The organism is bacterium SCSIO 12643 (assembly GCA_024398135.1).
Lineage (GTDB): Bacteria > Bacteroidota > Bacteroidia > Flavobacteriales_G > Salibacteraceae > CAJXZP01.
The window spans coordinates 3,344,944-3,402,614 of sequence record CP073750.1; the positions used below are offsets into that span (position 1 = coordinate 3,344,944).

A 57,671-nucleotide genomic window follows, 5' to 3' on the forward strand; every position below is an offset into this window, starting at 1 on the left:
AAGATATGACTACTGAAGATACATTTTTAGGTAAAACAACTGCAAACACAAAAGATACTATTACATGGGAAGATGGTAATGAGTATCCTCTAGTAAAATTGGAGATTTCTGATAAATCTCACCCATATTATACTGGTAAAATGCAGTTTGTTGATACGGCAGGTAGAATTGATAAATTCAAAAATAAATACGCTAAATTCAACAAGAAGAAATAATTGGCGGATCGCATTTAAATTAAGCCTCAAACATTTTGTTTGGGGCTTTTTTTATTTCCTAAATTTGGCAAAACTTTAAACAATGAACGTTATACTTTTTGATGGTGATTCTCACCAAAGACTACTTCCTTTAACCTATACGAGACCAGTTGGAAATTTAAGAATAGGTATATTAACGATTAATGAAAAGTGGGAAAAAGCATTAAATAGTACAGTATCATATGCTACTGAAGAGTATTTGTCGCAAAAATTTACTTTAAATATTGGTTCTAATAATATTCTAATTAATGGAGGGTTATGTCCAACTAAGAATGTGATTCAGGAGATTCTGAATCTTAAAGAAGGTGAAGCATTATGTTCAGGTGAAGACGTCCTTGCCATTCGTTTAAATGAAGAACAGACCCAAAGTTTTTTGAGTAATTATTCTTTGGATGGCTATGTCGTGAAAGAATATACAGAAGAGCCTCTTTTGGTGAAATATCCATGGGATTTGTTTGCTAAAAATGGTGAGGCTTTAGAATTAGATTTCAAAGTATTGACTGATGGAAGGACATCTGCTTCTTTGAGTGATTCAAATACGATCATCGGAGATCAGGTTTTCGTTGAAGAAGGGGCTTCAGTCGAGGGCGCTATTTTGAATTCTAAAACCGGACCTATATACATAGGTAAGAATGCGCAGGTTATGATCGGCTCATTGATTCAAGGAGGATTGGCTTTATGTGAACATGCGACTTTAAAAATGGGTGCTAAGGTTTACGGCCCAACTACTATTGGTCCTTATAGCAAAGCTGGTGGTGAAATATCAAATTCGATCATTTACGGATATTCAAATAAAGGCCATGATGGGTTTATTGGAAATACTGTTATTGGAGAATGGTGTAATCTTGGAGCTGATACAAATACATCCAATCTGAAAAATAATTATAGTAAAGTGAAGTTATGGAACTATGAAAGTGGTAGATTTAAAGATACCGGATTACAGTTCTGTGGGCTAGTAATGGGTGATCATTCCAAATGTGGTATTAATACAATGTTTAACACTGGGACTGTTGTTGGGGTGAGCTGTAATATTTATGGAGCAGGGTTCCCAAGAAATTTTGTACCTTCATTTGCATGGGGTGGTGCAGGAGGCATGATGGAGTTTAGATATCCTAAAGCGGCTGATGTGGCAGAAGCAATGATGGCCAGGAGAAGTCTAGAATTTGATGAAAAGGAACAACACATTATGAAGAGTGTATATGAGAACACTGCCAATTTTAGACAAAATTTGAAGTAAATCGGACAGAATTACCGAAAAAAATAGTGATAATGTCAATTCTGTTTTTTGGCATTACAATTGACTTACCCGAATTCTCAAAAAAGATGAGAGGCGTCTTTATATGGGAAATACAAAAATTGAATTAGATGAATTTAGATATATTAGGATTGGGTGGTGTGATTGATCAGGAAACCGAATTCATTCCATTGTTTTCAAAAGATGATGAGCAAAGAATGAATAATGAAGAGGTACCTTCAGTTCTTCCCTTATTACCACTTAGAAATAATGTTTTATTCCCGGGAGTTGTAATTCCGATTACGGTAGGGAGGGACATGTCGATTAAACTAATCGAAGATGTGATGAACAATACCAAAACAATAGGTGTTGTGGCGCAAAAGGATCCAAGTACGGAGAATCCGAAAACGGAGGATTTAAATAAGATAGGAACGGTAGCGCGCATTATTAAAATGCTCAAAATGCCTGATGGTAGTAAAACAGTTATCATTCAAGGTCAGAGAAAGTTTCAAATTGAAGAGGTAATTCAATCGAAACCTTATTTTGTGGCCAAGGTATCTGCAGTTGTGGAAGATAATCAAACGCAAGATCAAAGATTTGATGCTTTGATTGAATCTGTGTCTGATTTGGCCAATAAAATTATTCATGAATCGCCAAATATTCCTTCTGAAGCTTCTGTAGCTATTAAGAATATTGAAAGCCCGTCTTTTTTAGTCAATTTTATTGCAAGTAATTTAGATCGTCCGGTTGAGGTGAAACAGGAATTATTATCCATTTCGGCACTAACTAAAAGAGCGGAGAAATTACTTGAATTATTGACTGAAGAGCTTCAGATATTAGAATTAAAAAATGATATCCAGAGTAAGGTTAAGGTTGATATAGATAAACAGCAAAGAGAGTATTTCCTGAATCAACAAATGAGACAGATTCAGGAGGAGCTTGGGGGTAATCCGGTTGACCAGGAATTACAGGAATTTAAGAAAAGAGCGAAAACCAAGAAATTTCCGAAGAAGGTTAGAGAAACTTTTGAGAAGGAGCTGGCAAAACTGGAAAGATTGAATCCTTCTGGGGTGGAGTATTCTGTTCAGGCAAATTATATTGATACAATATTAGAATTACCATGGGGTGTTTTCACAGATGATAACTTTGATCTAAAACGAGCAAGTAAGGTGCTGAATAAAGACCATTTTGGTTTGGAGAAAGTGAAAGAACGTATTCTGGAACATTTAGCTGTACTAAAGATTAAAAAGGATATGAAAGCTCCGATCTTGTGTCTGGCAGGCCCTCCGGGAGTTGGGAAAACTTCTTTGGGTAAAAGTATTGCAGAAGCATTGGGTAGAAAGTATGTAAGAATGTCTTTAGGAGGATTGAGAGATGAAGCGGAGATTAGAGGACACAGAAAGACTTACATTGGAGCGATGCCAGGAAGGGTGATTCAAAGTTTGAAAAAGGCAGGTTCATCAAATCCGGTATTTATATTAGATGAGATTGATAAAGTAGGACATGGAACTCAGGGAGATCCGTCTTCAGCTTTACTTGAGGTATTAGACCCTGAACAAAATGATTCTTTCTACGATAATTTCGTAGAGATGGAATATGACTTATCAAAAGTGATGTTTGTAGCAACGGCTAATAATTTGGCTGCGATTCAACCTGCTTTAAGAGATCGTTTAGAGATTATTGAAGTGAATGGGTATACCGTTGAGGAAAAGACGCAAATTGCGAAAAAGCATTTGATTCCGAAACAGCTAAAAGAACATGGAATCAAAAAGGAGCAATTTCAGGCACCAAATAAAACGATCGTCAAATTGGTGGAGGAATATACCAGAGAGTCTGGAGTAAGAAATCTGGAAAAGAGAATTACCAAGTTGATTAGACAGACGGCAAAGCATATTGCAATGGAGGAGGAGTATGAAACAGAAGTGCTTCCTGATAAATTAAAGGATATTATTGGACCAGGTCATGCAAGAAATAAATATGAAGGTAATGACATTGCAGGAGTAGTAACCGGTTTGGCCTGGACATCAGTTGGTGGCGATATCTTATTTATCGAAACTTCTTTGACTCCCGGAAAAGGACAAATTACTTTGACCGGACAGTTAGGAAGTGTAATGAAAGAGTCGGCCACAGTGGCCATGCAGTATTTGAAAGCCCATGCTGAAGATTTAGGATTAAAAGCAGAGGTTTTTGATAAATGGAATGTTCATTTGCATGTTCCGGCCGGAGCCGTTCCGAAAGACGGACCATCTGCTGGAATCACTATTTTTACAGCATTGGCATCATTGTTTACGCAACGTAAAGTCAGAAATAAAATGGCAATGACTGGAGAGATTACTCTTAGAGGTAAGGTATTACCTGTAGGAGGTATCAAGGAAAAAATTCTTGCTGCGAAACGCGCAAATATCAATACCATCATTTTATGTGAAGATAACCGTCAGGATATTGAAGATATTGATGAAAGATATTTGAAAGGATTAACATTCCACTTTGTTGAGGAAATGCATCAGGTTATGGATTATGCCTTATTAAAAGCGAAGGTGAAAAATCCAATACAGATTATGAAATAATAAAGAAAAAGCGGAGGTGACTCCGCTTTTTTTATGATCTAAAATAAGGTTTTTAGTTCTCGAATTAGTGTTTCTATGTGTTTAGGATAGATTTCTAGATGAGTCACAAAACGTACTTTATTGTTTCCCATAGAAGAGGCTAGAATACCTTTTTCTTTTAGTTTATTAATGACTTGAACATCGGTATAAGGAGTTTCAGGTTCAAAAATGACAATATTTGTTTCGACAGGAATAATACGCTTTACCCAGGAAAGTTGTAGTAGCGTTTCTTCAACGGTTTTAGCATGCTGATGATCTTCTGCCAGACGTTCCACATGATGATCCAAAGCATATTCTGCGGCAGCGGCTAATGATCCTGCCTGACGCATTCCTCCACCAAGAGCTTTACGATATCTTTTTGCTAAATGGATATCTGAACTATTTCCCAATAACACAGAGCCAACAGGAGCACCTAAACCTTTGGACATACAAATAGATATGGTATCAAATAATTGGCCGAATTCTTTTGGAGATTGAGCGTTTGCCACAAGCGCATTAAAAAGTCGGGCGCCATCCAGATGATATTTAAGTCCATTTTCATCGCAAACCTGCTTGATTTTCTTTAATTCTTCTAAACTCCATGTGGTTCCACCACCTTTATTACAGGTGTTTTCAATTGAGACCAGTTTAGAAACAGGTTTATGAATATCATCTGGATAAATTCTGGATTTAACCTCTTCAGATGAAAATTGACCCGAAGAAGAATGAATTAAACTTACAGAGCATCCCGCATTCATTCCGATTCCTCCACCTTCATATTGATAAATATGGGAGAAATAATCACATATAATATCTTCTCCGGGTTTGGTATGCACTTTTATAGCAATTTGATTGGACATAGTTCCGGAAGGAACAAATAAAGCAGATTCCATTCCAAACAATTGAGCCATTTTATTTTCGAAATGATTGATAGAAGGATCTTCTCCAAAGACATCGTCACCTAAAGGTGCTTTGTACATAATTTCCAACATTTTTGATGTCGGTTTTGTCACTGTGTCACTTCTTAAATCGATCAATTTATCATTCATATATAATTGGTTTATCAGGCGAAGGTAGGTATTTTGATTATCCAAAAATGTAATGGAAATCAGAATTTGATTATGATGCTTAAACAATAGAGATTAATAACCTTAAATTAAAACTGATTATCCGTATTTTAAATATACTTTTGCCGCTCAAAATTTAGAGCATGCAATCAATAAGAAACATCGCAATTATAGCCCACGTTGACCATGGTAAAACAACGTTGATGGATAAAATTATTCATGAATGTGAGGCAATGGATACACGTAAGGAAACAGGAGAACTGATTTTGGATAATAATGATCTTGAACGTGAGCGCGGGATTACGATTGTTTCAAAAAATGTATCGGTAAATTATGAAGGAGTTAAGATTAATTTGATCGATACTCCTGGTCACGCGGATTTCGGAGGTGAAGTAGAGCGTGTACTTAAAATGGCAGATGGTGTTTTATTACTTGTTGATGCGTTTGAGGGCGCAATGCCGCAAACAAGATTCGTTTTGGGTAAAGCTTTGGAGTTAGGTTTGAAACCAATCGTTGTTGTCAACAAAGTAGATAAAGAAAACTGTACTCCTGATGTGGTACATGAGCAGGTTTTTGATTTGATGTTTAACCTGGAGGCAACTGAAGAACAATTGGATTTTGTGACTTTATATGGTTCTTCGAAACAAGGTTGGATGAGTTTGGATCACACCAAACCAACTGATAACATTCGCCCGTTGTTAGATACTATTTTAGAAGTAATTCCAGAATCTCCTTACAGAGAAGGAACTCCACAAATGCAGATTACATCATTAGATTATTCTGCTTTCTTAGGTAGAATTGCTATTGGACGTGTATTTAGAGGGGATTTGGAGATAGGCAAAGATTATACTTTATGTAAGCGTAATGGAGAAAAGAAGAAAGTGAGAATTAAAGAACTTTCTGTATTCGTTGGCCTTGGTAAAGCAAAAGTGGAAAAAGTAAGATCCGGAGATATTTGTGCGGTTGTTGGAGTAGAAGGATTTGAGATTGGAGATACTTTGGCAGATTTAAATGAACCTGAAGAAATGCCGAGAATTGCGATTGATGAACCAACAATGAGTATGTTGTTTACCATTAATAATTCTCCATTTTTTGGTAAAGAAGGTAAGTTCGTAACATCTCGTCACTTACGTGATCGTCTATATAAAGAAACTGAAAAGAATCTGGCGTTAAGAGTTGAGGATACAGATACTGAGGACAAATTCAATGTTTTTGGTAGAGGGGTGCTCCATTTATCAGTATTGATCGAAACGATGAGAAGAGAGGGGTATGAATTGCAGGTAGGTAAGCCACAGGTAATTGTTAAAGAAATAGACGGAGTCAAATGTGAGCCATATGAGATTATGGTGATTGATGTACCGGAAGAATTCGCCAGTAAAGCCATTAACTTGGTAACTCAAAGAAAAGGTGATTTAATGATTATGGAGCCTAAGGGAGATTTACAACATTTAGAGTTTTACATCCCATCCAGAGGTATTATTGGATTAAGGAATCAAATGTTGACAGCTACTGCTGGTCAGGCGATTATGACGCATAGGTTTAAAGAGTTTGCGCCATATAAAGGTGAAATTGTGGGTAGAAGTAAAGGAGCCATCATTTCAATGGAAACTGGAGCATGTACTTCGTTTGCTTTGAATAAGCTACAAGATAGAGGTGTTTTCTTTGTAGAACCAGCTGAAGTTATTTATAAGGGACAAGTTGTTGGAGAGCATTCAAGAGATAATGATCTAGAGATTAACCTGATTAAAGGAAAGCAGTTAACCAATATGCGTAAATCAGGGTCTGATGATGCGGTTAAAATTGCACCAAAAATTAAGTTTTCTTTAGAAGAATGTATGGAGTATATCAAAGAAGATGAATACTTAGAGATTACACCTGAGAGTTTAAGAATGAGAAAAATTAACTAGTTCAATTTGAAATTGTAGTTATAGAACTATAAAGCCGCATCCTAGGATGTGGCTTTTTTATTGTTAAAATTTACTGTAAACGTTCAACATCATTTTGTCTCCAGTTCCTTCATAATAAACATAAAGAAGTCCCATTGACTGATTACATGATACAAACATTTGCGCATTTTTGGCTTCCATTTCGGGCCATCCGGAAAATTCAAATTCCTTTACATTTTGAGAGGAGTTTGGAAGTTTTTGACAACTCCATGCAGTAAAAATCATTGGGGGAACGAAGTTGCCAATTGTGTTTGGTATGTTTCCCGTGCATACAGTTTTACCTTCTTCAATAATCATGGTAAGATCTTTCTTGAAATGAATTTTATTATCCTTGAAACAGTTGTTAGTAATGGGCCATTGAGAGTGCCACTCTACAGCGCTCTGTCCATTTTTAGTATATTCTTTTAAAATATTGGTTAGTCTCCAGCTTGTGTTGGCTAATAAACCAATATTATTAGGTTCGATTGTTCGAGAAAGATCGTCATTGACTGGAAGCGTAATTGTGGGATAATTACCTTTTTGGACTTCTGATAGTTCCCAATTACTAGTGTCGTATTTTTCAATAAAAATATAATACTTCCCTTCTTCATAAATTTTAGCACTCTCAAAATGTCCTGCTAAATCTGATTGTAATTGGACAACCATATTATGTCCTGTTAACCAGTCTTCGGGTGTCTTGAAAATTTTGATCGAAGCATTTACAACAGGTTGATTTTTAGAATTAATTACATCTCCTTTAAACGCATGTCGTTCCGATTCTTTTTTGCATGAAAACAAAAAAACAATAGAAAAAAACAAGAAATAACTAAAGAAGTTGTAATTAAATAATACAAATTTCTTCATATGTAGGTGTTTGGTATAACGAATCTACATAAGAAGTTGGTTTAATATTTTAACCTATTCTGCATTGATTATAACGAAAAAGTCAATAAATCAAATGGTTATGATATTGAGTTATTTTATTTAAATATTTTGTCTTCTAAAAAATTAGAAGAGGTAATGATGTGATTTTTTTACTATTTAATCGCGTCTAGAATAAACATCTAGCATCATCTTACCATCGTCACCGCGATAGTATACGTATAATTGTCCAACACTTTGATTACAAGCCAAAAACATTTTTCCTCCCTTAGCTTTCATTTCTGGCCAATTATAGTATTCAAACTCTTTTACATCTTGAGATGTGTTAGGAAGATTAATGCAGCTATTAGAATTAAAAATTAAAGGGGGAACAAAGTTTGCAAGAATATTTCGTTCTTGTTTTGAACAAACGATATCACCTTCAGAAATACGCATACTTAAGTCTTTATTAAAATAAATAGCATTATCTCTTCTACAGTTATTAATACTTGCCCAAATAGATTGCCATTCAATTGCAGTATGAGGAGGCTTTGTATATTCTCTATGGACGTTAGTTAGTACCCATTTGGTACTTGCCATAAGAGCCATATTATTAAAGTCAATAGTATGAGACCCTCCACTAGAAACAGGAATGTTTACTTTGGGATATATTCCTTTCTCAACTTGTCTAATTTCCCAGTTACTTGAGTCTAATTTTTCGACAAAAACATAATAATCTCCAGACTCGAAAATTTTGTCACTTTCAAAATATCCAGCGAGATCAGACCTCATATTTGCGACTGCATTTAGTCCTGTTAACCAGTCTTCAGGTGTTTTAAATATTTGAATGGAAGCATTAGCTACAGGTTTATTGTCAGGATTAACTACATAACCGGAATAGCTGTGAAGTTCAGATTCTTTTTTACAAGAACTAATAGAGACTGTTACGAAAGCAAGTAGTAACAGAAAAACGTATTTGTGGGGGTGGAGTGTTTTCATGCGACAATATTAACATGTGAATGTTGATTGAAAAAGAATTTCATCACAAAGTTTTTAATATCGCCCCATTTCTTTTAAATATTTGGTCAAATTAGTGGTAAATTGGGGTAAAGGTCTAATTATTAGAATAATGTTTTGACTAAAAAAACTCGAAATGAACGTATATTTAAATAAGTTTTTAAACAAAATCGAATCTAAATCTTGATATATTTGAATATATAAATAATATCAAGTGATAGTTTTTTTTCGAATTTTATAAGACTGATAATCAGAAAAAAGACTAGTTGTCAGGTAGGGATCAGATTTAATTGGGCAACTTTTATCGAAAAAAAAACATCGTGTACTTAGAATCTGAATGAAGAATGACCGAGGGAGAACTGATAGAAGCGTGTATAAATAAGGATAAACGTGCTCAGAAAAGACTGTTCGATCAATTCTCTCCAAAACTAATGGGAGTCTGTTTGCGTTATGCGCAAGATAGAGATGAGGCTCAGGATATGCTTCAAGATGGTTTTATAAAGATCTTTCAAAAAATCGAAACTTATAGTGGCAAGGGATCATTTGGAGGGTGGCTGCATCGTGCAATGGTAAATACTTGTCTGGATCATATTCGAAAAAACAGTAAGTTTAGATATAAGGTAGAAATTGAAAAGGCAGAATTAGAAACGGACAATGCTGAATCTGCATTATCAGTATTGAGAACCAAGGAGTTGTTACAGCTTATTCAAGAACTACCGGAAGGATATAGAATTGTATTTAATATGTTTGCAATTGAAGGTTATGGTCATAAAGAAATTGCTAAAGAGCTGAGTATTACAGAGAATACCTCAAAATCTCAGTATAGAAAGGCAAGACTGTACCTTCAAAAAGCAATATCCAAATTGGATAGAGTAGAACAATAATATTGTGGAAGAAAAAGATAACATAAAGGAGTTATTTCAAGATCGGTTTAAAGATTTTGAAGCGCAAGTAGATCCTGGTGTTTGGAATAATATCCAATCGGAGATGACGAGTTCTCCGGATATTTCGTCTAGTGCAACATCTGGTTCTATTAGTAAAACAATGATGTGGGTGGCTGCTGTTTCTGTTGCAACGGTTTCAGCTATATCAATTGCTGTGTTTAATACTTCAGAAGAAGATTTAGTCTCAAATAATTCAGTTCAGGTTGAAGAAACCGTACAATTAGATATTAAAGAGGAAAACGCATCTATAACGTCAAATAAACAGATTGTAATTGAAGAATCTGCAAGCGTGGATGATATAGCAAAAAATGAAGAAGCGGTGTCTGAGGTAAAGGAAGAAGTGGTTACTGATAAAGTTTCAGGTAATGAAACAGGTGAGGTAGTTGTTGCTTCTAAAAATAATGATCAATTGACGGTAACATCAACAGTGAATGTAGCTGAAGTAGTTAAGGATAATAGAAAACAGGAAAAAACAGTTCAACAAATAAATGAAAATGTATCCACGAATATAGTTTCCAAAGCTCCAAGTTCGATTAATATTGAAAGTCAATCCAGAGTTGTAGCGTCTCCAATGGGAGGGAATGCACCGTTGGAAGTGAGTTTTAACTCTATATCTTCAGTAGAAAATATTAAATGGATTTTTGACGATGGGGAAGAGAGTATGGATTTAACTCCAACTCATGTATACGAGAAACCTGGTGTTTATTTTGTGACAATGATGGCAGAGTTGGAAAATGGAGAAGTGGTTATGGATAAAGCGGTAATTGAGGTAAAAGAGGCGAATACCAAAAATGACAAAGTGGTTGAAGAGTCTAGCATTTTTGTACCGAATATTTTTACACCTAACGGAGATTCTGAAAATGATAAATTAGATGTTAAAGTAAAAAATGTAAATACGTTTACTATTTCGATTTATTGTGTGAATGGAAGATTGGTATATACTAGTGATAATCCTGAAGATCAATGGGATGGAACAGATATGCGCGGAGAAGACGTAGAGGATGGAGTTTATTACTATCTGATTAACGCGATTGGAGAAAACAATAATGTATACGCTCCGAAGGGCTACGTTACCGTTAAAAGGTCTTATTAGGTTTAGATATAGAATTAATAATTACATATTGACGTATGAATTAGGAATAACCCGAACCCTCATGTCTGAAAATAAATAATTGGTGTGAATAATTTGAAATTTATTTAGGACATAAAAAAACCTGAAGGAAGCCCTTCAGGTTTTTTCGTTATCAGATTTTAATAGACTATTTCACCTGGAAATTAGTATCGGAAATACTTCCACCAAGAACAATATTCTCAACTTTCATCTCCATTACCTGACCAGCATTATCTTCTACTGTTGTAAAAGGAACAAGGATACCATTTACACTTTGATAATCCTTAAGGAAGGTAGATGTCGTCATATCTCCTTGTGGAGTTGGCTTACTTTCCATCATCGCGATTTTTAATCCTGTATTTACATCATAGAAGTAAAATTTAGAATGACCATCCTGATCGATAACTTCCATTTTGTAAGCTTTAACTCCGTTGATCTCTTCAATTTGAATCAGCTTGGCGGTCTTATTCATAAAAGTTAATTCTTCGAATGGTGCGTTTCCTTCCAGGTAAGATTTAATTTCATCTTCAGTTAAATCTTTAGCTCCCATCATACCAGAAATTTTTCCTGTGTTTTCATTAATCTTGATTGTCTGAATTTCCAGGTCACCACTTTTAACCGACATTAACATCTTAGTATTCCCTTTGGTCATGTAGTGAATGGTTAAAGGCATACCCTGCATAGAGCTAGACATCGTAATGTCTTGTGAGTTTACTTTTTCTAAATCCTCACGTTTACCTATCGCATCTAAATACTTATTGATAACGGTTTCAGCAGTTACACCTTCAGGAATTGGTTCTGCATCAGCTACAGGATTACCAAATGCATCATAATAATTGATCTTTCCGTTGGCAGCGAAAACTTTAAGCTTACTAGCTACTTCAGCTTTATTGCCAACTACAACAATATGCGACTGTTGTGGAAGTAAATATTTCTTTGCCACACGTTGAATATCATCTGCAGAAACTGCTTGTAACCTTTCAAGGTAAGTTGCGTAATAATCAGTAGGTAAATCGTATCTGGCAGTATTTAAAGCAAATCTGGCAACGGTTTGAGGTCTTTCTAAAGAACGTGCGAATCTACCATTTAAATAGTTCTTTACATTTTGTAACTCTTCATCGTTTACACGTTCTTTTGTAAGTCTTTCCATTTCGTATAGGAATTGAACAACAGCACTATCTGTAACTTCATTTCGTACTTCGGCACCAGCATAGAAATCACCAACTAAAGGATCAGATGCAAGGCTAGAATAAGCTCCATAGGTATAAGCTTTATCTTCTCTGATATTTTGGATCAATCTGGCCATGAAACCACTATTACCTAAAATAGCGTTCATAACACTTGCTGCAATCGCATCGTCACTACCTGGTTTAAGATCTACAGGATAAACAATGCTAATTGTAGATTGAACGGCTCCTGGCTTATTGACAAAGTCAACTTCTGTTTTTTCAGGAGCTGTTGGCATAGCGAAATTATGTTTAGGAATCTCTCCTTTAGCCCAGCCATTAAAGTATTTCTCTACGAGTGGTTGTGCTTCTTTTTTAGAAATATCTCCAACAATAATTAAATATGATGCGTTTGGTTTGAAATACGTGCTGTAAAAAGCCTGACACATTTCAGCGGTGATGGACTCAACAGATGCTTCGGTTTCCACCTCACCATAAGGATGTTCTTTACCATAAGTAACAACCGCACTTACATTTTCAGACATTGCACCTGGATCAGAAGCATTTGCCATCAAACCAGATAAAGTTTGTTTTTTAAGTTTATTCAATTCTTCTTCAGGAAAAGATGGATGTAGGATGACATCGCTCATTAATTCCAGAGTAGTTTCTTTATGCTTGGATAGTGACGAAGCGTATGCACCGTAAGAAGAAGTAGACATACTTGCTCCAATAAAATCAATGGACTCATCGATCTCCGCTTTGTTTTTTGAGCTTGTACCGGTCATAAGCAAACTGCCCATTAAACTATGCATTCCAGTGTTTTCACCTTCAGAAACTACCCCACGATCTACAAATAGTTGCCAGGATACTCTAGGCGTTTTATGGTTTTCAACTAAAAATACCTGAAGTCCGTTATCTAAGGTAAAGGTTTCATAATTACCTAGTTGGGTTTTTGGAGCAGGACCTGGAGCAGGTGCTTTTGATCTGTCGATCTGCGCAAAAGATGCAGAAGAGATCAGTAACGTAAATATGAATATGATTAAATTTTTCATTTCTAATTATTTAAAATTCTGAGGAAAGATTATTGTTTTGGCAAGTAGTATAATACAACACTATTATTTACAGTAAGGTACTTTTTTGCCACGTTCATGATGTCTTCTCTTGTGACAGCCTTATATCTTTTGATTTCAGTATTGATTAGCTTGGTATCGCCATAATACATGTAGTATTGTGCTAAGCTTTCAGCAATACCCGCCTGGGATGAATATCCACTTACAATATCATTTTCAATTTGGTTTTGTAGTTTTTGAAATTCTTTTTCAGAAATCAACTCTGTTTGCAAACGCGTTACTTCTTCCATAATTGAGTTTTCCACGTCTTTTGGTTCTACACCAGCATTGGTCACCGAAAAAGCAATAAAAATTCCCGGATCTTCCAATGGAAAAGGGAATGCTCCAACGTAAACTGCTTTTTGTTCTTCCTCTACTATTCTTTTGTGTAAACGAGAACTTGATCCCTGAGATAAGATATTACTTACCATATCCATGGCATAAGCATCTTCTGTTCCTAAAGCAGGGGAGTGGAAAGCCATCATCACTGCAGGAAGTTGAATATTATCATATACCGTATCTCTAACTTGCGCAGTTTTTTCCGGCTCAACAATATTTGGTCTTTCGATTTCAGCGCCCTTTGGAATTTCACCGAAATAAGCTTCGATTAACTTTTTGGTTTCCTTAATGTTGATGTCACCCGCAATAGATAAACATGCATTATTAGGTACATAGAATTTTTTGTAGAAGTTTTTATAATCAGCCTCTTCGGCCGCATCTAAATCTTCCATTGAACCAATTGGTGTCCATCTGTAAGGATGAACTTTATATGCATGACTCATGATTTCTGCTTGAAAAGAACCGTATGGTTGATTATCCATACGCTGACGTTTTTCCTCTTTTACAACTTCTCTTTGGGTTGCAATACCCGTAGAATCTACTTTGGCGTGCATCATTCGTTCACTTTCTAACCATAATCCCAATTCTAATTGGTTAGAAGGCAATAAGTCATAATAGAAGGTTCTATCCTGAGAAGTATTTGCATTTAATGCACCACCTGCTTTTTCTACATAGTTAGAAAACTCTCCACGTGGGATGTTTTTGGAGCCTTCAAACATTAGATGTTCAAAGAAATGGGCAAACCCGGTTCGGTTTGGGTCCTCATTTTTCGAACCTACGTGATACATTACAGATACCGCAACAATTGGAGTAGAATGATCTTCATGTAAGATGACATGTAATCCATTAGGAAGATCGTATTCCGTATATTTAATTTTTTGTTGGGCTTTCACACTACCAAACCCTGTTGTAAAAAGGGCCAGCCCAAGAAGTAATTTTTTCATTTATCCTGAATTTTAATTTGGGTCAAATGTAAGTTTTTTAGCCCTTTGAGAATGTGATATTCAGAGGTGTTTCAGGCCAAAAAATTAAAATTTGATGAGCGGTATTTTAGGCTGCGGGATTGCATCTATAATAAAATGAATGGAACCTCATCAATTATTATAATTGACTCAAGTAGGTAATGTGTTTATTTTTTGATCTTTTCAATGATCAAAACATCCTGAAAATCAAAGGATGCATTTTGATCTCTACCACACCAATGACCATAGCTGGCTTTTCTGATTTTAAATCGATCCAGCTTGATAATTTCATTGAATAAGTACGCTTCTTCAAAAGCGACATTGGCCCCTTTAACTTTGGCATCCATTAAATAGTAACCATCCATTTTGTGATCGAAATTGAAACCTGAGCTTTGATTCATAAACTTGCGATTTTCTTTATTAAGTATAAAGAAAGTGGCAAATATTACCCCGCCTGGTTTCATGACTCTGTCTAGTTCATTGAAGTAGTTCTCTACTTCTCTTGGTAGCATATGTGTAAATACTGAAACAGAACACGAAAAGTCAAAGTGCTGATCTGGATAATTGAATTTATAGTTTGCGGCATCATCCCCTGAATCTCTATACAAATCGTTTAATAACGGAACATATGTGAAATGGAAATTACGAAACTTAGAGCTGATATTTTTTTGACACCAATTTACACCAAGTTCAATCACGTCAAAACCTTCATAAGTGGCATCTTCATTAAGATATTCGGTAAGAGGAATAGCCACGCGTCCTATCCCACTGCCAATATCAAGAACGGTAGCATCAGGTTGAAGCCCTCCTTCAGATTTGAATAAATTCACATACTGTCTGCCTTGACCTAAGAAATCCCCTCTTCCAGTATAAATGAGTCCTTTTGGTGGGATTAATTCATTTCTTGAAGAAAGTAAATCTTCAGGGAGAAAGACCAAACGTCTTACCCAAAACCTCCAGGATGAAGGTATGGCATAATATAGTTTTCTTAGCATTATTAGAATTTATTCACTTACCCAAAAATCACTCACGGTAAGCTATCGCTCTATCACAAACATAAGGGTAGAAGTTTGTAGAACCAAAAGAAAGAAAGCGTTTAATTTTTGAGTTTTGAACATTCACCATCACTAATTGGATGATTACCGATCTTCACGAATTATAATTTTCTGGCAATCATTAACCCATCGCGGATTGGGAATAAAACATTTTGAACTCGTGGATCATCCTGCATTTTTTTATTAAACTCTAAAATAGCTTTTGTATCTACTTCTTCCCAGGTGGATTCATCAATAACTTTTCCATTCCAAAGTACATTATCGGCAATAATATAACCACCTGATTTTACACGATCAAAAACCAAATCGTAATAGTTGGAATAATTGGATTTATCGGCATCCAGAAATACGAGGTCCCATTCTAAATCTAATGTAGGGATGATGTCAATTGCATTTCCAATATGATAGGTGATTTGATCTTTACATCCAGATTTTTCAGCATATTCCTTAGCTAAATCTTCGAGCTCTTCATTAATATCAATAGTATGAATCACACCTTCAGGGGTAAGACCTTCTGCCCAGCAAATTGCAGAATACCCGGTGAAAGTTCCTATTTCTAGTACATTTTTTGGCTGTATCATGTGGCTTAGCATACTTAATACGCGACCTTGAAAGTGTCCGGCAAGCATTCTGGGATTTAGAATTTCTAACCAGGTTTTTCGATTGAGATCTGCTAAAGCTTCAGGTTCCTTTTCAGTATGTTTTACAACATAAGAATCTAATTTGGGATCTAAGAAATTCATATTGAATAGTTTTTTGGAACGTAAATTAATGAACTAAGTTCTTTAGGTGCGAAAACTTCATTAGCTACATCAGCTAAATCTGTTGCAGTAATTTTATCAATCTGTTGGAAGATTTCACTTATAAAATCAACTTTATTGAATGTTAGAAGGCTTTTCCCAAGTGATAACATAATGTTTAACCCACTTTCATGACCGAGAGCAATTTGGCCTTTGATTTGTTGTTTGGCCTGGTTGAGTTGAATCACGCCCAATTTTTCAGTTCGCAACTTATTTAACTCTTTATGGATAAGCTCAATACTCTGATCCAATTGCTTATGATCGGTACCCATATAAATACTGAATTCACCGGAATCAGAAAAACCTGAATAATTGGATTCTAAATGATACGCAAATCCATGTTTTTCGCTGATATTTAGATTTAAACGGTTGTTGAGTGATGGACCACCAAGAATGTTATTGAGTAAAATTAGAGCTCTCTTCTTATCATGATTGTAAGCATAGGCTTGATTTCCAATCATAATATGTGCCTGATGGACTTGTTTTTTTTGAATGATTTGTTGGACTGTATAATCAGAAGGAGCTGTTCTATGAACTTTTTCACCAGAGAGTTCCTTTTGAGGTAGAAATTTTTCTAACCACTTATGTAGTTGTTTGGTAGTTACATTCCCAACAGATGCAATGACCATATTTTCAGGATGGTAATAGTTTTGATGGAACTGAAGTAGATTTTTCCTTTTTGCTTTCTTAATATGTTTAGGTGTCCCAAGAATAGAACGGCCTAAGGCATGATTCGGGAAAATGATTTGATCAAAATCTTCAAAGATTTGATCAGATGGATTCTCTTTATACGCATAGAATTCATCTAGTATGATCAGTTTTTCACGGGTGATCTCCTTATCCGGAAAAGTAGGATTGAAAGCAATGTCAAAAGTAAGTTCAATGGCACGTGGGTAGTACTGTTTTAGAAAAGACGAATGTATAGTGGTTTCTTCCTTTGTAGTATATGCATTGAGTTCTCCTCCAATGTTGTCTAATCGATTGAGGATATGGTAAGCCCTTCTATTGGTAGTGCCTTTAAACATGCAATGTTCCAGCATGTGGGCCAATCCAATTTCATCTTCATTTTCGTCACGACTTCCTACGTTAACGAATAGTCCTAAATGTGCAGCGTCACCATCTTTTTGTTGGTGAATAACCTGAATACCATTGGATAATGAAAAAACTTCGAATTCCATGAATAGACTATTGATTTGGAATCTGCAAAGGTCAGTACCCCAAAATCAAATAGCAAGTTTAAATTCAAAGAATGTGAATAATAATTAAGATTTAGAGTTATTATTCCTTGGTGGGCGCTTTTTTCTATTGCGATTTTTATTGTTGTTACGATAACGTTTCTTACCCTTTTTCTTTGGATTCATAGCCTCGGGATTGTATTCAGGACTTTCTCCAATTTCCTCAGGTGTAAGATATTTATCGACTTCTCTTTCTATCAGTTTTTCGATATAGGTAAACTTTAACTGATCTTCAGGACTAATAAATGTAATTCCTGCACCGTCTTTACCTGCCCTTGCAGTTCTTCCTATTCGGTGAACATAATCAGCAGCGTCACTCGGTACATCAAAATTAACCACATGACTCAAGTCGTCAATATCAATACCTCTTGAAACAATATCTGTGGCTACAAGAATTTCGTATTTACCGGATTTAAATAAACGAATAGCTTCATTTCGTTCTTCCTGCGTTTTATCACTATGCATCGCCACCACGGAAAAACCAAGTTGCCCCAATTTTCGTGTGATTTGATCTACCTGAACTTTTCTTGAAGCAAATACAATCATGTTTTTAACTTCCTGATGGTTTAGGTAATGCTCCAGTAATTGAATTTTATACTGGTCATATACCAGAAAAGCCACCTGATTAATTCCTTCTGCTGGTTTGGCAATTGCCAAATTGATCTCTTTAGGTTTGTTTAGCAATTTCTTCGCAAGTTGTTTGATTTTGCCATCCATTGTTGCTGAAAAAAACAAAGTCTGTTTTTGAGCGGGTAGAAGTTCATTGATTTTTAAAATGTCATTCACAAATCCCATATCCAGCATTCGGTCCGCTTCATCGAGAACCAGCGTTTGAACTTTTTTTAGATCAACATATCCTAAATTGATATGCTGAAGAAATCTGCCGGGTGTAGCGATAATGATATCCACACCACTAGTCATAGAGTTTTTTTGTATCGAAAAAAGATCTCCTTGATTACCGCCATACACCGCTTGAGAAGAAACCGTTGTAAAATATCCAAGTCCAGTAAGATTGACTTCAATCTGCTGGGCAAGTTCCCTGGTAGGAACCAATATCAAACATTTAATTCCAGACTCTGTTAAACCATCAAGTTTTTGCAATATTGGGATCAGAAATGCAGCTGTTTTTCCGGTCCCAGTTTGTGCAAACCCCATTAAGTCGGTGTTTTCTAATATGGCCGGAATGGCCTTTTCCTGAACCGGAGTAGGAGAGGTATATTGCATAGCATCTATACCATCTTGAATTGATTGGTTTAAATTGAATTTATCGAATCCCAAGTTGTAATGTTTTGATTATTGAGATTATTTGCAGTTTTGCAGCATCTCAAAGATTTTTTTAACGCCCTCAAAAATAGCCAATAGATTGAGTTAAAGTAGGAATGTATAAAATGTTTTGAACAGGAGAATGATGGTCCTCTTCCTAAGAAGTAATCTCTTTTTGTTTAACTGGAGTTCCATTCTTAAAACGAACAATCCTTTTTATGCTACCAGAAGTACCAAAGAAGAGCCATTTACCTTTTTTTAAACCTTCCTTAAAGTTTCCAACGGATTCAATTTTTCCGCTTGGAAAGAAGAATTTCCATTTACCCACCTTTTGAAGTTCCCATGTACTTAAATCTATTTTGGGTTCTTTTTTCCCAAAACTTTTCATACTACCATCGGGGTAATAGTTTTCTTCATAACAGCCAACCACATTTTTTTTCACATCCGTATAGTATTTGCGGATAGATCGAATGTTGTTGTTTTTAAAATGAAGTTGAATGGTAAAGAAATCCTGGTAGTGTTGGAGTGTATATTTTAAAGCACCATCCTCCTCATAATATTTCCAAATTCCAAATGGAGTGTTGTTTTGATAATATCTACAGAATTTAAGTTGACCATTCGTCCAGAACGCTTCTTCAGTAATTAGGGAGATTTCAACATGAATTCCATTGGAAACCTGAATCGTACTGTCCACAAAAGTTTGCTTGTTTTGAGGACTATTTAAGTCTTCTTTGGTAAATCTTTTTGTAAAAGTAGCCAAATCATCATACACAATATTATGTGTTTGACCTAGTAGATTTAGTGACCAGAATAGCCACGTGAATTTTAGTATTAGTTTCATTTGTTTAGGCTCGGTAAAACTAAACGAATGATGTAAACTGAAATTATACGAATTGTAAAATAAAGTTAAGATTTTGGGCTTGAAATGCAGAAGGTTAATGGAACGAATAACCTAGAGTTGTTGTGAAGCCATAATCATTATTCGAAGCATTATCCGAAGGAGGTTTGCTATCGAAATTGTAGTAAAATTTTCCACCCACGTAAAAGTTGTCGAAAACTTCTATGTTAACATCGATGTTATAATCCACACGATATCTCCCGCTATTATTGAAACTGGGATAAAGATCGAACTTTGTATTTAATGAAATCTCCGGGAAAGTATAACGATATATCTGATAAGAAATAGAAGCTTGTCCCTCAAAGTTTGATGTTCTGTTTGCTTGTTGTTCTGAGATTTCCATGTTGGGAGCAACACCTAGCAAGACATATAATCTCTGACTATTTGTATGGTACACATCTCCAAGTATTCCCAGTCCTCCTTTTAAACGCAGATATAGGCCTAATTCGGTATTTTGACTTCCTCCAAGGTTACCTGACCAGGACCAAACTCCACTGATTTTTTTCTCGAAGTTTAAGTACAGGTCATATTTGCTGGATGTGGCAGCAGTGTCATTTGGAGAAAAGGTTTGAACATTACTTCCTGTTAACGAAACCAAAGACCCTTTATTTCTGTACTGTAGATTCCAATCCACATTAAAACGGCCGATATCACTGGCTTTGGTATAGTTAAACCCCATATTGATTTTACCACTTGTTCTCAGGAAGAAGGTGTTTTTAATAGGATATATTTCTACAATTTGATAGAGGTGGAAATTACTTGAATCATAACCGGAATTAATATTGATCATACCTTGGATGCTGGTGGAATCGATAAATCCGTATATAGTTCGTCCGTGCGATGTGGTGAACTCAAAGAATTTATCTGATTTAATGGAAGAGATCTTATCGACATCTACAGTAACGGTTCCCATTCCATCCATTTTGAATGCCAATTGACCATAATCCAGTTTTTTTATTTCGCCCAATAAGATATTCCCGTTCACATGAAACAAGGAATCTGTTTTTTGACTCTGCACCAAAAAAGATATACTTACGAATACAAATAGGACAAACGGTCTGATGGTCTAAATTTTAATGGAAACAAATGTAAAAAAAGAAAGCCTTTTTGAACTTGATCAAAAAGGCTTTAAAATCAGAGCTTTGCTTGTTTATCCACTACACATTTCGCAGTTATCTGGATTTTCAATTGAACATGCCAGAGCTTCGGCTTCCTGAATTTGTTGTGCGGTTAATTTTTGATTTTGGTCGGTATTTACCGTGAACTTAATTGCATCTCTTGCAGCTTTGGTACGTAAATAATACATACCTGTTTTTAAACCACTTTTCCAGGCATGGAAATGCATAGATGTGAGTTTGGCAAATGTTGGACTTTCAACAAATAGATTCAGTGATTGCGATTGACAGATATATGCGCCTCGATCTGCGGCCATGTCAATGATGGCTCTTTGTTTGATTTCCCAAACGGTTTTATAGAGAGCTTTGATATCTTCCGGAATTTCATCGATATTTTGAATCGAACCATTTTCCATCATGATCCGATTTTTGATTTCACTATTCCATAAACCCAATTGATTCAAATCATGAAGTAAATGTTTGTTCACCACGATAAACTCTCCGGATAATACACGTCTGGTATAAATATTAGAAGTATAAGGTTCGAAGCATTCATTATTTCCTAAAATTTGAGAAGTAGATGCTGTTGGCATTGGTGCTACTAACAATGAGTTTCTTACACCATGTTCTTTAATCTCTGATCTCAATTCGTCCCAGTTCCAACGATTCGAAGGAGTAACATTCCATAAATCAAACTGAAATAAACCTTGTGAAATTGGTGAACCTACATAAGATTCATAGACTCCTTCTTTTATTGCTAAATCTTTGGAAGCAGTCATCGATGCAAAATAAATGGTCTCAAAAATGTCTTTATTTAATTGTTTTGCTTCCGGAGATTCAAATGGTAATCGCAATAAAATAAAAGCATCGGCCAATCCTTGAACTCCTAATCCAATTGGACGATGACGGAAGTTTGAATTTTCAGCCTCTTTAACGGGATAGTAATTGTAATCTATAATTTTGTTTAAGTTCTTGGTAGCTACATAGGTCACATCATAAAGCTTTTGATGATCAAATTTTCCGTTGTTAACAAATTTGGGAAGAGCCAATGAAGCCAAATTGCATACGGCAATCTCATCTTTGGATGTGTATTCAATAATTTCAGTACATAAGTTAGATGAACGAATTGTTCCCAGATTTTTTTGATTGGACTTACTATTACAAGCATCCTTATAAAGCATGTAAGGTGTACCTGTTTCAATTTGAGATTCTAAGATTGTGTTCCAAAGGTCCCTTGCCGGAATACTTTTTCGACCTTTTCCTTCTCGCTCGTATTTTGTATATAATTTCTCAAATTCTGCTCCGTGTGTATCGTATAATCCTGGGCATTCATGTGGACACATCAATGTCCATTTTTCGTTGTTTTCTACACGTTTCATGAATAGATCAGGAGTCCACATCGCATAAAATAAATCTCTGGCTCTTTGTTCCTCTTTACCATGATTCTTTTTAAGTTCTAAAAATTCAAAAATATCTGCGTGCCATGGTTCTAAATAAATTGCGAAGGACCCTTTTCTTTTACCTCCGCCTTGATCTACATATCGCGCAGTATCATTAAATACTTTAAGCATTGGAATAATCCCATTAGAATTTCCATTAGTACCTTTAATATATGAGCCTGTGGCGCGAATATTATGAATGCTTAATCCAATTCCACCAGCGGATTGTGAGATTTTTGCCGTTTGTTTTAATGTATCATAAATCCCATCAATGCTATCTTCTTGCATGGATAACAAGAAACAAGATGACATTTGTGGTTTTGGTGTTCCAGAATTAAACAGGGTAGGAGTGGCATGTGTAAACCATTTTTCAGACATTAGGCTATAAGTTTCAATAGCGGCATCAATATCTTCTTTATGGATACCTAGAGAAACACGCATCAGCATATGTTGAGGTCTTTCAGCGATTTTGCCATTAATCTTTAACAAATACGCGCGTTCCAGTGTTTTGAAACCAAAGTAATCGTAATTAAAGTCCCTATCATAGATAATTGCTGAATCTAGTTTTTCTGCATTGTTTTGAATGATTTGATGAACTTCTTCTGAGATTAATGGAGCGTCTTCTCCTGTTTTGGGATCGATATATTCAAAAAGTCTTTGCATTGTTGCTGAAAAACTTTTCTCAGTGCTCTTATGTAAATTAGATACTGATATCCTGGAAGCCAATAAAGCAAAGTCAGGGTGTTGTACCGTCATTGTTGCTGCGACTTCTGATGCCAGATTATCCAATTCCGTAGTAGTGACTCCATCAAACAGGCCTTCGATAACTTTCATGGCTACAGTCGTAGGATCAATCATGGGGTCCAAACCATAACATAGTTTTTTGATTCTTGCAGTAATTTTATCAAATTGAACTGCTTCTTTTCTACCGTTTCTCTTTTGTACAAACATTGATAATGATTTAAATATTATTGGATATGGATATTTTAGAAATCTTCATCCAGACTGAATTCATTTGTGGTAACCTGAGTATTTGAAACTCCTGCCTTTTGATATTCAGCAACTCTTTTTTCGAAAAAGTTTGTTTTTCCCTGAAGTGAAATCATATCCATAAAGTCAAATGGATTTGAGACATTATAGATTTTAGGACAACCCAATTGCGCCAAAAGTCTATCAGCAACGAATTGGATATATTGGTTCATCAGGTCCGCATTCATTCCAATAAGTTTAACCGGAAGTGAGCTAGTTACAAATTCAGCCTCAATATTTACAGCATCAGAAATGATTTTGGTGATTTTTTCTACAGATAGTTTATTTACCAGATGCTCATTATACAATAAACAAGCAAAATCCATATGCATACCTTCATCTCTTGAAATAAGTTCATTCGAGAAAGTTAACCCTGGCATTAATCCGCGTTTTTTAAGCCAGAAAATAGAGCAGAAGCTACCCGAAAAGAAGATACCTTCAACTGCCGCAAAAGCAATTAAACGTTCCGCAAAAGTTCCATTGTCAATCCATCTTAGTGCCCATTCTGCTTTTTTACGAACCGGAGGGAAGGTTTCGATAGCATTAAATAAATAATCTTTCTCTTTTGGATCTTTGATATAAGTATCTATCAGTAGGGAATAAGTTTCAGAATGTACATTTTCCATCATCACTTGAAAACCGTAGAAGAACTTGGCTTCGGTATATTGTACTTCATTTAGAAAGTGTTCAGCCAGATTTTCATTCACAATACCATCACTAGCAGCAAAGAACGCCAGGATGTGTTTAATGAAAAACCTTTCATCATCATTTAATTTGGTTTCCCAGTCCACAATGTCTGATGAAAGATCAATTTCTTCAGCGGTCCAAATACTGGCCTGCTGATCTTTATACATCTGCCAGATATCGTTATGTTGAATTGGAAACAGAACAAATCGATTCGGATTTGACTTTAATATTGGTTCTTCCACAATTTTTGTTGAATGAATATCTTTAGAATCCATAGTTTGAAGTATTAGAATACGGTTGTTTAATAGAATGAATGTATGAGGATGCTTATTCCGGTAATTGTAATGGAACAGCTTTTTTGTCATCGTTAATTGCAACCATAAGAAATTCGCCTTTTACAGCTAATTCTCTATGGTTTTTATGCATCTGCTCAATGTAGATTTCAACACGCACCTTAAGACTGGAGTTGCCAACCATGGTTATTTTTCCAATGAGTTCCGCAAAAGTTCCCGAAGGTATAGGCTGTTTGAAGTCTACTTTATCTGAACTTACAGTAACCATTTTTTGACGGCTAAATCGTGTTGCAGTAATGAACGCGACTTCGTCCATCCATTGAAGAGCAGTTCCACCAAATAAAGTATCATAATGATTTGTGGTATTAGGAAATACGCATTTTACCACATGTGTTTCGGCATTTTTAATTGCCTGTTTTTGTCGCTCCATTGTAAATTGTAATGGAGGAATAAAGTTGAATGTTTTAACTTTTATCCCCGAAAGTTTGTAACTATATGATTGATTTTGGCAGATATCCTGACTTGCTCCTTATCTCCACACCTTCCCAATAGAATCTATCAGTGGTATGTTGTGAAAACTTATAAAGCTTACAGTTGCGGGTACAGTTCAGGCTTTTCACCTGATTCCCTTTTAATTCGCCATTTAAGGCAAAACCAAATTCGAGTACAAATGTAGATGAGGTTATGTCTGATTTGTGAGGTTAAGTCAGATCATTTATTAAGAAGTTTTTCACATGGTGAAGTCCTCTAACCTACCAGGTCTATAAGACCTGGTAGGTTAGAGAGGGTAAAATCTTTTTTCATTTTTAATGTTAATTTGAAATTTTCAACATCATCAAATAAACTAATTACTTCTTTTCTTGAAATTTCCGCTGGCACATTTGATATCAAATCTAGATAGGAAGAGTATTTATAGGTCTCAAAGTTGGCGATTCCATGATGAGAGGAATTGGTGTTTATATAAATGATTAAGTTTTTCAAATAATCAGAATTATTAACTTTAATACGTTTGGGATGCTTTTGAAACAAGCTACCAGTTCTGCAATACATTTTATTAAATGCTTTTGCGTATGCGTTAAAAAAGTTAGAAAATGGTTGTGAAATTTGTCTTTGATTGAAATATTCAAAACTCAATTGATGTTCATCTTTTATTCTAAGAATTAAATGAAAGTGATTCGGGAGTAAACAGTAACTATATACATCAGCGACCGCAGGTAAATATTTAAACATGAGAGAAATAAAATATTGATAGTTATTATCGGACCGGAAAAGATTCTCTTTGTTGTTACCACGATTATAATAATGGTAAAAATTACCAGGTTCAAGTGGAGTTATTTTCATAAGGTTAAATTTTAAGGAGTAAAGATATGAAATTAAAAGTCCTCTAACCTATCAGGTCTTTTAGACCTGATAGGTTAGAGGACAAAAAAAGCCCCTTTTGATTATCAAAAGGGGCTTTTTTATAGTTTAATTAAGTTTTACCAAATTGATACACGATCGTCTTTAGCAATATACATACTATCGTTTTCTTGAATTTTGAAAACTTCGTAGAATGCATCCACGTTTCTTAACGGTTCGTTTGCTCTATACATACCAGGTGCATGAGGATTGGTGTTGATTTGACTTCTTAAAGCCTCATCACGGTATTTTGTACGCCAGATGGTACCCCAGGACATGAAGAATCTTTCTTCAGGAGTAAGTCCATCAATGGTTTCTGTCTTACCATTAGCTTTAAAGTACGCTTGTAATGCATCCCAAGCTAGGTTAACACCACCTAAGTCACCAATGTTTTCTCCAAGTGTTAATTTACCGTTTACATGAACTCCAGGTAAAGCTTCAATTGCATCAAATTGAGCAATAAGTTTTTGACCACGTTCCTGGAATTGTTTTAAATCAGTTTCAGTCCACCAGTTTACCATATTTCCACTTGCATCAAATTGACTTCCCTGATCATCAAACCCGTGGGAGATTTCATGACCGATAACCGCACCAATTCCACCATAGTTTACAGGCGCATCTGCATTGAAATCAAAAAATGGAGGTTGTAAAATTGCTGCTGGGAATACGATCTCATTTGCTAATGGGTTGTAATATGCATTAACGGTTTGAGGAGTCATTCCCCACTCAGATTTGTCCACTGGTTCGTGTAATTTAGCTACCTCATCTCTGAAGTTCCAGTTTTTAGCAGCCATTGCATTTCCAGCATATGATCCACCGTTTTCAACTGTTTTAATGTCTAAAGAACTGTAATCTTTCCATTTGTCAGGATATCCAATTTTTACAGTGAAACTTGCTAATTTCTCTTGTGCTTTAACTTTAGTTTCTTCAGTCATCCAATCCAGATTCTGGATTCTATTTTTCATAGCGTCAAGGATGTTACTCACCATTTCCTTTGCAGTTTCTTTTGCTTCAGGAGGGAATACTGCGTCTACATAAAGTTTACCAATCGCTTCACCAACGTATCTGTTTGTTGCGCTTAAGACTCTTTTCCATCTGTCACGCATTTCAGTAGTTCCGCTTAATTCTTTTCCGTAGAAATCGAATGAAGTTTGAACCATCTCATTGTTTAAGTAACCTGCATAGTTACTCATGATTTTGTAAGTCAGATAGTTTTTCCAAAGTTCAATATCATTTGCATTAATGATGTCTTCCATTTTTTGAATGAACTTTGGTTGCATTACGATTAAAGTATCCAGGTCTTCAATCCCCATTGTTTTGAAATACGCATCCCAATTAATAGAAGGAGCTAATTTGCTTAAATCTTCTTTTTTGTAAGGATTGTATTGCGCTTGAAGATTTCTACTCTCGGTAGAGTTCATTGAAGCAGAAGCTAAATCCGCTTCCAATTCATAGATTTTTTCTGCATTTGCTTTAGCATCTTCAGGAGTCTGTCCTTTGATGGTAAGCATGTTACTGATATAAGCTTTGTATTTGTTTTGGATATCAACAGATTTTTCATCTGTTTTAGAATAGTAATCACTATCCGGTAATCCTAAACCGTCTTGCGCTAAATAAGCTGCTTTTACATTTGAATTTTTAACGTTTGGAAAAATTGCAAATCCAAAGAATGAACCTCCACCATAAGTTTCTTCATATGCTAAATAATTCACCAATTCATCTTTGTTTGAAATCGCATCAATTTTACTAAAGAACGGATCTAATGGAGTTAATCCCGCTTTTTCAGCTGCAGTACTATCCATACCTACTGCGTAGAAGTTAGCCGCTTTCTTTTGATCGCTGTTCGCATCATATTTGTTACTACTAGAAGCACTTTCTAAAACTTCTAGAACTACTTTATTGTTGTTCTCTCTTAGTTCGTTAAAAGCTCCCCAGGAACCTTGATCACCAGGAATTTCTGTATTCTTAACCCAGTTACCGTTTACGTGCATAAAGAAATCGTCTTGAACACGCATAGACTCATCCATATTCGATAGGTCTAAACCATGATGTTTTTCCACCACAGGTTTTTCCTCCTGTTTTACAGTAGCATTATCGCTCGCACATGATGTGGCTAAAGCTACCAACGGAAGAATAAAAATTGATTGGTTGAATTTCATAATTGTTAAATTTGGGGTCGAAAATAATCTATATTTTTAAAGCCTCCGTTAAATTGTGAAAGAACGATCAATTATCATGATAGACGGAGATACTTTGGTATAAACAAAATTAGGATTGAACAGTTTCATCCTCAAATTATTACATTTGATTGATTATTACATTTTATGACAGATATTAACGAATCGAAAAAAGCCTTTCCAACTATATTTTATTTAGCCGCTATTGTTATTGTATTAGGAGGGATTATGTATGCTTCCGATATTGTAACTCAATTTTTAATGGCTGTTTTTGTGGCAATTATTGCGTCTAAACCAGTACGATATCTCCAAAAGAAAGGTGTGCCCGCAGGTGTTTCTGTAACTATTGTATTGATATTTATCATTTTGCTCACTTCATTTCTAGGTGGTGTAATAGGATCATCAGTTGCGAAGTTTACCTCAAATCAAGACTTATACAGTGAGAAGGTGTCTCATGCAACACATGGCTTATTTGATTTTCTGGAAGCGCGAGGAATTAATACTTCTAAAGAAAGAATTATTAAGACAGTAGATCCGGGAATGATCATGAATTTTACAGCCAAAATTTTGAATGGATTGGGAAGTTTGATGGGCAATATGGCGATGATATTGTTAATTGTAGCTTTTATGCTGGCGGAACAGACTAGCTATGGAGTCAAGATACGCGCTATTATGAATAAGCCGGAAAGTTCGATGTCCAATATTACCGTAGCCATGGATCAAATCAATCAGTATCTGGGAATTAAAACTATAACAAGTTTATCTACAGGTGTGATCATTGGTTTACTACTATGGGCCATAGGAGTAGATTTTCCTTTTATGTGGGGCTTGATCGCATTTTTGATGAATTACATTCCAAATATTGGTTCGATCATAGCAGCTATTCCCGCTATGTTTATGGCATTTATTAGTTTGGGCTTAACAGGAATGATTTGGACTATTGTGATCTTTCTAGCTGTAAATATCATTATCGGAAGTATCATTGAACCTCGCATCATGGGGAAGGGGCTCGGTATTTCGACTCTGGTTGTTTTATTGTCTTTGATTTTTTGGGGCTGGATTCTGGGGACAACAGGAATGTTCTTGTCAATACCGTTGACTTTAGCCGCTAAAATAGCTTTTGAATCTCAAGAGTCAACTAAATGGATGGCTGTTTTATTAGGGACAGAAGAAGATGCAAATGAAATAATAAAACAGCGAGGAAATTAATTCCTCACTGTTAGTTTAGCATTTTACGTTTGAATAACTCCAACGTTATATCTTTCTGTAATAGGTTTATGATTGGCCATTTCAATCCCCATAGAAACCCATTTTCTGGTATCTAATGGGTTAATAATAGCATCTAACCATAATCTGCTTGCCGCATAATATGGTGTCGTTTGGTTATCGTAGCGTTGTTTGATTTTGTTAAACAATGCTTCCTCATCTTCTTTTGATAGTTCTTCGCCTTTGGCTTTTTTGCTACTTACTTCGATTTGTAATAAAACTTTTGCAGCTTGAGCGCCTCCCATAACGGCTACCTGGGCAGATGGCCATCCCACAATAAGTCTAGGGTCATAAGCTTTACCGCACATTGCATAGTTACCTGCACCATAAGAGTTACCGACAACAATTGTAAATTTAGGAACAACTGAATTAGCCATAGCATTTACCAGTTTTGCACCGTCTTTAATGATCCCACCGTGTTCTGATCTAGAACCTACCATAAAACCTGTCACGTCCTGTAAGAAAACTAAAGGAATTTTCTTTTGGTTACAGTTCATAATAAAACGAGCAGCTTTGTCGGCAGAATCAGAATAAATAACACCACCAAATTGCATTTCACCTTTTTTACTTTTTACCATTTCTCTCTGGTTGGCTACAATACCTACAGCCCACCCATCAATTCTGGCGTAACCGGTGACAATACTTTTACCATAACCTTCTTTATACTCGTCAAATTCAGAGTTGTCTACCAAACGTTTAATGATTTCACGCATTTGATATGGTTTGGCATTACTTTCCGGTAGAATTCCAAAAATTTCGTTTGGATCAAATTGTGGTTCGGCAGATTCTTTTCTATTAAAACCAGCTTTTTCACTTGCTCCAATTTTATCCATCATTCTTTTGATGCGATCCAAGGCATCCTGATCATCCGCACATTTATAATCTACAACTCCGGAAATTTCGCTATGTGTTGTACCACCTCCTAAAGTTTCATTATCAATATCTTCACCAATAGCCGCTTTTACGAGGTATGAGCCTGCTAAGAAAATAGTACCTGTTTTATCTACAATTAAAGCTTCGTCACTCATGATCGGTAGATAAGCTCCACCGGCAACGCAAGAACCCATGACAGCAGCGATTTGTGTAATTCCCATGCTAGACATTTTCGCATTGTTTCTGAAAATACGCCCGAAATGCTCTTTGTCCGGGAAAATTTCGTCTTGCATCGGTAAGAAAACTCCTGCGCTATCTACCAGGTAAATAATAGGTAGATTATTTTCCATCGCAATTTCCTGAGCTCTCAAGTTTTTCTTACCTGTAATTGGAAACCATGCACCTGCTTTTACTGTAGCATCATTTGCAACAACGATACATTCTTTACCAGCAACATAACCAATCTTTACGATTACACCTCCGGCAGGACAACCTCCGTATTCCGGATACATTTCATCTCCAGCAAAAGCGCCAATTTCAATTTGCGGAGCATTGTCGTCTAATAAATATTCAACACGTTCTCTTGCGGTGAGTTTGCCCTGAGCATGTTGTTTATCAATACGTTTTTGTCCACCACCTAAGTAAACCTTTTCTAATTTTTGGTTAAGCTTGGAAACTTTAAGTTTATTTCGGTCTTCGTTTTTATTAAATTCTAGTTCTTCTTTTTTAGTCATATCCGAGATACTTATGTGCCCCAAATATACGTGTATTGAGTGGGATGTAAAGAGAAAAACTGGAGGTAAAATCTAAAATTAAACGCTTATGTGAAGCTTAGGTTTAGTTTTAATAAGTAATCCTCCGTTTCAGGTCCAAGATTGAATAGCGCATCAAAAATGGAAAGATCCGAAATAAATGGTTTGTCGTATGAAAAAACTTGTTGGTATTTAGGAAATGTAGTGGATTGTGGATGAGGCTTCTTTGAGGTATATATCGCTCTTAAATCATTTCGATCTATTGGATGAAAAGAGTGCGTAAATTGTTCTTGAACAGGTAATTGTAGACATCGTAAAATAACATGATGGATATCCATGTTGAATTTCCATAATGAATCGTATCTTTTCTGAAAGATAGGTTCTAAAAGAAACGCGTAATATTCGAAAAATGGAGAGGCTTGATATGCAGATACCAATGTTTTCCAGTGATCTCTTTGCCAGGATTCGATATTTGAAATTTCTACATCAGTTATTTTAATCTTTTGAGACCCTGACTTAACAGGAACGGTTAATGTTATAGGTCCATTGGCGCCATAAATTTTTGCTCTATTTCTAAAAGTTTGCTTTTGAAAATTCTCATGTGCATCTATAAATCGATCGAATTTTACCCAATAGGAATAATACGAAATTGGACCGGCATATAAAAGAGGAAAAATATGAGAAGAATCAGGTGTCATACTGAATAAAATAATGCGGTAAAACTAATCAAAATCATGTTTCAACAACCTTAAAATGATGTAAATTAGTAAGTGAAATAAAAGTTAAATCAAGAGCGTTTTAGAGCCTGTAGAACTTGATTTTTATGGTCTCTGATGCTAAACAAAAATTATATAGTTATGAGCAGTGAAGTGTTGCCAGTCGAAAAAAGAGTTTATGTAAAAGACTTAAGTTTTGATCATGAATTATGGGATAATGAAATGAAGTTCTACAGAAATGAACTTGAAATCTTTGATCACAGATTAGAACAGGATGTGGTTAGATTATCCGAACAAGAGGCTTTACGTGAACTCGAACATTTTCAAAATCAATTTATTCGCCAAAATGAGGTATTAGATATTTTGAACAAGAGAGTAAGACAAAATAGAAAAAGCATCACAAGAAATTCGGTTGATGGAGAGATCAAGAATAACGATGAGATTATCAATGAATATAACAGTTTAAGAGACGAATTCGAAACATTTGAAAGAATATATGCGGATTTAAAAAAGAACTTTTTAGATTTCAATCATAAACATTTTTAAAATTAACTCTTTAAGTTTTAGGCCCCTATTGAGAGATAGGGGCTTTTTTATGAAGTGAACATTGGAAAGTTTCCGGTTTTAGTATGAAATAAATATATATTCGAGTTTTAAAGCATAACGATGAAGTATCAAAAGGTGATCAAGGCAAATATTGTAGATATCCGTAATCGAAAAATTTATGGTGCAGAAATAGAAGTTGTTGGGGACAGGATTAAGGAAATTAGGAAGTCATCGGAACAATTTGATACCTATGTTTTACCTGGTTTTATTGATGCGCATATTCACATTGAGTCTTCCATGTTGGTACCTTCAGAGTTTGCAAGGTTGGCAGTGCCACATGGAACTGTTGCTACGGTTTCTGATCCACATGAAATCGCTAATGTTTTAGGTATAGATGGCGTGAAGTATATGATCAATAATGGAAAAGAAGTTCCTTTTCATTTTTATTTTGGCGCATCACCATGCGTACCTGCAACACCATTTGAGACCGCAGGAGCTGAATTGAATGTTCAGGACGTTGAAGAGTTATTGAAAATGGATGAGGTGAAGTATTTATCAGAAATGATGAATTGGCCTGGTGTTTTGCATCAGGATCAAGATGTAACTGCTAAAATTGATTTGGCAAAAAAATATAATAAACCTGTAGATGGTCATGCACCAGGATTAAAGGGCGAGCAAGCTCAAAAATATATTGAAGCCGGAATTTCGACCGATCACGAATGTTTTACGGAAGAGGAGGCCATAGATAAGTTGAAATTGGGCATGAAAGTTCAAATCAGACAGGGGAGTGCAGCAAGAAATTTTGAAGCGTTATTTGGGTTGATTGATAAATATTATGCGTCAATGATGTTCTGTTCGGATGATAAACATCCGGATGATTTACAGAAGGGACACATCAACGAATTGGTTGCTGAATCCGTTCGTAGGGGAAAGGATGTTTTTAAGGTGTTGCAAATGGCTTGTATTAATCCGGTAGATCATTATAAACTTGAAGTAGGCCAGCTAAGAGAAGGAGATTTAGCAGATTTTATAGAAGTGAACAACCTGGAAGAGTTTGATGTCATATCGGTTTGGGTAAAGGGTAGAAAAGTCGCGGAGAATGGGAAATCATTCATTAAAAGTGTACCAGTTGAAACTGTAAATAAATTTGGAATTTCACCAATTCAATTAAATGATATTGAGCTTTCGTCATCAACGGAAAAGGTAAATGTGATTGAAGTTTTAGACGGTGAGTTGGTGACAAACAAGATTACCGGAAATGCTGTTTTGAAAGAAGGGAAGCTCGAATCAAATACAGACGAAGATGTGCTTAAAATGGTTGTAGTAAATCGATATGAACAACATAAACCTGCCGTGGCTTTTATTCAAAACTTTGGATTAAAAAGAGGCGCTATCGCTTCATCAGTTGCTCATGATTCCCATAACATTATTGCTGTAGGTACTAGCGATGACGCTATTGTTAGATCGATTAATCTGATAATCGAAAATAAAGGTGGGTTATCAATAGTTGATGGTAAGGTTGAAAAGAGTTTATCTCTGCCGGTTGCAGGTATTATGTCTGATCAATCTGCAGAAACTGTAGCGCAGGAATATCACGAGTTATCATTAATGGCGAAAGCGCTTGGGAGTCCTTTGAGAGCACCATATATGTCATTGTCATTTATGGCTCTACTGGTAATTCCGTCTTTAAAACTTAGTGATAAGGGATTATTTGATGGAGATAAGTTTGAGTTTACAGATGTTATCGCTTAAGCTAAGATTTTTGATCAGATTCGATTAATTCCATAATCCCGGATACATCATGAGCTTCTATCCAATGATATGCAGGGTCACGCCTAAACCATGTGAGCTGTCTTTTTGCGTATCTTCTTGAATTTCGTTTAATCAATTCAATGGTTGTGTCGCGATCAGTTTTGTGCTCGAAATAATCGAAAAACTCTTTGTATCCTACAGTTTGGAGCGCATTGAGGTGTTTAAATGGAATTAAATTTCGACATTCCTCTTCAAGTCCCATATCAAGCATAAGATCAACCCTGGTGTTGATTCTTGCGTAGAGTTTTTGTCTTGGATGATCGAGAACAAATTTGATAGTACGGAATGGTCGTAAAGCTTTTTTTCCCGTTCGAAGCTCAGTATAAGTTTTATGGGTACTTAAACAAACCTCTAAAGCTCGGATGATACGTTTGGGATTTTGAGCATCTACAATTTGAGCATATTCAGGATCGAGTTTTTGAAGTTGTTCAAATAGAGGTGCTATTCCCTGTTGCTCAAATGTGGTATTTAATTCTTTCCTGGTCTCAGGATCCACGGAAGGCATCTGATCAAAGCCATTAACTACGGCATCAATAAATAGTCCCGAACCTCCAGTAAGGATAACAGAATCATATTTTTCGAATAGTTCGCTCAGTAATGGTAGAACAAGGTTCTCGAATTTACCTGCGTTAACTTCTTCCTGAATAGAGTGGGAGTCCACAAAATGATGTTTCACCCCATCCATTTCTTCTTTGGTAGGTTTCGCTGTTCCAATCGACATTTCTTTATAGAATTGTCTGGAATCACAAGAAATAACCTCTGTTCCTAGTTTTTTTGCAATTTCAACGCTTACAGATGTTTTACCACAAGCTGTTGCTCCGGTTATAACTATAAGCTGTTTCAAAAATCTAGTATGAAGGAAAGTTATTATCTAAATCCAAATCTAGATCGATGTCCCCAAAAGGATTTTCATCATCATCAGAATCAGGCATCATCTCGGATTTCATGGCACCAAATAAATCCTCAGCTGATTTTGAGTTTTGATCTGGAGCATCACCTACTGATAATAAAACGTTTGGATATTCTGTATCTGAAGAGAACTCACCTACAGAAACTACTTCAACGAAGAAGGTCCACATCAGTAAGAAGTCGAAGATGTACAACATTTTCTCTCCTGGCTTAGATAGGATATCCTGAAGCAAGGTATCACGCATTAAACGAACCTTTTGCTTATCGTCCATGCTCATATCCATCAGCATAATTTCGTCACCACGCTCCCATGAATCATCCGATTCATAAAATGAAGCCATTTGGGAGTTGTCAAAATTAAAGTGCTCCTGAATGGCCAGATGCAATTCTTCAAAATTGGCAGAAGCAGGCATTTCAATATCCCTAAATATATTGTTTTCTCCTTCTGTATCGACCAGAACTCTTAGTCTTAATGTTGTACTCATTGGTAATTTTAGTTTTCAAAACAAATGTATTAGCCTTTTACGACTTTTAGGCCAATTTGTTCCCCTAATTTAAGCATTAATTGAAAAGCTTCTTGTTTATCGTTACTGATGTCTCCTTCAAGGATAGCATCTTTTATTTGTGTTTTAATCGTACCAATTTCTCTACAGGGTTGTAGACCGAATGTTTTCATGATTTCTTCACCGGTAATTGGAGGTTGAAAATTTGTGATGCGATCTCTTTCCTCTACCTCTTTCATTTTGCTACGGACACGCACAAAGTTTTGACGATACTTGCGTACGCGATACGGATTTTTTGAGGTGATGTCTGCATCACATAAGGTCATCAAATCATCAATATCATCTCCAGCATCAAAAAGTAATCTTCGGACTCCAGAATCACTTACATCGTCATTCACGAGAGCAATAGGTCTGGAACTTAAATAAACCAGCTTTTTTACGTATTGAAGTTTATGATCCAGAGGGAGTTTTAAACGTCTAAAAATTTTGGTGATCATTTTTGCACCTACAGCCTCATGTCCATGAAATGTGAATCCCACTTTTTTATCGAACTTTTTAGTTGGTGCTTTTCCTATATCATGAAATAAAGCAGCGTATCTCAGCCAAATATTATCTGTGTTTTCCGAGATGTTATCTACCACTTCTAATGTATGATAAAAATTTTCTTTATGCGTTTGTCCCTCTTCTTCGGTAACTCCCTTTAACGCTGTTAGTTCAGGAATAAGAATCTTAAGTAGACCGGTTTTTTCCAGAAGCAATAAACCAATAGAAGGTTTAGAGGATAACATGATCTTTCCCAATTCGACATTGATTCGTTCTTTTGAGATAATATGGATGCGTTCTTTTTGGGAAGTTATTGCCTGAAACGAGTTTTTATCAATCTTAAACCCCAATTGAGATGCAAAGCGAATAGCTCGCATCATTCTTAATGGATCATCAGAATATGTTTTAATGGGATCTAGAGGAGTCCTTAAAATGCCATTTCTTAAATCATCAATTCCGTTGAAAGGATCAATTAACTGACCTTCTTTTTCACCACTTAATCCAATTGAAAGAGTGTTAATGGTAAAATCTCTTCGCTTTTGATCATCAGTTAAAGTACCCGGAGATACATAAGGTTTTCTGGAATTGAAATCATAACTTTCCTTACGTGCACCAACAAATTCATATTCCATTTCTTTGGACTTGATCATCGCAGTGCCGAAATTTTTAAAAATATTGACTTTCTTATGATGGAGAACTTTAGCTGTTTCCTTAGCCAATTCTATTCCATTTTGCGGAGTCACAATATCAACGTCCTTAGAATTACGATTTAATAATAAATCACGCACCCAGCCACCAATGACATATGAATCTATTTTTAGATTCTTTCCAGCCTGAACTACAGGTTTAAAAATTGGATGTGTTTCCGTAAGTTGATCAATACCAACGTTTTTTATTTGTTGGTACTTGTCTTCATCAAATTTAAAATATGGTTGATTGGTACTCATATACATCTTTAATGAGTGCAAAATTAAGCAAACACAAAGCTTACGAGTAGTTTATTAATTAGAAAGAATCACCGAGTATGATAATTAAAATTGAGGTTAGGTCATATTTGAAATTGAAATGGTACGGTTATTGAAATGCAACAGAATAATATTTCAATGAATAATACATTACGGATAGATTAATTTTTAAAGGTTAAATACAATGCATAAAAAAAGAGGAGTAACAAGCTCCTCTTTTGAACCTAACAAACTAAACCATTGAAAATTAATCTATCAAACCCCTAAAACGTAAAATTTGATTAATCTTTACTGGTAATTGCCTTACAAATAACGCACTTATTTCGGGTTCATGTTTTAAATATATGGTCAATAATTTTAAACATTTGGTAAAATTAGGTTTGTCCCGAATATGGAATTACAAAATTATTAGTTGTTTAGTGTGTGTGTAGGGAAATTTTATTAATGTATGGTGCTTTGGTTTTAGCATAAACCAAATAAAATGGATTCCAGTTTACGCTATTGGGTCAAAAATTGAAAGTATATAATCGATTATTTGGTCAGGATTTTAAAGATTTGATAATGTTAAATTATAATTCATCTAACTCCAGTTCAGTATAATCCCGCAGATTTTGAATGAGAAACTCATGCAGCTCAACGCTTTCAGGATGTGCTATTTTTTTTCCTGTTTTTCCGGCAAAATAAACTACGCTAAAAATGATGATACTGATAGGTAGTAGCCAGAGTGCAAGTGGAGGGTTTTCCATACTCCATTGACCTACTCCAATGATGGTTCCTCCAATACCTAAAACTCCAGCGATCGCATTAAAAAACATAAATACAGTCCATACGTTTGGTCTGGGGCCAATAAGACCTCTAATTAAAGTCCCTTTTTCATATTTCTCTAAATTAAGATCAAGTTGTGGCGACCAGAAATGTCGGTCTTTTTCAGGAAAGTCAACGACCACATGATATTTTAAAGCTGTACCAATGAATTTACGTTCCGGATCTTTAAAAATAGCTTTAAACTGTTCAGCTAGCTCTTTGGGTGGAGTTGGAACATAGTATCTAAAACGCGGTCTTAAATGATCGGACATGAATGGTTGATTTGATATTGATTGTTACAGGGAGTCGAAATTTAGGTAATTTTGATAAAGTGAGAATATTTTATTGACATAATTATATGCTTCAAAACCTCTACAGTAGCCATGTCTCACCACTGGATCTCTATAATACTCCTTCTGAGATAACCGCGTAATCATTTGGGCTACATTTTGATCCCATATAAGAGCGTTCAAGCCATTTTCTTTTGCAAGTCGCTGTGCATCCAATACATGACCTTTACCAATATTATATGAAGCCAAAGTAAATTTAATGGCTTGAATGGAGTCAGGGATAATTTCTTTCCAATAATCATAAAGTCTACCATTAAGTCGAACACCAAGTTCAATGTTCTTTTGTGGATTGACCATGTTGCTATCGTGTGAATTCAAATAAGCCGCTGTAGCTGGCATGATTTGCATTAACCCTTGGGCTCCGGCCCATGATTCTTTGTCGTTTTGAAAACCAGATTCCACGCTAATCTGAGCTGCCACTAATTTCCAATCCCATCCTATTTTTTGCGCATTTTGTTTGATTATGGCGTCATATGGGGAGATTTTACCATTTTCAAGGTTATAACCACTAAATGCTTTAGTGTTCATGTTTTTATTGTGCTTGAAATATTTGTTGTAAATGAATGCCCAGCTGGTTTTGTTTTTGTTATCTGCGATCCAATGGTTAATGGTATCCAATAATGCATTAGAATTTTTTGGAACAGCCCAGGCAATATTCTGGTTGAAACTTACTGGAGTTTTAATATCTAAATCGGGATAATAGCGTTGAAAAAATTTTGCGGTATACTCTTCAGTAATAGCGTATTTGATTTTTCCGGAACTGACCATTGACATTAAACTATCAATATCAATGCTTCCAGAGTAGGTGAGTACCCGAATACTATCTCCAATTTCATTTTGTAGACTGATAATTCTATCGAAATACGCGGAACCTTCTTCCACATAAACTTCTTTCCCTGCCAGTTGGGTTACATCACGTAGTACATGATCATCCAATTTTTTTGATGACATAGAAGCATAACCCTCAGGTTTTTTTTGAATTAAAACCTGATGCGTTTGAGTAATTGGGTTTGAAAAATCTACTCTTTTTTTGCGGTCTCCAAGAATGGTAAGTCCGGAAGCAAGAATATCTGCTTTTTTGAGTTCTAAAGAGTCTATGGCGTCAGGAATAGAAGGAATAATTCTGATTTCTAATCCAACGTTCAAACTTCTGGCAAACCGATTTAGTAGTTCATATTGATACCCCATGGGTTTGCCCTTATATATGAAATAGCTGGTTGGTGTATTATTTGTTATGGCTATGATTTTACCACGGGCGAGAATACTATCAAGGGAAATTCCTTCAGGTTGCGTAGTAATTTTTTGAGAAGTATTCCGATCAGTTTCACCGCTACATGAAAATATAAAGGCAATACAACATAAAATGAATATGGTTTTTAAAGATTTTATCAAGACGCTAATAGTTTTACTGTCGCGTAGAAGATAATCATTACTAAAACAATTACACCCAATACAGATAAAGCTCCTTTTGAGTGAACTCCCAAGTTTTTGATGTCACTTCTATATGCGAAAATCATAACGATTACAAATGCAATAAAAAATGCGATAGCGAAATATAATTGCCCTTCAGTGAATGCCATGTTCTATTTAAATTTTTCTAACTAATAATTGTGGACCTTCGGTTCCAATAACTTCAATTTGTTCTCCTTTATCGATATAAGTGCCAACTGAAAAAGCATCGTAATGTTGAGATTCTATTTCAATTTTTCCTGATGGTCTTAAGTCGGATATGGTAATACCCGAAATACCAACCATTTTATTTAATGACTGATCTACACTACTATAACCATCTTCTACTTCCTGACTTGATCTCAGAACCAATTTATCTAATCTACCAGATGAGAGCATTTTGGGTAATAGAATAATGGATAGAATAGCCATAAAAAGAGTCGCCATCAATACCACAGAGAATGAGAGTAAAATACCATCTAATTCAACCATAGAAAAGTCAAAATCAATATTTTTAACCATGCTCAATGTAAGTCCTGTCATGATCATAATAATGCCAAGAATACCTGTGATTCCGGTTCCAGGGATAATTAATATTTCTACAGCTAACGCAACGATACCAATAACAAAAATTACAATTTCCCAGTTTTGAGCCATTCCTTCTATGTAAAGTGGTGCGAAAAAGAGTAAAGCTCCAATAAATGCTGCTGCAATTGGAAATCCAATTCCTGGCGATTGCAACTCAAAGTAAATGCCACCAATCATGATCATGATTAAAAAGCCGCTGATCATTGGATGAATTAAAAAGCTAATGATTTTATCGATAGAAGATAATTTGTGATGAATGATTTGTGCATTTTGGAGATTGTTATCAACCAGTACTTCCTGTAGGTTGTTGACCTCTTTATCACAATATCCATGAGTTAGCGCCTCGGATACGGTGAAAGTAAGTAACTTGCCCTTTTTAGTGATTCCTTCAATTTCAAGATCCTCGTCAACCATAGCCTCAGCAATATCTGGATTTCGGCCCTTAACTTCCGCGGTCGCACGCATTTTACTACGAAAATAAGATTGGATTTTATCTGGAGCTTTTACTCCTTCTTGTGTAACAACTGTAGCGGCTCCTATTGTAGAACCTGGAATCATATAAATTTTATCACATGCGATTGAAATCAAAGCTCCGGCAGACGCTGCATTGTTGTCGATCAGAATATAAACCGGAATAGGACTATGTAATATAGCTGTCCGTATTGAATCTGCCATATCTACCGTACCTCCATAAGTGTCTAGTTCAATCATCAGATAATCGGCATTATTTTCTTTGGCTGCGTCAATTGCTTTTTGGAAGTTATGCCAGATAGGTTGTGCAATTTCTTCTTTGATATCAAAAACATAAACAATAGAAGAATCATTTGAAGCAAATGAAAGCAACCCATTTAGGATGAATAAACTAAATAATAATATGTTGCGGTACAGTTTCACGAGCGATAAAAGTAAGTCAATAACGGGAAAATCAGGGCAGAGATATCTGCAAAGTTTATTTATAGTGATGTAACGATTTGATATAATGGAGACCTAATTTGTAGGAAGAAAAAAGTTTAATTTTGGGCTCCTGAAATTGAAATAGGTAATAGAAAATATTAGATAAATTAAAGATGGATAGAATAAATCTAAAAGGGTTTCCGGTTCAATTAATTGATGATGTAGTGGAGCCAGGAGTGGTAGCGGAAGATGTAACATTCGTATCTAGAGATTTGAATGAAGTGAGTTTATATGACATTGAGGCCAATGTGAAAGTATTGATCTCGGTTCCAAGTTTAGATACTGGAGTATGTCAGGCTGAAGCAAGAAAATTTAATGAAGAGCTTGGTAAAAGAGATGGGGTGATGGGATTAATTATCTCTAAAGATTTGCCGTTTGCTTCTAAGCGTTTTTGTGATTCTGAAGGAATTCAGAATATTATGACTTTTTCGGACTACCGTTATGGAGATTTTGGAAAAGAGTTTGGAACAGAAATGGTAGAGGGTGCTTTGAAAGGTTTGTTGGCCAGAGTTGTTTTTGTATTAGATAAGGATAATAATGTCGTTCATACAGAAATGGCTAATGATATTTTAGAGGAGCCGGATTATGCAAATGTTCTAGCCAAAGTTGACGAACTGATTTAAGATAAAGATTACGAAATTTCATAAAATAAACGTAACTTTATCGGGTTGTTTGTAATATGAAATTATTGATAATCATAATATTTAGCATTTTTCCGTTTTTGGTTTTAGGTCAAAACGGGACAACGGTACATGCAAGGGTGATTGATGGAGATACCGTTCCGGAGATTACCCTTTCTTCTTTCCAGATATCAGCGAAAAGAACCTGGAAATCCAGAGCTGACTATAATAGATTCAAACGATTAGAAAAGAAAGTTGTTAAAGTATATCCGTTTGCACATTTAGCTGCGCAAAAATTGGAGGATTATGCTAAACAATTGGAAAAAGTTGAATCTGAAAAAGAAAAAAGAAAGTTCTATAAAAGAATCGAGCAAGAAATTAAAGACGAATACGAAGGTGAACTTCGTAAGCTTACCGTATCTGAAGGACGTATTTTAATTAAGTTGCTTGATCGTGAAACGGGAAACACATCCTATACGTTAGTTACAGAATTGAGAGGGAAATTTTCTGCATTTTTCTGGCAGGGATTGGCACGTGTATTTGGACATAATTTAAAGTCTGAATATGATCCCGATGGTGCAGATCGTGATATAGAGTTTATTGTAAAACGAATAGAAGCTGGGTTAATTAAGATTTAATAAGACGATCAGGATTTAAATTGACTTGGAATGTTGACAGCCGTATCGTAAAAAGACTGGTTTTAAACGATTTCATTTGATTAAATAAGCCTGACGAGTGTGGTATAAAACGTGCATTTCCTTTATGTTTGTATATCCAAAAAATGATACATTATATGTATAAAAATATTATCGTATTTGCCCTTGCTATGATTTCAATTCCTGTATTTGCTGGTAAATTGGAAAAGGGATTTGAGGCACTTTTGCAGTTCGATTATTTTAAAGCAAAAGAATATTTTGAGAAGAGTTTAGAAAAGCAACCTGCTGGATCTGCATTTGGTTTGTGCAAAGTATATGGAGCTGAAAAAAGTCCGTTTTTCAATGTGGATACGGCATATAAGTACATTTCAATTTGTGACAAAGCTTATAAATCGACACCTGAGAAAGAGTTAGTGGAACTAACAGGTTTGGAGATAAACCCTTCGACTATTAATGCGGAAAAGGTAAAGCTGGCGCCTTATTTTTTTGATAGAGCGGTAGATTCAAATTCTGTAGAGTCATTTCAGGAATTTATGGATGATCACCCTACATCGAATGAGTATGAAGAAGCCGAGAAATTGAGAAATCATCTGGCATATATAAGAGCTTTGGATATCAATACAATGGAAGAGTGGGAAATCTACATGAAGAATTATCCAAACGCCATTGATTTTCCCGCAGCTAAGAAGAGTTTCCAATTATTAGAATACCAGAAGTTGACCAGGAAAGATGATGCTTACAGCTATCAGGTATTTATTAAGAATAAAACAGACAATCCATATGTTGTTGATGCGCAGGATGAGGTATATAGAATTTATACGATGGATAAGAAACCTGAGTCCTATGAGAAGTTTATCAAAGAGAATCCGGAGAATAAGCATTTTAATGATGCCTGGAATTATTTATATAAGTGTAAGACCAGTAAGTTCACTACAGCAGCAATATCTGAGTTTATTATTGATTATCCGGAATATCCGAATCAAGATAAGCTAAAAGAAGATTTGGAGTTGTCTAAAACGATGTTTGTTCCTGCAAAAAAAGGAGATTTATGGGGATTTGTGGATACAGTAGGAAATTGGAAAATTAAACCGCAGTATACCTGGGTTTCTTCGTTTAACGAAGGTAAATCAATAGTGGGTTTTTTAGGAAAGACGGTTTTTATCAATAAGAGGGGAGGTTTAATATTCCCGCATTTATTTGATGATGCGGTACAGTTTGAAGATGACTTAGCTATCGTTGAATTGGAAGAAAAGTATGGCGTGATTAATTATATGGGAGATACCGTCATTCCAATTATTTATGATGAAATAGGTGAGTTTTCTCAAGGATTGATTTATGCAGGTGTGGATGGAAAATATGGGTACTTTAATGAAAAAGGTGAGGAGAAGATCCCGTTTATTTACCAATCGGCTTTTGATTTTAAAAACAATAAAGCAATCATTCAGCAGAATGATCAATATGGGGTTATTAATGTTTTAGGACAACCATTGTTGCAACCTGTTTATGAAAGAATTATTCCGGATAGTAATCAATATGTAATAAAGAAAGGAATGCTTTATGGATTGATTTCTGCATCTGGTGATACTTTATTGCCGTTTGAATATGATCAAATTAGTTCGTTTGTAGATGACCGCGCGATAGCTGTTAAAGGAGATAAGTATCAGTACATTAATGGTAAAGGTGAAGTAGCTTTTAAAGGCGAATATCCGTTTGAAGAAACTACAATGAATTATAGCAGTTATTATAATGGCTATGCACGTATAAAATCAAGAGGTAAAGTAGGTATTATTGATGTAGATGGAAAACGTGTATTTCCTGCAATATTCTTAGATGTGGGTATTTACGACTCTTTATTGACTCCGGTAAACAAAACAGGTAAGTGGGGATTTGCCAATAGTGAAATTGAATTATCGATACCTTATGACTATAGATATGCTTACAATTTTAAGTATGGTTATGCGGTGGTAGAGAATGATACGGCTCAAGCTTTAATTAATACTAATAATGAGTTTATTCTACCATTTGGATTTGATAAAATTGAGCAATTGGATAGTAACTATATTTTGGTAGAAAAGGCAGGTAAAAAGGGACTGGTAAACTACGCTAATGAGGTAATAGTACCAGTAGAATTTGATCAGGTGAATCAAAGTGGTGAGCAGATTTTGTCATTTGAAAAGGAAGATAAGATGGAATTGTTTTTACTGAGTTCTGGAAAAGTAATTTACAAAGAAGAATAGTTTAGTTCCTGGTAGGAATGAAGAGAAGGCATGTTGAGATTTTTGGAACGTCATAAGTTTGGGTTACTGGGTACGGTTTTGTTCCACTTTCTATTTTTATACATCGCGATGTATGTGTATTTACCGAGTCCGAAAATAGAAACGGAGCACGTGTTGGTAATCGATTTCCCGGAGTATAAGCCTGAAGAAGAAATCAAAGAAGAACGTGAGGAGGATCAGCAGCAGTCAAAACAAACAGATAATAACTCTAACAAAGCTGTAAATGAAGCTGCTCCTGATAATGTTGAAAAAGGAGATTATAATGAGTATAATAGAGAGCCAAGTTCAACAAGCAAAGAGAATTTTGAAAAGCAATTGGCAGAAGAGCTAAAAGCCCTGGAAGAGCAGGTTATTCAGGAACAAAGAGATGCTGGTTATGGGTATACACAGGAGCAAATAGATGATTTATTAGATGCTAAGAAAAATAAAGAATTGGATAAGGTCCCTGAACAAAAACCAAGGTCAGAATCGGCATATAAAGGAAATACGAATATTACCTATAAACTAAAAAACAGATTTGACACACATCTTCAAGTACCGGTATATATGTGCCAGTACGGAGGAGTCGTTGTAGTGAATATAGCAGTAAATCAAGATGGATATGTAGTCTCTGCAAAACTGGATGAGGAATCAACCAAAACTTCCGATCCATGTTTGATTGAGGCAGCTTTAAAAGGAGCAAAGAATACAAAGTTTAACCGAAAATCAACGGCAACCAAAATACAAAAGGGGAGTATTACCTATAGATTTTTGGAACAGTAGAGTAGAATAAACCTAACAAATGAGTGATAAATTAAATATTGCAGAGTTGGCTATTTCAGAACAAGTGATAGATCAACAAGTAGAGAATTTAAAAAACGGACCTAAAGAATTAAATCTAAAAAGACCTTGCACAGTAGGAGATGGAATTAGCGCCTTATCTGATGCTGAATTAAATCGATTAGTAGATGGCTATGAGGGTATGATTAATGGTAAAACAATATGTAGATTTACTCCAGCTTCTGGGGCGGCAACAAGAATGTTTAAGCACTTATATGAGGGTGACCACAATTCTGGATTGCTAAAAGAATTCTTAGATCGTATTCAAGGTTTTGCTTTCTATGAAGCACTAAATATTACAGATCATGATTCTGCTGAGCAAATTGTAAATAAAGTACTTGGAAGTGAAGGTTTAAATTATGGTAACCTCCCTAAGGCAATGATTGATTTTCATAAGTACCCTAATGAGGTTAGAAAGTCAATAGATGAACAACTGGTAGAAGGTGTTGCGTATGCGAAGTCAAATAATCTTGTTGATTTTCATTTCACAATTTCTGAAGAGCACAAAGAAATTGTTCAGGAACACTTAAATAAAGTGCTTTCGAAATATGAGGAAAAGTTGGAGACTAAAATTAACATTAGTTATTCAACGCAGCTTAAAAGTACCGATACTGTAGCTTTGGATGTTGATAACAAGTTAGTGTATCAAGAAAATGGAGACTTACTGTTAAGACCAGGTGGGCATGGTTCTTTGATTCATAATTTGAATCAAATGGACGCTGATGTGATTTATGTAAAGAACATCGACAATATCGTAAGAGAAGAAAAGCAGCCGGAAATAATTAAATATAAAAAAGCACTTGGGGCTAAATTGATAGAACTTCAAACTACTGTTTTTAAATATTTAAATGAATTAGAAACTCAAGAAGTATTATCGGATCGTTTAAGTGAAATGGCAGATTTTATCAGAGAGGAATTGAATGTAGATGTAAGTGCTAATCAAGAAGAAATATTTCAAAAATTAAATAGACCAATTCGTGTATGCGGTATGGTTAAGAATGAAGGAAAAGCTGGAGGAGGCCCATTTTGGGTGGATGATTCTGTTCAAATTGTAGAAAGTGCGCAAATGAATTTGGATAAACCTGAAGTACTGGCAATGTTAGAGAATGCGACACATTTTAATCCGGTAGATTTAGTCTGTGGAATAAAAGATTATAAAGGTCACAAATTTAATTTAGCCGATTTTATTGATCCAGAGACCTTCTTTGTGGCGTCAAAATCTTATATGGGAAAAGAGATTAAGGTTTTAGAACATCCGGGCCTTTGGAATGGGGCTATGGCGAATTGGAATACCGTATTTGTAGAGGTCCCGGTATCAACTTTTCATCCTGTTAAAACGGTAAATGATTTGCTTGCTGAAGCGCATCAGGCTTAGTGAGTTATTGCATCACATTTTAATTTAGTTTTTATTAAAATGTGATGCAATAAAATATAGAAAATCATGTTATATTTGCAGCTGTTTGACCAACCCTAAAAGAGGTTTAACCGTTTAAATAAATGATGATTGTATTGAAAAATTAAACACCCTAGATTAATGAAAATTTTGATACCCGAAGTGTTTTGAGTTAGAATAACTCTAAAATCTGTGTAAATAGTAAAATATTAATTGCAATAATTTTTTTGCAGCTTAAATCCTAGTATGAAGTAAACTGCATAAGTAGTTTACAACCCTTTAATAAACCACAAAATCAATGCAAATGCAGAGACAACTGAGCCTTAGAGAACGTCAAGTTTTAAAATTAATGTTGGCGGAGTACACCCAAAAAGAAATATGCGCAGCATTAAACATTCATTCCAGTACAGTTAGTACTATGAAACAAAAAATCATGGAAAAATGGGATGTAACCACAATGGTGGGAATGGTTAAAGAAGCCATAAAACGTGGGTATTTAGAAATTGAGAGTTTTACTCCCGTAATGAAAATTGTTCGTTAACTAAATAAAGGAAAAGTTTCTTCTCTAATGTGGTCAATTTTACCATTTTGGAGATGAAATTTTTCCCAGTGCGTGGATAAGTCCTGAGCCCACATGTATTGTAATATTTCTTGTAGTTGATCCTGGATTCTTTTTGATGATAGGGAAGAAATATATGTTTTGATTTTTTGATCAATCTGTTCCTTTTTCGAATGCGGAAGAATTTGGATGTTATAATGTATAGGACGCTCTAAAATATTGATGTAAAGACCTTTTTCTGAAATCATGTGATTATCAAGAGTGTATGAGATTAAATCTGTGATGCTTTGAATATTTAAAACAGAAATTGTGGGTGAAATTTTGAATTGAATATTGGGAATAGATTGAATGCGATTAAAGTTTTGGATAACTTTATTCCATTTACTCCCGCTTCTTATATAGGTGCTTAGAGGGCCTATAGCATCCAGACTAGCCATAACTTCTACGGATTCAAAATTTTGCCATAATTCAAGCACATCATGCTGTTTGTATTTTAAGAACGTGAAATTGGTATTGTATCTGAGTTTAACTTTAGTTTGACGCTGTTCTATAAGCCAATTAAGAAGAAGATAATGTTCTTCAGTTACCAAAGGTTCTCCACCAGCAAAATAAATCTCCTTTGCATTCCGTAAGTAAGTCCCAAGTTCGGCTATGAAACGATGAAAATCCTGAATGTTTTGGATTACGGCTTTTTGTCCTTTTTGAGTTTTTAGCTTTTTTGCATCCTCAAACCAGGATGAACTGGCTCCATGCCAACACGTTCTACATTTTAGGTTACACACATTCGAAAAACGAATATCAAAGTAAATGGGAACAGGGCTGTCTAATGAAATATCTAAATGAGCAAATTTTTCATAAGTCTCCTGACGGATACTTTTTCCTCCAGCGGCTTCCAGATTTACACATTGTGCACACCTTTTATCAGGTTCACCATTTAAAAAACGGGATCTGAGTTTTTGAATAGATTCTCCATTCCAAATATCCTCAAAAGGAGAAGTGTTGATATTTCCAAAAGGAATATTTGCAACACAACACGCTTTCGCTAATCCATTATCTCCTACATGAAAATGAATCCATGGCATTAAACAGTATGGTTTGGAGTTCTCCATTAATGCAAATAAAAGACAAATAAGAGCAGTAATAAATTCAGTTAGACCAGAATTTTATTCTTTGATTAATTCTATTTTTGGAGGGAACATAAAGGACAAAAATGATTACAGTAATATCACCGGCAAAGACATTGGATTTAGAGACAAAAGTGGAATCTGAGATTAAGTCTTATCCAAAGTTTAATGCGGAACCTGAACGATTAATTAAAAAACTGAAAACTTTATCCAGAAAGAAAATCTCCAATTTAATGTCTCTAAGTGAGAAATTATCTGATTTGAATTATCAGCGTTATCAAATGTGGTCACCTGAGCCGTCAGAGGAAATGGTTAAGCAAGCTGTTTTGATGTTTAAAGGTGATGTGTATCAGGGGTTAGAAGCTGAAACATTTACCGATGAGGAGTACCATAAGGCACAGGAGAACCTTAGAATATTGTCGGGTTTGTATGGATATTTAAAGCCTATGGATTTGATTCAGGCTTATAGATTGGAAATGGGAACTAAACTACCGGTGGCCAGAAAAAAGAACTTGTATGAGTTTTGGGGAGATAAAATTGCAAAGGAGATTAATAATGAATTGGAAGGTCATAAGCAGAAATATCTGATAAATCTGGCGTCAAATGAATACTTTAAAGCAGCAAACGAAAGGAAAATTAAATATCCGATAATTACTCCGGTATTTAAAGATGCTAAAAATGGAAACTATAAAGTTATTTCTTTTTTTGCTAAGCGTGCAAGAGGTGTAATGGCGAGATGGATCATTCAAAATAAGATTGAGGAGCCAGAAAAATTAAAGTTGTTCGATCAGGATGGATATTATTACAATGATCTTTTAAGTTCTGATAAAGAGATTGTCTTTACCAGAGAAGAAATGCAATAAAAAAAGCTCCTAACACATTTGTTAGAAGCTTTATCCATTAAACATAAAATCTCTACAATCGGATTTTAGGTGGTTTTAAGATGATATGTGAGGGGAGTAGTTTTATATTAAAAAAACTGCCCTACCTAAATGGTAGGACAGCCCTCACCTAAAACATAACCTAGAATTATACAATCCACGTTATTATGAAATTATTACAGCGTTTGGGTATAAGTTTTTCCAGTAATCAAACCTGGTCATATCTTTTAATGTGATGATCGTTTTATGATCTAATCTAATTCTTACTTTCTTTTTGATTGTATCTGTGATTGAACTCTTTGAATTTTTCATAGTTTCTAATGTTTTAGTGATTTATGTTTTAATTTAATTTGACTCTTTGCAATACATTACGAGTATCAAAAGGATATAGTTTCTATTGGGTTCTGTTTTTAACGGATGTTAACAATCGAAGCGATTTTTTGGATGAAACGTTTAAATGTTTGGTCAAAATGTAACCTGTACGTCATTTATTTTGATGACCGTAAACAGAATTTGTAAAATCATGAATAAAATGTAGATTGCATCCCTCTATCAAAACAAAATATTCGATGAATAAATTTTTACCTGGGGTAATGCTGGGCGTTATTCTATTTGCTACGACTCAACTTTTTGGAAATAATCACCATCTGCTAAAGTTAAAATCAGGAAACTATACTGTTGAAAGTAATATCAAAGACTTGGATTTTAAGCAATTTGAAAAATCTAAGTACAATGGTTACTATTATTTGTTACTTAATTTTAATTCAATTCCAACAAATGATATGAAGCGTGAACTTTTTCATGCAGGTGTAGAATTATTGGATTATTTACCTCACAATACATTTCTATCTAAGATTAAAATGGGGGTAGGTGTTGATGTTTTAGATGCATATGATATTTATGGCGTATTGGCTGTTGAGCCAAAACATAAATTGAGCTACGATTTATCTATTGGACGTTATCCGGAGCACGCTTTAAATGGTAAAAAAATTCAAGTGGTGGTAAAGCACCATCCGGATATTTCGGGTGAAGAAATGGATCGTTTTTATAGAAGTTTAGGAGCTAGTATAAAAGGACATTATGAGTTTTCATCATTAACAACTGTGGAGATTAATATAGATGAAGTTATTGCAGTGGCAAAACATCCATTAGTTAAATATATCGAGCCAATTGCCCCAGAGGCGGTACCTGAGGATGTTGTTGGGCAAAGCAATCATAGAACCAATTACATTTCTAATCCTACGATTAATAATGTTCCTTATAATGGAGAAGGTGTTTGGTTGGCCATTGGAGATGATGGCGAACTCGGACCTCATATTGATTATGCAGGAAGGATGGATCAGAGTTCAGCAGGACCAAGCACAGGAAACCACGGAGATCATGTAGGCGGAATTATGATGGGAGCCGGTAATGTGGATCCGGATGCACGCGGAATGGCATGGGGTGCGGACATTAAGGTATATGATGTTTGGGATGCAGTGAATAGTACACCAACATCCTATTTTAATCCGGGAGTTGTGGTGACGTCAACATCATATGGAAACGGGTGTAATGCAGGATATACCGGGTTTGCTCAAACTGCAGATCAGCAAGTGAGAACCATGCCGAATTTAATGCATGTCTTTTCCGCAGGAAATTCAGGTTCTTCAGATTGTGGATATGGTGCAGGATCAGGATGGGGAAATATCACAGGTGGAATTAAAGCTGGAAAAAATGTGTTGGCTGTTGGTAATGTCACTTTTACAGATGGATTAGCTAACTCAAGTAGTAGAGGTCCTGCGAGTGATGGTAGAATTAAACCGGATATATGTGCCAATGGGACACAAGTATATTCTTGTTTCCCGAATAACCAATATGTGAATAATACCGGAACATCTATGGCGGCACCTGGAGTTTCAGGAACATATGGTGCTTTGGTGCATGCGTATAGAGAATTGAATGGAGGAGTTACACCTCCATCTGCTTTGATTAAAGGTGCCATGTTGAATACCGCAGATGATTTGGGTAATGTAGGTCCAGATTTTAAGTTCGGTTGGGGACGTTTGAACGCCAGAAAAGTTTTGGAAGTATTCGAAAATAATACGTATATGCTGGATTCAATTTCCCAATCCGGATCGAATCAGCATAGTATTGTGGTTCCAACAGGTGTGAAACAGATGAAGGTCATGATATATTGGAATGACTACGAGGCAAGCGCATCGGCCAGTCAGGCTTTGGTAAATAATATAGATATGGGGATTGCAACTCCTGCTCCTAATCAACAATATCTGTTCCCATATGTTCTGGATCCAACACCAAACCCGACTAATTTGGATTTACCCGCCACATACGGTACAGATAGTTTGAATAATATGGAGCAAATTGTGGTGGATAACCCCGCTTCAGGTACTTACAATGTATTAGTAAGTGGTGTGTCAATACCTCAAGGCCCACAGAAATATTATATAATTTATGAATTTATCACCGAAGATATTATTGTAACTTACCCTACTGGTGGGGAGCATTTTGCAACAGGAACAATGGAAACTATAAGATGGGATGCACCATCTGGAACAAATTCATTTACAATAGAGTATTCTACGGATAATGGAGTTTCATGGACACAAATTTCTAATTCAGTCAATGCGGATAGAAGATATTATAATTGGACGGTTCCAGCGTGGATTACAGGTGATGCTTTAATTCGAGTTTCTAGAAATGGAGTAACCGGACAATCTATGATGCCTTTTAATATGATCGGTGTACCTACCAATTTGTCTGTAGTGAGTTCTTGTCCGAATGAGTTTGAGTTATCCTGGGACCCCGTTAGTGGCGCCACTGAGTATGAAGTAAGTGTATTGGGGAATAAATACATGGATTCTGTAACAACAGTTTCGACCACTAGTGCCGTTTTAACAGGTTATTCTGCATTAAACACCTATTGGGTGAGTGTAAGAGCTAAAGCAAATGGAGTGGTAGGGAAAAGAGCTTATGCCATTGAAAAAACACCTGGAGTTTGGAATTGTGTAATTTCTGATGATATAGAACTGAGTTTATTAGCTCCATCCGGTAATGCGTTGTTTGATTGTTATAGCATTTCGAATCAAGATGTTCAAGTGAGACTTAAAAACAATGGAACACAAGCTGTTAACACGGTTGATTTGTCCTATCAGTTCAATGCGACAGCAGTAAATAGTGAAACATATACAGGTACTATTTCTCCAGGGGATTCTGTTGATTTTACTTTTTCACAAACCATATCAATTCCATCTATTCCGATTGCGCATAGCCTGGTCGTATGGAAAGACATTCCTGATGGAAACCCATTAAATGATACGGTAAGGAATGCGTTTGAAGTGTATTCAGGGACAACAATTAACTTACCATATATTGAGGATTTTGAAACGTTTAACAACTGTGCCACAACGAATAATTGTGGTCTTACACAATGCCCATTAATTGCGGGGTGGACCAATGTGGAAAACGGTGTGTATGATGATATTGATTTTCGAGTTAATAATGGAACTACACCTTCACAAGGAACAGGCCCTTCCATGGACCAGGCTCCGGGTACATCGTTTGGGAAATATTTATATCTGGAAGCATCAGGTAGTTGCGATGGAATGGAAAGTCAATTGTATTCTCCATGTATTGATTTAACGAACTCAGCACACCCTGAAATGTCTGTATGGTATCATATGAACGGGGCGGAAATGGGAGAATTACATTTTGATGTATATGCAAATAATACGTGGAATAATGATGTGGTACCAATGATTTCTGGTGATAATGGCAATTTATGGAAGGAACAGAAAATTGATTTATCATCATATGTTGGAGGTGTGGTTACCATTAGATTTAGAGGAATAACAGGAAGTGGTTGGAGAAGTGATATTGCAATAGATCATTTCTCTGTAATAGAGAATGGAATTGGTATTTTGGCGGATACGATGCCTTGTTTTGCAGATGGTGCGGTAACGATTAATAATACACCAATTACTGGAGGAACGAATTATACCTGGAACTTCGGGACCGATGCAAATCCTGCAACAGCATCGACTGCTGGACCGCATACTGTAACGTATTCCTCAAAAGGGATGAAAACAATTCAGTTATCTGTGACTGTAAACGGAACGGTTGAAAGTACTTCATTAGATATCCAATTAGTTGATTTACCAGTGTCTTCATTTACTTCTGTTTATAATTCTTCAAACAATACTGTAGAGTTCACAAATACTTCTCAGGACTATGCTTCATCATTATGGGACTTTGGTGATGGGAATACGTCAACTCTTGACAATCCAGTTCATACATATGCTGCGATAGGGTATTATGATGTGACACTAACAACCACAAATAGTTGTGGAGATCATGTGTTGAAACAAAAAATTGAGAATTTCCCACTTGGAGTTACTGGTATAGGAAGAACAGATTACGGTATTTTGGTATATCCAAATCCTGCAAGTGATCAATTAACATTGCAAGTGAATGGAGCTGAAAACGGAGAAGGGGAAGTTGTGATATATGATATTAAAGGAAACCAGGTGTATAGAGATGATGTAGAGATAAACTCAGGACGTCAGGAGTATGTGATTGATTTGAAAAGCTTGAGCAAAGGTGTTTATGTTTTGAGTTATAAATCAAATCAATTTTCGGATAAACTGAGAGTCGTAATCCAGTAAATCAACATTTTAAATTTGAAAACAGCAGTCGGGTAGTAATTATAGAATCGTAAAAAAATTGTAAATTCGTGGTTATTAAATAATAAACCTAATAAACAAACACTATTATGAAAAAAGGATTACTATTATTGGCAGTTGCTGCATTTGCATTTACCGGGTGCGATAAAGTTGCTAATATTGAAAATTTTGCGATTAGCAATACATTTGAGGAAAAGGTAACTTTGGATGTAACTGATGCTGATCCTAATGCGTTCAGCAAAGACTTTACAATCGATGCTGCTTCAGACAGTGATTTTAAAAACAACCTATCTAATATCTCTAGTTACGGCATTAAGAAGTTGACGTATAGAGTAAGTTCTTTCACCGGTGATGATGCGACTACAGCAACTGGAATGGCGCAGTTTTATGAGGGAAATACAGCTATTGGAGCGCCAATTGATATGGGCTTAATATCTTTTAAGGCTTTAGCGAATTCTGGGAATATCACTGAAATTTCGGTAAGTAATGAATTAAAGAAAACCATTGAACAAAAATTATTGGACAATAATTCAATTACTTTAAGAGTTACTGGAGTAATTAGTAACAAACCAATGAAAGCTGATTTTGTGATTTCTATGGAGATTGAAGCTTTAGTTCGCGTTTAATTACATTTAATTTTAATAGTTAAAAAATCCCTGAAGTTGTTCTTCAGGGATTTTTTTATACCATTGTTTCTGGATTATTAGCAAGATGGGAAAAATACTTGGAATTGATTTTGGATTGAAACGAACAGGTTTGGCGATTACCGATGATTTGAAAATTATTGCAAGTGGGCTTGACACGGTTCCTTCAGACCAACTTATTGATGTGCTAAAACGTTATGTGGATAATGAAGCGGTAGAATGTTTTGTGATTGGACAAGCGCGCAGAGGTAGTGGTGAATTGTCAGCTATTGAAGCTAATATTTTGGAATTAATAAAAGTCTTAGAGCAAAAATTTCCGCAAGTTGAAATTAAACGACAAGATGAGCGTTTTACGTCCAAGTTAGCTTTTGATGCTATGTTGCTGGGAGGTGTAAAGAAAAAGGATAGAAGAAATAAGCAAAAAGGGCTTGTTGATAAGGTAAGCGCTACATTAATTTTGCAGGCATTTATAGAGAATCGATAAGATGATATTACCAATAGTAGGTTATGGCGATCCGGTACTTCGTCAGGAAACAGAAGAAATAGAACAAGACTATCCTGTAAAGGAGTTAATCGATAACATGTTTGAAACGATGTATCAGGCAAGTGGAGTAGGTCTTGCTGCACCACAAATAGGTAAGGCGATTCGTGTATTTATTGTGGATGGTTCTCCTTTTGCTGATTCGGATGATATGGATGAGCAAGAAAAGAAAGAGTTAGAGCGTTTTAAAAAGGTATTTATAAATCCAATCATTATAGAAGAATCTGGAAAAGAATGGGCTTTTGAAGAAGGTTGTTTGTCTATTCCGGGGGTTAATGCAGATGTCACTCGAAAAGAGACTGTATTGATTGAGTATTATAATGAGAAATGGGAATTAGTTGAAGAAACTTATTCAGGTATTGCAGCAAGAATAATTCAACACGAATACGACCATATTGAAGGTATCTTATTTACTGATTTGGTGTCTCCTTTGAAGAAGAAATTTCTAGCGAAGAAGTTAAATAAAATTGCAGCGGGAGACGTGACTGCTAATTATAAAATGAAGTTTGTAAAAAGAAAAAGATAATGCGAATATTTTTTTTAGATATAACTAAAGCTGTTGTTTTTGTGGGTGCTATGTTCTTTGTTGCTGGGTGTGGTTCAGAAAGCACGAATGGAGGAGAAGAGAATTCAGATTCTGAAAAAGCAGAAGAGGTAATAACATATACGCCTGAAACTTTGCTGAAAGAGATTCAAGAAATGGAGAAGTCATTGGAGAATCCAACCATCCCTCAAAAACGAGAGTTAACGGAACAGTTGGTTGAATTTTATTTGTCGTATGCGGATTTATTTCCGAAGAATCCAATGGCCGGAGATATGGTTTTCAAAGCAGGAAATCAATCAGTGAATTTGGAAAAATTTGATGATGCACTGGCACATTATGATAGAATCGACAAGTATTTTCAAACATATCAGAAAAGACCAGAGAGTATTTACTTGCAAGGGTTTATCTACGATACTTACAAAGACGAATTTGGTAAGGCTAAAGAAAAATACGAAAGATTGATTTTGCTTTATCCGAATCATGTGTTGGCAGAGCAAGCCAAACAAAGTATAGCACATTTAGGTATGTCAGATGAAGACATTATTCGTTCTTTTGAGAAAAATTCGGCAAACAATTAAGGAGCAAGTAGTAGCTTGTGGAGTTGACTTTGTAATTTATCCAGCTGTATATTTTCGGTGAATTTGTTTTGGTAAGCGGTCATTATTTTTCCGGTTTCTTCTGAAACCAGAATGATAAAAGCATTACTTGATTCACTTAACCCTAAAACTGCACGGTGTCGTAATCCAAAACTTTTAGGAAGATCTTTTCGGTCAGAATTTGGTAAAATACATCCTGCGGCTAAGATGCGTTCGTTTGAAATAATTACAGCACCATCGTGCAAAGCATTATTCTTAAAGAATATAGAGGTGATTAATTCTGTACTGATTTCAGCATTAATCTTGGTGCCAGTTGACGCAATCGCTTCCAGATCTGAATCTCTTTCAATAACGATAATAGCACCAGTTTTGGTTTGAGACATGTTCTCCACAGCTACAGTAATTTGAGAAATAGCGGAAACGTCTACAGATTCTTTTTTGGAAAATCTAAACCAACCTTTGGCGCTTAAATCAAAAGCAATTTGATTGGAACCAATTCTAATTAAGAATTTTCGCAGTTCTGGTTGGAATATGATGACGAATGCGATGGAACCTACACCGATAAACGTTTCTATTAGGTCAGCAACAAGTTCCATTTGTAGCGCTTTAGTGGTTTTCCAAAAGATTAAAACGACCAGAAGACCGATCAGAATCTTCATTGCCACCGTACCTCTTACCAATGTGTAGAAGTATGATATGAAAAACGCTACTAGAACGATATCTAAAATATCAAGCCATCGAACAGTTATGAATAGGAGTAGATTCATTTTGAATTACAATATTAAATGAAATCCTTTTCGTGGTATCAGTGAGGTTTAGTTTTTTAATTTTTCCCAAATGGTAATTGTTTCACGTGCTTCTTTGATATCATGAACTCTTAGAAAACTGGCACCATTATTTAAGGCCCACATATGAATAGCCGTTGTACCGTTTAAAGCTTCTTGAGGAGTTGAATCGAAAAGTTTATAGATCATTGATTTTCTAGAAACTCCAACCAGCAAAGGATGTCCGAGAAACTCAAAGTCTTTTAAGTGCTTCAGAATATGGTAATTCTGATCTAATGTTTTTCCAAAACCGAATCCAGGGTCTATGATGATATCATAGATTCCGGCTTGAGTCATGAGGTTTATCTTTTTGGAAAGTTCAAGAATAATATCATCCAGTACATCATTATATGAGATGTCTTTTTGCATCGTTTGTGGGGTGCCTTGCATATGCATAGCTACATAGGGAACTTTGTATTTTGCAGCGACACTCCATATATCCGGATCCATATTTCCAGCAGAAATATCGTTGATCATTAAAGCACCTGCTTCAATAGCAGTTTCAGCTACTTTACTTCTAAA

50 protein-coding genes and 1 riboswitch (2 of these 51 only partly in view) are annotated in these 57,671 nt (G+C 35.5%); of the genes, 21 read left to right on the forward strand and 29 right to left on the reverse strand.

The annotated features are described in order from the left end of the window. The 3 genes from KFE94_14695 to lon form a co-directional block, all read left to right on the forward strand. A protein-coding gene (locus KFE94_14695) for a type B 50S ribosomal protein L31 (GenBank protein ID UTW65888.1) crosses the window boundary here: on the forward strand, window positions 1–215 show its 3' portion. It extends 46 nt beyond the left edge of the window; 215 of the gene's 261 nt are visible here — the last part of the coding sequence; the start codon falls outside the window, past its left edge; it ends in the stop codon at window positions 213–215. Between the two features lie 82 nt (window positions 216–297). Further along, entirely contained in the window at window positions 298–1,491 is a 1,194-nt protein-coding gene (locus KFE94_14700; GenBank protein ID UTW65889.1) for a GlmU family protein, read from the forward strand. 128 nt (window positions 1,492–1,619) lie between these two features. Further along, window positions 1,620–4,055 (forward strand): endopeptidase La, encoded by a 2,436-nt coding sequence (gene lon / locus KFE94_14705; protein UTW65890.1) that lies wholly within the window; start codon window positions 1,620–1,622, stop codon window positions 4,053–4,055. A gap of 38 nt (window positions 4,056–4,093) precedes the next feature. Here lon and KFE94_14710 read toward each other — a convergent pair whose 3' ends face one another. Continuing rightward, a complete protein-coding gene (locus KFE94_14710; protein UTW65891.1) occupies window positions 4,094–5,122 on the reverse strand; it encodes an aminotransferase class I/II-fold pyridoxal phosphate-dependent enzyme in 1,029 nt (342 codons plus the stop codon). A gap of 161 nt (window positions 5,123–5,283) precedes the next feature. On the opposite strand from KFE94_14710, the gene typA reads away from it, so the two are divergent. After that, a complete protein-coding gene (gene typA, locus KFE94_14715) occupies window positions 5,284–7,047 on the forward strand; it encodes a translational GTPase TypA (protein UTW65892.1) in 1,764 nt (587 codons plus the stop codon). A gap of 63 nt (window positions 7,048–7,110) precedes the next feature. On the opposite strand, the gene KFE94_14720 is transcribed toward typA, so the two are convergent. Both KFE94_14720 and KFE94_14725 read right to left on the reverse strand, forming a co-directional pair. Next, window positions 7,111–7,929, reverse strand: a complete 819-nt coding sequence (locus KFE94_14720) for a hypothetical protein (GenBank protein ID UTW65893.1) — start codon at window positions 7,927–7,929, stop codon at window positions 7,111–7,113. Between the two features lie 177 nt (window positions 7,930–8,106). Further along, window positions 8,107–8,925, reverse strand: coding sequence for a carboxypeptidase regulatory-like domain-containing protein (locus KFE94_14725; protein UTW65894.1), 819 nt, complete (start codon window positions 8,923–8,925; stop codon window positions 8,107–8,109). Between the two features lie 362 nt (window positions 8,926–9,287). On the opposite strand from KFE94_14725, the gene KFE94_14730 reads away from it, so the two are divergent. Together KFE94_14730 and KFE94_14735 are read left to right on the forward strand one after the other, a co-directional pair. Continuing rightward, complete coding sequence (locus tag KFE94_14730) at window positions 9,288–9,827, forward strand: RNA polymerase sigma factor (GenBank protein UTW65895.1); 540 nt, start codon at window positions 9,288–9,290, stop codon at window positions 9,825–9,827. A gap of 4 nt (window positions 9,828–9,831) precedes the next feature. Beyond that, on the forward strand, window positions 9,832–10,980 hold the full coding sequence (locus KFE94_14735) for a gliding motility-associated C-terminal domain-containing protein (protein UTW65896.1): 1,149 nt from the start codon (window positions 9,832–9,834) through the stop codon (window positions 10,978–10,980). Window positions 10,981–11,146: 166 nt separating this feature from the next. On the opposite strand, the gene KFE94_14740 is transcribed toward KFE94_14735, so the two are convergent. From KFE94_14740 to KFE94_14800, 13 genes are all read right to left on the reverse strand, one after another. Next, window positions 11,147–13,216: an insulinase family protein gene (locus tag KFE94_14740; GenBank protein UTW65897.1), complete on the reverse strand. Its 2,070-nt coding sequence runs from the start codon at window positions 13,214–13,216 to the stop codon at window positions 11,147–11,149. A gap of 29 nt (window positions 13,217–13,245) precedes the next feature. Further along, window positions 13,246–14,556, reverse strand: coding sequence for an insulinase family protein (locus KFE94_14745; protein ID UTW65898.1), 1,311 nt, complete (start codon window positions 14,554–14,556; stop codon window positions 13,246–13,248). 185 nt (window positions 14,557–14,741) lie between these two features. Beyond that, complete coding sequence (locus KFE94_14750; protein UTW65899.1) at window positions 14,742–15,569, reverse strand: class I SAM-dependent methyltransferase; 828 nt, start codon at window positions 15,567–15,569, stop codon at window positions 14,742–14,744. A gap of 161 nt (window positions 15,570–15,730) precedes the next feature. Further along, window positions 15,731–16,372 carry a class I SAM-dependent methyltransferase gene (locus KFE94_14755; GenBank protein UTW65900.1) on the reverse strand — a complete coding sequence of 214 codons (642 nt, stop codon included), beginning with the start codon at window positions 16,370–16,372 and terminating at the stop codon, window positions 15,731–15,733. Continuing rightward, window positions 16,369–17,607 carry an insulinase family protein gene (locus tag KFE94_14760; GenBank protein ID UTW65901.1) on the reverse strand — a complete coding sequence of 413 codons (1,239 nt, stop codon included), beginning with the start codon at window positions 17,605–17,607 and terminating at the stop codon, window positions 16,369–16,371. Before KFE94_14760 ends, KFE94_14755 begins: the two co-directional genes overlap by 4 nt. An 84-nt stretch (window positions 17,608–17,691) precedes the next feature. Further along, on the reverse strand, window positions 17,692–18,942 hold the full coding sequence (locus KFE94_14765) for a DEAD/DEAH box helicase (protein ID UTW65902.1): 1,251 nt from the start codon (window positions 18,940–18,942) through the stop codon (window positions 17,692–17,694). 142 nt (window positions 18,943–19,084) lie between these two features. Continuing rightward, window positions 19,085–19,768, reverse strand: a complete 684-nt coding sequence (locus tag KFE94_14770) for a hypothetical protein (protein UTW65903.1) — start codon at window positions 19,766–19,768, stop codon at window positions 19,085–19,087. 94 nt (window positions 19,769–19,862) lie between these two features. Beyond that, complete coding sequence (locus KFE94_14775) at window positions 19,863–20,843, reverse strand: DUF481 domain-containing protein (protein UTW65904.1); 981 nt, start codon at window positions 20,841–20,843, stop codon at window positions 19,863–19,865. A 132-nt stretch (window positions 20,844–20,975) separates the two neighbouring features. Beyond that, a complete protein-coding gene (locus tag KFE94_14780) occupies window positions 20,976–23,330 on the reverse strand; it encodes a ribonucleoside-diphosphate reductase subunit alpha (GenBank protein ID UTW65905.1) in 2,355 nt (784 codons plus the stop codon). Window positions 23,331–23,365: 35 nt separating this feature from the next. Continuing rightward, window positions 23,366–24,370 carry a ribonucleotide-diphosphate reductase subunit beta gene (locus KFE94_14785; protein UTW65906.1) on the reverse strand — a complete coding sequence of 335 codons (1,005 nt, stop codon included), beginning with the start codon at window positions 24,368–24,370 and terminating at the stop codon, window positions 23,366–23,368. Window positions 24,371–24,422: 52 nt separating this feature from the next. Continuing rightward, a complete protein-coding gene (locus KFE94_14790) occupies window positions 24,423–24,818 on the reverse strand; it encodes an acyl-CoA thioesterase (GenBank protein UTW65907.1) in 396 nt (131 codons plus the stop codon). Between the two features lie 59 nt (window positions 24,819–24,877). After that, window positions 24,878–25,062, reverse strand: a riboswitch (cobalamin riboswitch). Window positions 25,063–25,135: 73 nt separating this feature from the next. After that, on the reverse strand, window positions 25,136–25,729 hold the full coding sequence (locus tag KFE94_14795) for a transposase (GenBank protein UTW65908.1): 594 nt from the start codon (window positions 25,727–25,729) through the stop codon (window positions 25,136–25,138). A gap of 137 nt (window positions 25,730–25,866) precedes the next feature. Next, window positions 25,867–27,945: a M13 family metallopeptidase gene (locus tag KFE94_14800; GenBank protein UTW65909.1), complete on the reverse strand. Its 2,079-nt coding sequence runs from the start codon at window positions 27,943–27,945 to the stop codon at window positions 25,867–25,869. A 165-nt stretch (window positions 27,946–28,110) separates the two neighbouring features. Between KFE94_14800 and KFE94_14805 the strand changes: the two genes are divergently transcribed. Beyond that, window positions 28,111–29,172: an AI-2E family transporter gene (locus KFE94_14805; GenBank protein ID UTW65910.1), complete on the forward strand. Its 1,062-nt coding sequence runs from the start codon at window positions 28,111–28,113 to the stop codon at window positions 29,170–29,172. A gap of 23 nt (window positions 29,173–29,195) precedes the next feature. Here KFE94_14805 and KFE94_14810 read toward each other — a convergent pair whose 3' ends face one another. Together KFE94_14810 and KFE94_14815 are read right to left on the reverse strand one after the other, a co-directional pair. Next, entirely contained in the window at window positions 29,196–30,836 is a 1,641-nt protein-coding gene (locus KFE94_14810; GenBank protein ID UTW65911.1) for an acyl-CoA carboxylase subunit beta, read from the reverse strand. 86 nt (window positions 30,837–30,922) lie between these two features. Then, complete coding sequence (locus tag KFE94_14815) at window positions 30,923–31,552, reverse strand: WbqC family protein (GenBank protein UTW65912.1); 630 nt, start codon at window positions 31,550–31,552, stop codon at window positions 30,923–30,925. Window positions 31,553–31,711: 159 nt separating this feature from the next. Between KFE94_14815 and KFE94_14820 the strand changes: the two genes are divergently transcribed. Then, on the forward strand, window positions 31,712–32,116 hold the full coding sequence (locus tag KFE94_14820; protein ID UTW65913.1) for a hypothetical protein: 405 nt from the start codon (window positions 31,712–31,714) through the stop codon (window positions 32,114–32,116). A 120-nt stretch (window positions 32,117–32,236) separates the two neighbouring features. Beyond that, window positions 32,237–33,868, forward strand: a complete 1,632-nt coding sequence (ade, locus tag KFE94_14825) for an adenine deaminase (GenBank protein ID UTW65914.1) — start codon at window positions 32,237–32,239, stop codon at window positions 33,866–33,868. Between the two features lies 1 nt (window position 33,869). On the opposite strand, the gene miaA is transcribed toward ade, so the two are convergent. The 7 genes from miaA to KFE94_14860 form a co-directional block, all read right to left on the reverse strand. Further along, window positions 33,870–34,772 (reverse strand): tRNA (adenosine(37)-N6)-dimethylallyltransferase MiaA, encoded by a 903-nt coding sequence (miaA, locus tag KFE94_14830; GenBank protein ID UTW65915.1) that lies wholly within the window; start codon window positions 34,770–34,772, stop codon window positions 33,870–33,872. A 4-nt stretch (window positions 34,773–34,776) separates the two neighbouring features. Further along, window positions 34,777–35,322 (reverse strand): hypothetical protein, encoded by a 546-nt coding sequence (locus tag KFE94_14835; GenBank protein UTW65916.1) that lies wholly within the window; start codon window positions 35,320–35,322, stop codon window positions 34,777–34,779. A gap of 29 nt (window positions 35,323–35,351) precedes the next feature. Then, window positions 35,352–36,830: an HD domain-containing protein gene (locus KFE94_14840; protein UTW65917.1), complete on the reverse strand. Its 1,479-nt coding sequence runs from the start codon at window positions 36,828–36,830 to the stop codon at window positions 35,352–35,354. 587 nt (window positions 36,831–37,417) lie between these two features. Further along, a complete protein-coding gene (locus tag KFE94_14845) occupies window positions 37,418–37,924 on the reverse strand; it encodes a hypothetical protein (protein ID UTW65918.1) in 507 nt (168 codons plus the stop codon). A 24-nt stretch (window positions 37,925–37,948) separates the two neighbouring features. Next, window positions 37,949–39,394: a transporter substrate-binding domain-containing protein gene (locus KFE94_14850; protein UTW65919.1), complete on the reverse strand. Its 1,446-nt coding sequence runs from the start codon at window positions 39,392–39,394 to the stop codon at window positions 37,949–37,951. Further along, window positions 39,391–39,582 (reverse strand): hypothetical protein, encoded by a 192-nt coding sequence (locus tag KFE94_14855; GenBank protein ID UTW68316.1) that lies wholly within the window; start codon window positions 39,580–39,582, stop codon window positions 39,391–39,393. Before KFE94_14855 ends, KFE94_14850 begins: the two co-directional genes overlap by 4 nt. Window positions 39,583–39,589: 7 nt before the next feature. Next, window positions 39,590–40,915: a nodulation protein NfeD gene (locus KFE94_14860; GenBank protein ID UTW68290.1), complete on the reverse strand. Its 1,326-nt coding sequence runs from the start codon at window positions 40,913–40,915 to the stop codon at window positions 39,590–39,592. 191 nt (window positions 40,916–41,106) lie between these two features. Between KFE94_14860 and tpx the strand changes: the two genes are divergently transcribed. The 6 genes from tpx to KFE94_14890 all read left to right on the forward strand — a co-directional run bounded on the left by tpx (window position 41,107) and on the right by KFE94_14890 (window position 47,298). Then, on the forward strand, window positions 41,107–41,616 hold the full coding sequence (gene tpx, locus KFE94_14865; protein UTW65920.1) for a thiol peroxidase: 510 nt from the start codon (window positions 41,107–41,109) through the stop codon (window positions 41,614–41,616). A 56-nt stretch (window positions 41,617–41,672) separates the two neighbouring features. Continuing rightward, window positions 41,673–42,251, forward strand: a complete 579-nt coding sequence (locus tag KFE94_14870) for a DUF4294 domain-containing protein (protein ID UTW65921.1) — start codon at window positions 41,673–41,675, stop codon at window positions 42,249–42,251. Window positions 42,252–42,406: 155 nt separating this feature from the next. Continuing rightward, window positions 42,407–44,506, forward strand: a complete 2,100-nt coding sequence (locus KFE94_14875) for a WG repeat-containing protein (protein ID UTW65922.1) — start codon at window positions 42,407–42,409, stop codon at window positions 44,504–44,506. A 30-nt stretch (window positions 44,507–44,536) separates the two neighbouring features. Then, on the forward strand, window positions 44,537–45,307 hold the full coding sequence (locus KFE94_14880; GenBank protein UTW65923.1) for an energy transducer TonB: 771 nt from the start codon (window positions 44,537–44,539) through the stop codon (window positions 45,305–45,307). Window positions 45,308–45,326: 19 nt separating this feature from the next. Beyond that, window positions 45,327–46,739: a DUF4301 family protein gene (locus tag KFE94_14885; GenBank protein ID UTW65924.1), complete on the forward strand. Its 1,413-nt coding sequence runs from the start codon at window positions 45,327–45,329 to the stop codon at window positions 46,737–46,739. 322 nt (window positions 46,740–47,061) lie between these two features. Beyond that, window positions 47,062–47,298 carry a helix-turn-helix domain-containing protein gene (locus KFE94_14890; GenBank protein UTW65925.1) on the forward strand — a complete coding sequence of 79 codons (237 nt, stop codon included), beginning with the start codon at window positions 47,062–47,064 and terminating at the stop codon, window positions 47,296–47,298. Here the strand turns inward: KFE94_14890 and KFE94_14895 are convergent. Further along, window positions 47,295–48,425, reverse strand: a complete 1,131-nt coding sequence (locus tag KFE94_14895; protein ID UTW65926.1) for a twitch domain-containing radical SAM protein — start codon at window positions 48,423–48,425, stop codon at window positions 47,295–47,297. The two genes, KFE94_14890 and KFE94_14895, sit on opposite strands and share 4 nt — an antisense overlap. A gap of 101 nt (window positions 48,426–48,526) precedes the next feature. Here KFE94_14895 and yaaA point away from each other — a divergent pair, with 101 nt between their 5' ends. Beyond that, window positions 48,527–49,303, forward strand: a complete 777-nt coding sequence (gene yaaA, locus KFE94_14900; GenBank protein ID UTW65927.1) for a peroxide stress protein YaaA — start codon at window positions 48,527–48,529, stop codon at window positions 49,301–49,303. 183 nt (window positions 49,304–49,486) lie between these two features. Here yaaA and KFE94_14905 read toward each other — a convergent pair whose 3' ends face one another. Continuing rightward, complete coding sequence (locus KFE94_14905) at window positions 49,487–49,633, reverse strand: hypothetical protein (protein ID UTW65928.1); 147 nt, start codon at window positions 49,631–49,633, stop codon at window positions 49,487–49,489. A gap of 257 nt (window positions 49,634–49,890) precedes the next feature. Between KFE94_14905 and KFE94_14910 the strand changes: the two genes are divergently transcribed. The 5 genes from KFE94_14910 (at window position 49,891) to KFE94_14930 (ending at window position 56,307) form a co-directional block, all read left to right on the forward strand. Further along, window positions 49,891–53,982 (forward strand): S8 family serine peptidase, encoded by a 4,092-nt coding sequence (locus KFE94_14910; GenBank protein ID UTW65929.1) that lies wholly within the window; start codon window positions 49,891–49,893, stop codon window positions 53,980–53,982. 107 nt (window positions 53,983–54,089) lie between these two features. After that, on the forward strand, window positions 54,090–54,626 hold the full coding sequence (locus KFE94_14915) for a hypothetical protein (GenBank protein ID UTW65930.1): 537 nt from the start codon (window positions 54,090–54,092) through the stop codon (window positions 54,624–54,626). An 85-nt stretch (window positions 54,627–54,711) separates the two neighbouring features. Beyond that, entirely contained in the window at window positions 54,712–55,128 is a 417-nt protein-coding gene (gene ruvX / locus KFE94_14920; protein ID UTW65931.1) for a Holliday junction resolvase RuvX, read from the forward strand. A 1-nt stretch (window position 55,129) separates the two neighbouring features. Beyond that, window positions 55,130–55,711: a peptide deformylase gene (locus tag KFE94_14925; protein ID UTW65932.1), complete on the forward strand. Its 582-nt coding sequence runs from the start codon at window positions 55,130–55,132 to the stop codon at window positions 55,709–55,711. After that, a complete protein-coding gene (locus tag KFE94_14930) occupies window positions 55,711–56,307 on the forward strand; it encodes a hypothetical protein (GenBank protein UTW65933.1) in 597 nt (198 codons plus the stop codon). Before KFE94_14925 ends, KFE94_14930 begins: the two co-directional genes overlap by 1 nt. Here the strand turns inward: KFE94_14930 and cdaA are convergent. Both cdaA and folP read right to left on the reverse strand, forming a co-directional pair. Next, window positions 56,304–57,092, reverse strand: coding sequence for a diadenylate cyclase CdaA (cdaA, locus tag KFE94_14935; GenBank protein UTW65934.1), 789 nt, complete (start codon window positions 57,090–57,092; stop codon window positions 56,304–56,306). The genes KFE94_14930 and cdaA overlap by 4 nt on opposite strands. A gap of 48 nt (window positions 57,093–57,140) precedes the next feature. Next, window positions 57,141–57,671 carry the 3' portion of a dihydropteroate synthase gene (gene folP, locus KFE94_14940; protein UTW65935.1) on the reverse strand. It continues 321 nt past the right edge of the window, so the window shows 531 of its 852 coding nt (coding positions 322–852); its start codon lies off the right edge, out of view — the gene reads right to left on this strand; it ends in the stop codon at window positions 57,141–57,143.

Bases quoted from the DNA above. Each gene is read 5' to 3' on its own strand.
- KFE94_14740 (UTW65897.1), bottom strand. From the start codon at position 13,216: ATGAAAAATTTAATCATATTCATATTTACGTTACTGATCTCTTCTGCA.
- KFE94_14725 (UTW65894.1), bottom strand. From the start codon at position 8,925: ATGAAAACACTCCACCCCCACAAATACGTTTTTCTGTTACTACTTGCT.
- KFE94_14880 (UTW65923.1), top strand. From the start codon at position 44,537: ATGTTGAGATTTTTGGAACGTCATAAGTTTGGGTTACTGGGTACGGTT.
- KFE94_14720 (UTW65893.1), bottom strand. From the start codon at position 7,929: ATGAAGAAATTTGTATTATTTAATTACAACTTCTTTAGTTATTTCTTG.
- KFE94_14890 (UTW65925.1), top strand. From the start codon at position 47,062: ATGCAGAGACAACTGAGCCTTAGAGAACGTCAAGTTTTAAAATTAATG.
- KFE94_14855 (UTW68316.1), bottom strand. From the start codon at position 39,582: ATGGCATTCACTGAAGGGCAATTATATTTCGCTATCGCATTTTTTATT.
- KFE94_14895 (UTW65926.1), bottom strand. From the start codon at position 48,425: ATGGAGAACTCCAAACCATACTGTTTAATGCCATGGATTCATTTTCAT.
- KFE94_14915 (UTW65930.1), top strand. From the start codon at position 54,090: ATGAAAAAAGGATTACTATTATTGGCAGTTGCTGCATTTGCATTTACC.
- KFE94_14815 (UTW65912.1), bottom strand. From the start codon at position 31,552: ATGACACCTGATTCTTCTCATATTTTTCCTCTTTTATATGCCGGTCCA.
- ruvX (UTW65931.1), top strand. From the start codon at position 54,712: ATGGGAAAAATACTTGGAATTGATTTTGGATTGAAACGAACAGGTTTG.
- KFE94_14840 (UTW65917.1), bottom strand. From the start codon at position 36,830: ATGAGTACCAATCAACCATATTTTAAATTTGATGAAGACAAGTACCAA.
- KFE94_14905 (UTW65928.1), bottom strand. From the start codon at position 49,633: ATGAAAAATTCAAAGAGTTCAATCACAGATACAATCAAAAAGAAAGTA.
- KFE94_14820 (UTW65913.1), top strand. From the start codon at position 31,712: ATGAGCAGTGAAGTGTTGCCAGTCGAAAAAAGAGTTTATGTAAAAGAC.
- KFE94_14810 (UTW65911.1), bottom strand. From the start codon at position 30,836: ATGACTAAAAAAGAAGAACTAGAATTTAATAAAAACGAAGACCGAAAT.
- KFE94_14750 (UTW65899.1), bottom strand. From the start codon at position 15,569: ATGCTAAGAAAACTATATTATGCCATACCTTCATCCTGGAGGTTTTGG.
- KFE94_14755 (UTW65900.1), bottom strand. From the start codon at position 16,372: ATGAATTTCTTAGATCCCAAATTAGATTCTTATGTTGTAAAACATACT.
- KFE94_14845 (UTW65918.1), bottom strand. From the start codon at position 37,924: ATGTCCGATCATTTAAGACCGCGTTTTAGATACTATGTTCCAACTCCA.
- KFE94_14875 (UTW65922.1), top strand. From the start codon at position 42,407: ATGTATAAAAATATTATCGTATTTGCCCTTGCTATGATTTCAATTCCT.
- KFE94_14835 (UTW65916.1), bottom strand. From the start codon at position 35,322: ATGAGTACAACATTAAGACTAAGAGTTCTGGTCGATACAGAAGGAGAA.
- KFE94_14885 (UTW65924.1), top strand. From the start codon at position 45,327: ATGAGTGATAAATTAAATATTGCAGAGTTGGCTATTTCAGAACAAGTG.
- KFE94_14795 (UTW65908.1), bottom strand. From the start codon at position 25,729: ATGAAAATAACTCCACTTGAACCTGGTAATTTTTACCATTATTATAAT.
- KFE94_14710 (UTW65891.1), bottom strand. From the start codon at position 5,122: ATGAATGATAAATTGATCGATTTAAGAAGTGACACAGTGACAAAACCG.
- ade (UTW65914.1), top strand. From the start codon at position 32,237: ATGAAGTATCAAAAGGTGATCAAGGCAAATATTGTAGATATCCGTAAT.
- KFE94_14805 (UTW65910.1), top strand. From the start codon at position 28,111: ATGACAGATATTAACGAATCGAAAAAAGCCTTTCCAACTATATTTTAT.
- KFE94_14925 (UTW65932.1), top strand. From the start codon at position 55,130: ATGATATTACCAATAGTAGGTTATGGCGATCCGGTACTTCGTCAGGAA.
- KFE94_14745 (UTW65898.1), bottom strand. From the start codon at position 14,556: ATGAAAAAATTACTTCTTGGGCTGGCCCTTTTTACAACAGGGTTTGGT.
- KFE94_14800 (UTW65909.1), bottom strand. From the start codon at position 27,945: ATGAAATTCAACCAATCAATTTTTATTCTTCCGTTGGTAGCTTTAGCC.
- KFE94_14870 (UTW65921.1), top strand. From the start codon at position 41,673: ATGAAATTATTGATAATCATAATATTTAGCATTTTTCCGTTTTTGGTT.
- KFE94_14785 (UTW65906.1), bottom strand. From the start codon at position 24,370: ATGGATTCTAAAGATATTCATTCAACAAAAATTGTGGAAGAACCAATA.
- typA (UTW65892.1), top strand. From the start codon at position 5,284: ATGCAATCAATAAGAAACATCGCAATTATAGCCCACGTTGACCATGGT.
- KFE94_14780 (UTW65905.1), bottom strand. From the start codon at position 23,330: ATGTTTGTACAAAAGAGAAACGGTAGAAAAGAAGCAGTTCAATTTGAT.
- KFE94_14700 (UTW65889.1), top strand. From the start codon at position 298: ATGAACGTTATACTTTTTGATGGTGATTCTCACCAAAGACTACTTCCT.
- yaaA (UTW65927.1), top strand. From the start codon at position 48,527: ATGATTACAGTAATATCACCGGCAAAGACATTGGATTTAGAGACAAAA.
- KFE94_14760 (UTW65901.1), bottom strand. From the start codon at position 17,607: ATGGAATTCGAAGTTTTTTCATTATCCAATGGTATTCAGGTTATTCAC.
- KFE94_14770 (UTW65903.1), bottom strand. From the start codon at position 19,768: ATGAAACTAATACTAAAATTCACGTGGCTATTCTGGTCACTAAATCTA.
- lon (UTW65890.1), top strand. From the start codon at position 1,620: ATGAATTTAGATATATTAGGATTGGGTGGTGTGATTGATCAGGAAACC.
- KFE94_14790 (UTW65907.1), bottom strand. From the start codon at position 24,818: ATGGAGCGACAAAAACAGGCAATTAAAAATGCCGAAACACATGTGGTA.
- tpx (UTW65920.1), top strand. From the start codon at position 41,107: ATGGATAGAATAAATCTAAAAGGGTTTCCGGTTCAATTAATTGATGAT.
- KFE94_14730 (UTW65895.1), top strand. From the start codon at position 9,288: ATGACCGAGGGAGAACTGATAGAAGCGTGTATAAATAAGGATAAACGT.
- KFE94_14930 (UTW65933.1), top strand. From the start codon at position 55,711: ATGCGAATATTTTTTTTAGATATAACTAAAGCTGTTGTTTTTGTGGGT.
- cdaA (UTW65934.1), bottom strand. From the start codon at position 57,092: ATGAATCTACTCCTATTCATAACTGTTCGATGGCTTGATATTTTAGAT.
- KFE94_14910 (UTW65929.1), top strand. From the start codon at position 49,891: ATGAATAAATTTTTACCTGGGGTAATGCTGGGCGTTATTCTATTTGCT.